The sequence below is a fragment of the Psychroserpens damuponensis genome, from assembly GCF_000826655.1.
Lineage (GTDB): Bacteria > Bacteroidota > Bacteroidia > Flavobacteriales > Flavobacteriaceae > Psychroserpens > Psychroserpens damuponensis.
The window spans coordinates 1-57,671 of sequence record NZ_JXJO01000004.1; the positions used below are offsets into that span (position 1 = coordinate 1).

Below are 57,671 nucleotides of genomic sequence, written 5' to 3' on the forward strand. Positions count from 1 at the left end.
TACCATCTGGTGTACCATCGTCACAAACTTCTAAGGCTGTTGGATCAGCGATGATAGGCTGAGAATATGATGTTACTGTTTGAGTAGTTGTCGTAGGACAAGTTCCATTATTTGTAGTATAATCAACAGTATACACAGCGTCAAATGGACCTCCAACTATGGCTCCTGTTGCAGGATCAATAGTTGCTCCATTAGCAGGATTTGGATTAAATGTAAAAGTTCCTCCTGTTAATCCCGTTACTGTTGCAATAGCTCCATCACAAGTTGGTGTAAGTGTAAAACTAGAATCATCTTCAGGGAATACAGTTACATTTTGAGTTACAGTCACAGGGCAGTTACCTGTGGTAGTATAATCTACAGTATAAGTTGTACCTGAAACTCCATTAGTAATTTCTCCTGTAGTAGCATTTAGCGATTCACCATTTCCAGGAATTGGATTAAATGTGAATACACCTCCTGTATCACCAGTAATTGTAGCTGTAGCTCCAGTACAACTTGGAGTATATGTAAACGAAGCATCTTCCGAAGGAAAAACAGTTACCGTCTCACTTGTTGTTTCAGGACAAGGTCCAGGAGTCGTGTATTCTACAGTATAAGTTTCACCAGATTCTCCAGTAACTAATCCCGTATCTGCATCAATAGTTGCAGTATCTGTAGGCAAAGGATTAAAAGCAAAAGTTCCTCCTGCATCTCCTGTAACAACTGCTGTAGCTCCCTGGCATGTTGAAGTCAATGTAAAACTAGCATCTTCAAATGGTAATACTGTTACTGTTTCTGAACTCATAGCAGGACAAGCTCCTGAAACTAAATACTCAACAGTATATGTTGCGCCTTGAGTCGCGTTTGTTATAGTTCCTGTAGTAGAATTTAAAACAGCTCCATCTGTTGGGATTGGATTAAAAGTAAAAACTCCACCTGTATCTCCTGTAATTGTTGCTATTGCGCCATCACAGGTTGGAGTTAAATCAAAAGGTGCATTAGCTGAAGGCAACACCGTTACTGTTTGTGTTGTACCTGGACTACATGCACTTGCAAATTCATATAGAATTGTATAAGTCGTGTTTGAGATTCCACCTGTCACTGTTCCTGAACTAGAATCTATAACGGCTCCATCAGTAGGCTGAGGGTCTTCAAAAGAAAAAATGCCTCCTGTATCTCCTGTTACAGTTGCTGTACCTCCATCACACGTTGGAGTCATAGTAAATGCTGTATCAAATACTTGACCAACAGTTATAGTCTCGGTATCATCTATAAGTACTGTACATAAGTTACCAGGAATTGTATACTCTAGACCATCAATCCATAATTGACCTTCATCTCTTGTAAACGTTAATGTATTAGTTGACGCTCCTGTAGTAAACGTAATTCGCTCTAAAACATCTTCAGTACCTGTATTGTATGTTAAATTAGCAACACCATCTGAAATAACCATATTACCTGTAACGTTATTTCTAGCCAAACTTATTGTAATATCTGTACCAACAGGCACATTTTCATCTAAAGTTAATGTTAATAACGGTTCTGCGGAAGTTATTCTAGCACAATTAGCATCTGAAGCTGCTGTACCAATTGGGTCTATAGGACCAGTTGCATTAATAGAATCAAAACCACCAACAGCTGTTTGTGCATTTCCTATTACATCTGGTGTACCTAATGAGACATCAATAACATCTAAAGTTTGGTCTGTGGTTGGCGCAGTAACAGTAACAGTACCATTACCTGTTCCATCCAAAGTGACAGATTGAACTGCTCCTCCATTTAAAGTGTAAGTCACAGTGGCATTTGCAGTTCCTGTTATATTAAAAATGGCATCTTCACCGTTACAAACAGTATCCGTATCTGGTGCACTATCTGCTGTGATATCTTCTGCCATAGTAATACATACTTCTTCAGTATATTCACATCCAAAATCATCAGTCACTCTATATGTATAACAATGAGTACCGGCTGTTAAAGGTGCAACAGTAATCGTAGAACCCGTAATATTTGTAATGGAAGGATCTGTATCCCAACCCTCAGTAACTATAACTGGTGTAAATGATAATTCTGGTGGTTGAATATTTGGATCAAAGTTTAATCCCCAAGAAAACACATAACCATTATCAACACTAAGATTATCAACAATTTCAATACACCATTGTCCGTTTAATGGACTACCAAGTAATGAAGCGAAAGAATCAACAGGCAAATATGTTCCAGGAGCCCAAGAATTATTTGGTGGATTTGTACCTGCCGTAATTGTATTAGCATTTTCTAAAAGTGTTGTTGCAGACATAGAGAAACAATAATCTGCTCCTACTCCTGCGTCATTACCTCCATCATCATTAGCACCACCAAAATAAGTACCTCCTCCTGCTTGAGTAAATAAATCGGCTTCTTGTCCATTTGGAGAAATAATTCTAATATCTAAATCACCGGAATAAGAATGCTCCATATTCACACAGATATCAAGAAGTTGATTAACATCAGTTAGTACTTGATTTGATTCAAAACAATCTACAGTAATACATGTTGTATACACTGCTCCAGATCCATCTGGTAAAAATGTTGTTCCACTTACAGGTGGTGTACAATCATTAGCAAACAATGTTGGTGTTACAACACCATCTATTGTCGTTGTTTCTCCAAAACATAAATCTGTATTAGCAGCTCCTGTTCCTGAAAAACTAGGTAAAGTTGCTACTTGAATAACCTGATTTATTAAGTTTGTATTTGAACAGCCTAGCGGATCAGAATCTGTATTTGCATCTCTAATATTTAAGTTTACAATATAAACTCCAGGTGTTGCATATGAAAATGTTGCTGATTGACCTGCAATCGTATTTCCATCTCCCAAATCCCATTCATATGTAGCTCCTGTACCATCAAATTCAAAAACACCACTACCTGTTAAAGTAATATCTTCACCAGGACATACTCTTATATAGTCATCTGCGTTTGCGGCTGGTGTTGAAGAATCTAATTGAGACACTATAGTTTGACAGGGTGTAAAACATGAAACATCTGCAGCCCAACCAGTAGTTGTCCCTGAAGCATCTGAAACGAATTGAATTGTTAAACAACCAGATCCATTATCTTCTGTAGCGGTTACTGACCCTGGAGAATTTGCACCATCAAAGGTTCCAAAAACAGGTGACGCTACACTATCTCCATTATAAATAGTCATGACATCAGCTCCTAACTGTGTATTAAACTCTGTAAATTGTAATGTAACTAATTGTCCTGGCATATCTGGACAAATGGTTAATACTAAATCTTCATTACTAGAATAAGCTCCTCCTGAACCTCCTGAATCATAGAATGTTCCTGAACAACCTGTAACGTTACCACTTTGCATGATAATATCCTGAGCGTAAGTACTAAAAGAAAATAAAGTAAAAATTATGAGTAATGCCTTTTTCATAGCTTATAGTTATAAATGGAGAATTAAAATTTTATTTATGTTGAGATTTGATAATGATAAAGTAATTGGTATTATCTACTCTATACATATGAGTTCCGTAAGAATTATAATTAAATAAATATTTTAACGGATTGAAATTTTGAGGATTAAAATTAATGTCACGTTGTAGCCCAGAAACATAATAGTTCATTAATGAAACTTCAGACAATAATGTACAAGCTTTTTGATCACTAGCATTAGGAACATTTTTAATTTCAACTCTATTTCTTAGAATATTTTTAATGTCCTTTAAGCGCTGAGGCTTATCTAATACATTAGCATTTACAGTGTTACCATATACCTCATTAACAAAAGCTAATTCTGCAGGTGTTAATGGCGAATTCACATTAGTATTATACGTTACTGTTTTTTGCTTTCTCGATTGGGAAAAAAGTGAGGTTGAAATTAACAAAGTACCTACTAGTATTAGAGGGAACAGAAATTTTGGATTCATAGTTGTCTTTTTTTAAGATGCGGAATTTAAGAAAATTTTTACAAACAAACTGTTAAATTGGTTGTCATGTAACCTCATTCCGATTACAAGCATATAACATGTCAAATTTAAAAACTCCTACCCTTTATTCATTTTTTTTTATTGCTTATCTTTGCAGTCTTCATTTTAAAAATGAAAAATTATAATTTTAATTAAAAGTAATTACGATTACTTCGACAAATAACAAATGAAAATAGAAAAAGACATACAAGGTCATGATGCTATTGGTGACGATCATATTGGCACATCATCTGAAACCCCTTTACGAAAAGATGCTTTTGAACTAAGTGCATCTGAAAAAATCGATCTTATTAAAGACGATGTCAAACACATATTAGAAACTTTAGGTTTAGATTTAACCGATGATAGCCTTCAAGGAACTCCAAATAGAGTTGCTAAAATGTTTGTAAACGAAATTTTTGGTGGTTTAGATCCTAATAAAAAACCTAGCGCATCAACCTTCGATAATAAATATAAATATGGTGAAATGCTTGTTGAAAAAAATATAACTGTCTATTCAACTTGTGAGCACCACTTATTACCTATTGTAGGGAAAGCTCACATCGCTTATATATCAAATGGTTCTGTTGTTGGTCTTTCAAAAATGAATCGTATTGTAGATTATTTTGCAAAGCGTCCGCAAGTACAAGAACGACTTACCATACAAATTGTAAAAGAACTTCAAGAGGTTTTAAATACAGAGGATGTAGCTTGCGTTATTGATGCAAAGCATTTATGTGTTAATTCTAGAGGCATTAAAGATGTAGCAAGCAGTACGGTAACTTCAGAATTTGGTGGTGTTTTTAAAACTAAGGAAACGAAAAGAGAGTTTTTAGACTATATTAGTTTAGACACTACTTTTTAAGTATTAAAATTTCCGAAGAAGAAAAATAAAATGCTAGCTTTGATTGCTTAAAAGATATTTTAAAACAACACATTAAATACTTAAACCTATGCACTTGTACGAAGAGCAGACTTTACAAATTTACAATACACTTAGCGGAAACAAAGAGATTTTCACACCTATTGAAAAAGGCTACATTGGTATGTATGTGTGCGGACCTACGGTTTATAGTAATGTACATTTAGGTAATGTAAGAACGTTTATGTCGTTTGATATGGTGTTTAGGTATTTGAAGCATCTAGGCTATAAAGTACGTTATGTAAGAAATATTACAGATGCTGGACATTTAGAAAATGATGCAGATGTTGGTGAAGATAAAATCACAAAAAAAGCACGTTTAGAGCAAATTGAACCCATGGAAGTTGTGCAGCGCTATACTGTAGATTTTCATAACATTTTAAATACATTTAACTTTTTACCACCAAGCATTGAACCTACTGCTACAGGACATATTATTGAGCAAATTGAATTAATTAAAACCATCATTGATAATGGTTTTGGTTATGTGGTTAACGGATCTGTATATTTTGATGTTCATAAATTTAATGAAACTAATAACTACGGCATTTTAAGTAAGCGTAAACTAGAAGACCTTATTCATAACACAAGGGCTTTAGATGGGCAAAGTGATAAAAAAAATCCGCAAGATTTTGCCCTTTGGAAACGTGCCGAACCTCAACACATTATGCGTTGGCCTTCACCTTGGAGTGACGGTTTTCCTGGTTGGCATTTAGAATGTACTGCGATGAGCACAAAATATTTGGGTGATAACTTTGATATTCATGGTGGTGGAATGGATTTAAAATTCCCACATCACGAATGTGAAATTGCTCAAAGTGAAGCCGCAAAAGGAACGGCTCCTGTAAATTATTGGATGCATGCTAATATGTTACAACTAAACGGACAACGTATGTCTAAATCTACAGGTAATATTATTAATCCTGCGGAATTAATGTCTGGAAACAACACTATCATGTCTAAAGGATTTAGCCCTAGTGTCATCAGGTTTTTTAACGCACAATCGTCTTACCGAAGTGTTTTAGATTTAACCAATGATGGCTTATTAGCTAGCGAGAAAGGATTTTACAGACTTATGGATGCCATCAACCTTCTTGACGAGCTCAAACCTGGAGCTACCTCAACATTTAATGTTAAAGAATGGCGTCAAAATTGTTATGACGCGATGAATGATGATTTTAATTCACCAATATTAATTGCTCACCTATTTGAAGCTTCAAAACATATTAATCAATTAAAAACAGAAACTGCTACATTAACTGCTGAAGATCTAGAACTACTAAAAAAGACAATGTTAGAATTTACTTATGATGTTTTAGGATTAGAAAATACTAAAACAGCTTCATCTGGCACTGATAAATTAGTAGGCGCTGTAGAATTATTAATCCAATTGCGTCAAGATGCTAGAGCGAATAAAGATTTTGCTTTATCTGATAAAATTCGTGATGAATTAGCTGCAAAAGGCATACAGTTGAATGATGGAAAGGATGGAACTAGTTTTTCGACTAATTAAGTCGATTGTCTCAGTTATAGCATTGGCAAAAATAAAATGTATTTTATTTGAAGGTAGCTAGCGTAGCCATGAGAGAACTATTAAATTTAGGTTTCGACTGTGCTCAAACTGACACTCTAATTGCTTTTAAGTTTAGTGTAAAATGAAAAAACTACTTATTGCTCCTTTCATATTTCTTATTAAGATTTACCAAACGGTAATATCTCCATTGACTCCTGCAACGTGTCGTTTCCAACCCACTTGTTCTCATTATACAAAAGAAGCTCTAGAAAAACACGGATTTTTAAAAGGAGGAAAACTAGCTATTATTAGGATTTTTAGTTGTCACCCATGGGGACGAAGTGGTTATGATCCAGTTCCAGAAAAAGAAGATTAAAACTATCATAACAACCAACTTTAGTTGATCCAAAACTAGTATCTTTATCCCATCAAAATAAAATATTATGCTTGCTCTTGGTATCGTTTGGGATCCTTCAAAAGGATTAGATTTAGGTTTTTTTACATTACATTATTACAGTGTGATGTGGATTGTCGCGTTCGTTCTTGGATTACAAATCATGAAACGTATTTACAAAAATGAAGGTCAAAGTGATGAGTCTTTAGATTCTTTATTTATCTATGCTGTTATTGGAATTATGCTTGGCGCAAGATTAGGTCACGTTATTTTTTATCAACGAGAGCTTATTACCGAAGACTTTTTTAGCATCTTCTTACCCTTTAAATTTAAAGGCGGATTTGAATTTACAGGTTTCATGGGATTAGCAAGTCATGGTGCAGCAATTGCCATGATTATCGCTATGTATTTATACAACAAAAAAGTATTACACAAATCAGTACTTTGGATTTTAGATCGCGTCGTCATACCTGTGGCTTCTGGAGCTGTATTTGTAAGGCTAGGTAATTTTATAAATTCGGAAATTATAGGTAAACCAACAGGTGGCGATTTTGGTGTCATTTTTAAACAGTTGGGTGAAGATTTCTCTAGACATCCTGCACAACTGTATGAAGCCATCAGTTATATTTTTGTTTTCATTGCCTTGTGGTATTTCTACTGGAAAACTAAAAAAAGTGAGCAAGAAGGCTTCTTATTTGGTTTATTTATGGTGCTATTATGGACCGTAAGATTCTTTGTAGAATTTGTAAAAGAAGCTCAAAATCCAGAACGTGCAGACTGGCTTTTAAACACAGGCCAACTACTTAGTATCCCAATGATTATAGTTGGTTTATACTTTATGTTTGCTTATAAGTCAAAAGTAAAAACAACTAAATAATGAAACGTTTTATACTTCGCTTTATTATTGTTTTATGCTTCGGAAATGTAACATTGCTAGTCACATCTTGTAAAGAAGAACCTAAATCTAATAAGGTCACAACAGTAGAAGTCAAATTCAAAAAGGAAGGTGAACTACAATTAAAAAAAGCCATTTCAGATTCTCTGTTAGCATCCATAAATATTGAAATTGCAGATGACGAATATTCTACACAAACAGGTTTAATGTACCGTAAAAGCATGCAAAACAATCAAGGCATGTTGTTTGTTTTCCCTAATGTAGATTATCGTGCGTTTTACATGAAAAATACCGAAATTCCTTTAGATATTATATTTATTGCTGAAGATAAAACCATTGTGAGTATTCAAAAAAATGCACAACCCATGGACGAAACGTCTTTGCCATCTGAAGCTCCTGCAAAATATGTACTAGAAGTCAATGCTGGACTAAGTGATGCTTGGACGCTTGAAAAAGGCGATGTTATTAAGTATTCTTCAAATTAGAGCATAGCTGCTTAAAAACGCAACGCTATTTAATCGATTTTAAAGGCCATGCCATTACCAAATTATGGAGCAACTGAATGATTACGGTTATCTCTTAAATTTGGCTCTACCTCTACCTCTAGCTTAACAACCTAATAATTATATTGTTTCGTTTGTTTTGTGAGATTCCTCCTCGTTCCTCGTTCGGAATGACAATACTTATACATTTCTAAAGTTGCATTAAGTATACGCCTCTTGAGATTCTTCCTTGTTCCTCGTTCGGAATGACAATACTTACACATTTCTAAAGTTGCAATAAGTATACGACTCTTGAGATTCCTCCTCGTTCCTTGTTCAGAATGACGATACTTATACATTTCTAAAGTTGCAATAAGTATACGACTTTTGAGATTCCTCCTCGTTCCTTGTTCGGAATGACAATACTTATACATTTCCGAAGAAAAAACTATTGAAAACAAAAAAAGCCATTTCCGAAGAAATGGCTTTTTAATAGCTATAAAAAACAATTATTCTTTGTCTTCCTCATTCTTAGCTAAAGGATCAACACCTTTATTCTTTAAAGTATCATACATAATTGGTGTTGCGATAAATACTGAAGAGTATGTACCAACTACCACACCAACAATTAATGCGAATAACAAGCCTCTAAGAGACTCTGCACCAAAAATGAACATGGCTAATAATACCACTAATGTTGTTAGAGATGTATTTAATGTTCTACTCAATGTACTATTAATTGCTGAGTTAATGTTTTTACCTCCTTTGAAGCCACCACGTTCTGCAAGTTCTTCTCTAATTCTATCAAATACAACAACGGTATCATTTAAAGAGTAACCAATTACGGTCAAAATTGCTGCGATGAAGGCTTGATCAATTTCCATACTAAATGGCATGAATTTGTATAATAATGAGAAGATACCCAATACGATAATCACATCATGGAATACTGCAGTTACAGCACCAATTGAGAATTGCCATTTCTTGAAACGGAATAAGATATATAAGAATACCACTAATAAGGATCCTAAGACTGCTAGTAATGATTCTCTTTTGATATCATCTGCAATAGTTGGACTCACTTTACTAGACAATACAATACCTACATCATCTTTTGCTTCAGAAAAATCTTTGAAAGTTTCTCCTGCTGGTAAGTAAGGTTTTAAACCTTCAAACAACATCATTTTTACTTCCTCATCTACCTCAACAGAGTTTTCATCAACTTTATATTTAGTAGAAATCTTTAATTGATTATCACCACCAATAGTTTTTACTTCTACACTTTCAAATTTAGCTATTAAATCTTCAGCAACTTTCTCAGAGCTAACTGCATCTACAAAACGAACTTGGTACGTTCTACCTCCAACAAAATCAATACCTTGATCTAGTTTATTTGTAAATAAAGATACTAAACTCACTAAAATTAAAATACCAGAAATCACATAAGCAACTTTACGTTTGCTGATGAAGTTGATGTTATTATTTTGGAATAAGTTTTTAGTAATAGATGTTGAGAAATCTAATTTTTTACCACTATTTACGTACCAATCCACTAATAAACGTGTAATAAAAATTGCTGTAAATAATGATGTAACGATACCTATTAATAAGGTCGTTGCAAAACCTTTAATTGGTCCTGTACCAAATACAAATAATATTAATGCTGTTAAGCCTGTAGTAATATTGGCATCTAAAATTGAAGATAATGCATTAGCAAAACCATCTTTTACTGCTTCTTTTTGTGTTTTACCTTTACCGAGTTCTTCTCGTATCCTCTCAAATATAAGTACGTTTGCATCAACAGACATACCAATTGTTAAAACAATACCAGCTAAACCAGGTAATGTTAATACAGCTCCTAATCCTGATAATACACCAAATATTAATAAGATGTTTAATAATAACGCTATATCTGCAAAGATACCAGCCTTACCGTAATACATAATCATCCAAAGTAATACTAATGATAATGCTAATAAGAATGACGTTGTACCACTATCAATAGCTTCTTTACCTAAAGAAGGCCCAACTTGATCAGCTTGTACAATTTCTGCTCTAGCAGGTAATTTACCAGCTCTTAATACGTTTGCTAAATCTTCGGCTTCTTTAACTGTAAAGTTTCCAGAGATTTCAGTGTTACCTCCAGAAATTGCTCCACTTGAAGCTGTAGGTGCAGAATACACGATATCATCTAATACAATGGCAATTTGCGTTCCTTGAGCGTTTGCTCTACCAGTAATTTCTTCCCAGATTTTAGATCCTTTTGCATTCATCTGCATAGATACAGATGGCTTATTTGCTTGGGTATATGATTGACGAGCATCTGTTACAACACCTCCACTTAATTCTGGTTCGTTGTCTCTATTTCCTTTTAAAGTATATAAATCTACATACTCTACTCCTGTTTCTGCATCAATAGTTGGTAATCCAAAAGCAAATCTAGTATAACGACCATCAGCAGGAATAAGAGATTTAACTTCTGGCATTGCTAAATAAGCCTTAAGTGTTTCTCTGTCTTCTAATTTTAACCCTAACATACCTCCAGATCTTGGCACACTAAATAAATCAAAAATTGGATTTACTTGCGTTATCGCTGTAGAATCTGTAGTTGTATCTCCTAATAAATCATCAACTGTACTATCTGTAGATGTTGAATCTTGAGCAGTAACAGCTTCTGCTGTTTCGTTTACACCTAATTTTGTTTTAAGCGCTTCGTTTGCTAATGCAAAGAAACCACCTAATTCTTGTCCGTTAGTAACGTCCCAAAATTGTAATTGTGCTGTTTTAGTAATTAAATCTGTAGCACGTTTAACATCTCTAACTCCTGGTAATTCTACTAATACACGTCCTGAGTTTCCTAAACGTTGAATATTTGGTGAAGTTACACCAAACTGGTCAATACGTTTACGTAATACTTCAAAAGCAGATACGATAGACTCGTCTACTTTTTCTTCTAATTTGCTTTTTACTTCTGCATCTGTCATTGAGATGTTGATCACATCATCTAAATCTCTATTTGCAAAAATATCTGGCGATGCTAGTTTTTGGTCACCTTTTACAGCATCCCAAGCAGAAAAGAAAGACTCTAAATAAGACTCTTGAGCATCTTTTTGAATTTCTTCGGCATCTAATAATGCTTTGTTAAAAGCAGGATCTTTACTTTTATTAGATAAACCTACTAAGATATCTTTTACTGAAATTTGAAGAATTACATTCAAACCTCCTTTAAGGTCAAGACCAAGGTTCATTGATTTTTCTTTCACTTCTTTACCTGTGAAACTTGCAATTCCCATGTTGTAAGCCTCTATATTAGATAACGAATCTATATAGTGAATTTCACCTGCACTTATGGCATCTGAAGTATCGTACTTACTTTCTGCATATGTTTTTGCAGCATTGTCAATTTGGTTGTTTTTGAATGTAAATGATAATTGGTAAATACTCACCAATCCAAATAGCACTGCAAAAAGCTTTACTAGTCCTTTGTTTTGCATTATTTTATTATTTAGGTCAATTTTTTTAACGCGCAAATATAGTATTTACGGTTTATTTGACAATTATTTTTTAATGTTATATGTGTTGTTGTGTAGCTTTTACAGCCATACCTAAAATGTGATATACATTATATTAAGCTGTATATCTTCGGAAGTATTTTGGGAACTCTTTTTGCGTTATCGCTAAAAAATTAAATCCCTAGATCATAGGTCCTGCTCGAACCTCTGGAATTTTGTAAGCATTATGATCTATCGCGATTGAAACCGAACTACATAATGTATATGTAACTTTTTCAATGCATTGTTTAGTTTCAATCTTAACTCTGTGATTAGAAGCAAACACATTTGGATTAAAAATCCTATCGTCTTGTGCTTTAACCTCTAAAGCCAATTTCCCATCTAACTCAGAAACATCATCACCCTGTTGAATTTCATAAACATCGAAATTGTATGCGATACTTTTTTCTTCGGAAGGTGTATGGTCTTGTTTATTGCGTTTTGAAATATAACCTAAATCTAAATCACATTCATTAGATAGTAATGCTTTAATGCTATCAACATCAGTGTTACTGTAATATGATAGTTTTAATTGACCGTCTCTAAGTGTCTGAACCTTAATTTCTTTTACACCTGCAACCTCTAGTTGTTCTTTTAGACTGGTTATGGCGTTTTGTGTATCTTGAGTAGAGACATTTGTTGAAGAAAACTGAAGTACAATTTCCTGATTAGGTGTTGCAACTTGCTGTGTGCTAGCTATGCTACCTAAAAAGGTTAGAGTTATAATGAGAATACTAATGTACCATCTCGAGTTCATGCGCCAAATATATAAAAAATAAAGAAAACAGGTTTACGGTTTGTCGTTTATAGAAGATGAGTCAACGAACTTTAGCTTTGGGATTCGTTTTTGAGAGTTAAAAACTAAGGCTAAGTCTTTAGCTTCTTGTGCCGAAAAACTCCCTGAAACCTCTGTTCTACCACCTGTAATTGCTCCTGACGCAACGGTTGGTGCTGAATAAACAATATCATTTAAAGTTACAGCTATTTGTGATTGGTTTTGATAAGCTAAGGCTGTCATACGCTCCCATCGTTCTGCCCCTTTTTTATTCATACTAATTGATACAGACGGACGATTATTACTTGAGTACGTTTGACTTGCATTTGTTATATGGGTTTCATTTACAAGTGCGAGGCCATTGGTTGGTGTTTTAACTAAATATAATGGCATAAAGCCATCTTCATTTGGTAAGCCAAATAAATATTTTGAATGTTTTACAGCTAATGGCAGTAATTGTTTAACACCTTTATTTTCTAGTAAAGTCCTCATTTTAAGCGTATCCTTAATGGCTACTGAAAACAAACCAGTATAATTATGAACGTTGGGTTGTATTAAATCCATTAATGGGTTAATTGCGTCAGCGTTCGTATCTTTTTTATGGTAATTATTGGCTTCTATTATAAAACTCACTAATTCTTCTCTTTTAACAACTTCCCAAAACTCTAATTTTCCTTGATTAGTAATTACAGAATTTACAGCGTCAAAATCATAGTTGGTGAGCAATTTTACTTCAATTTGCTGCTTATTATTTAAGCTCACTTCATAGTTTGATGCTAATTGATCTAGGCGTTTCTTTAAAACCTCAATAGTAGCTAACTTTTCATTACTGGTTACTTTATCTAGGTTTTCAAATTTATAAATTATAGCGAATTTGTGTTTTGGTGTTACATTTCCGCAGGAAAAAAGAACACATAATACGATTAACACTAGAGCATTTTTATTCATATTAAAAAGTAAGTTATGAAAAAATAGAAAACGGAATCGAATTACTTTTAAGATTTCATCTTTTAAAGCATTTCGACTCCGCTCAATGTGACAGATTGCTCTGCCAATATATTAAAAAAAGTATTGGGATTATAGTTCTAATAATCCGTTTGTTGCTTTTACACCTTCAGCAGATTCTGCTAATTTAGCTTTTTCAGCATCTGTTAAGCTAATTTCAACAATGTTTTCAATTCCGTTAGCACCTAAAACACAAGGGACTCCAATTGATAAATCTTTTAAACCAAACTCTCCATCTAATAAAGCAGAACATGGGAAAATCTTTTTAGTATCACAAGCAATAGCTTGTACCATTGCAGATACTGCTGCACCTGGAGCATACCAAGCAGATGTACCTAATAAACCTGTAAGTGTAGCTCCACCTACTTTAGTATCTTGTACTACTTGATCCATACGTTCTTCTGATAAAAACTCAGAAACTTTTACACTGTTTCTTGCTGCTTTACCAATTAATGGCACCATACCTTTATCTGAGTGACCACCAATTACCATACCGTCAACATCGCTAATAGGAGCTCCTAAGGCTTCGGCTAATCTATATTTAAAACGTGCAGAATCTAAAGCTCCACCCATACCAATAATTCTATTTTTTGGTAAACCTGTCGTTTTATGCACTAAATATGTCATTGTATCCATTGGGTTAGACACCACAATAATAATTGTATTTGGAGAGTGCTCTATTAGGCTAGAAGATACCATTTTTACAATTCCTGCATTGATACCAATTAACTCTTCTCGAGTCATACCTGGTTTTCTAGGAATTCCAGACGTAATTACACAAACATCTGAACCTGCTGTTTTAGCATAATCGCTTGTGCTTCCGGTTATTTTTGTATCAAAATTATTTAATGATGCTGTTTGCATTAAATCCATAGCTTTACCTTCGGCAAAACCTTCTTTAATATCTAAAATTACAACTTCACTAGCAAAGTCTTTAATTGCAATATATTCTGCACAACTTGCACCTACTGCTCCTGCTCCAACTACTGTTACTTTCATTTGTTATTTATGGTTTAAAATTAGTGTCAAAATGGAATTCGCAAAAAGATGCTCATTTCATTTATTATAATGTTTTATTTATGCCTACCTATTAAGCAGACAGGTTGTTAATTAGATTGTAAAATTACGAATTTTAACAGTGTTAAAGAAAAAAGCACAAGAGAAAATCTTGTGCTTTTAGAAAATTTTATGAGTTGTTATATGATTTTAGAATTTGAAGTTTATCCCAAGTGTAGCACTATCAAATTCTGCTACGGTATAATCTGCATTTAAACCAAAGAATCCTAATTGTAAATTAGCACCAACAGTACCTCTTATACCTGAAATATCATTCTCTATAGAAAATGGATCTACGATATCCTCAGCAAATAGTAAACCATCTGTCACTCTATAGGTTCCTAATAAATCTGTAGTAGACGTTCCTGTCACATAACCAATGGCTCCATAGAAATTGATAATTTTTAAATTTGTGCCTACTATGAGTTCAAACAATAAAGTACTCACATCAGTCTCGACACGTTGATTGTCTCCTTGCACAAATTCGGCATCGGTAAAATCATAGCTTGCATCTAAATGCGTATAAGCAATAAGGCCAGAAACAGCTACTGGTAAGACTTTATTTGCTGGTAACCAACTCGTAAATTCTTGTTGAAGACCAAAACCGTATAAACCTAATTCAGCGTCATCTGTTGCAATTTTAGGAATAAAGCGTCCTTTAATTTGCGTACCTTTAAATGGAGAAAAACTGGCTTGTAAAAATCCGGTAGGTATTAGATCTACACCTTCTGATCCTATTCCTGTAGGCAATACAAGAGTAGCTTCTTGATTTCCAAAGACTGGGTCATCATAGGTTATAATTACTCTAATATCTGGATCATTATGACCTAAGGCTGTGGCTACCATTTTTGATGAGCTACCATCTTCAAATCTTATATTTTCATAATCGGCTACATTCATTTGAAAAGATTTTTTTTCATCTTTTATAAAACCAACGTTTCCTATTAACGATAATTCAAAACTAAACACTCTAGGTGATTTTGCGTTATTAAACCAACCATTATTAATTGAAAAACCTAATCCTTCGGAAGCTGGAGCGATATAATCTTTTGTAAATCTTTCGGCATCTGAGATACCTGCAGCTAATAAATCATTTACATTTTCTTGAGCTTTTACTGCGGTTACAGTTAAAACAACTATTGTTAAGATGATTAGTTTTTTCATAAGATTTCTAGGTTGAATGAATTTCAAAATTAATAAAAGTTATTGACAAAACGCATTTTAACGATAAATATTACGTTTTGTCGGATTTTTAATACAATAACGATGTAATTGAATTTGTTACATTTCTGAATAAAAAAAAAGCAACTACGATTAAATACGTAATTGCTTTTTATATGGTTTTACTTTAATATAATTACGACCACTTTGACAAGCATTGTGACCATAATTTATTAATTACTGTTATGCATCAATATTTGCATAAATAGCGTTTTTCTCGATAAACTCTCTACGTGGAGGAACTTCGTCACCCATTAACATAGAGAATACACGATCGGCTTCGGTACTATTATCGATATGAATTTGGCGTAATGTTCTAAATTCAGGGTTCATTGTAGTATCCCAAAGTTGAACAGCATTCATCTCACCAAGACCTTTATAACGTTGAATTTTTGCTCCATCACCATATTGCTCCATTAATGCAACACGCTCTTCATCATTCCAAGCATATTCTTTTTTAGCGCCTTTTTTAACTAAAAATAAAGGAGGTGTAGCGATATAGATATGACCGTTTTCGATCAATTCTTTCATATATCTAAAGAAGAACGTTAAAATTAGCGTCTCAATGTGACTACCATCAATATCGGCATCACACATAATCACAATTTTATGATATCTTAATTTAGATAAGTTTAGCGCTTTACTATCTTCTTCAGTACCAATAGTAACACCTAAAGCTGTAAATATGTTTTTGATTTCTTCATTTTCAAAAACTTTGTGAGTCATTGCTTTCTCAACATTAAGAATTTTACCTCTTAGTGGTAAAATAGCTTGAAATGCTCTGTCTCGTCCCATTTTTGCAGTTCCACCTGCCGAATCTCCCTCAACAAGGTAAATTTCACATTTTTCTGGATCTTGCTCAGAACAATCACTTAGTTTTCCTGGCAAACCTCCAATACTCATTACGGTTTTACGTTGCACCATATCACGTGCTTTTTGAGCAGCGTGACGAGCTTGAGCAGCAAGAATTACTTTTTGAACAATGGTTTTTGCATCGTCTGGGTTTTCTTCAAGATAATCGGTTAACATTTCTGAAACGGCCTGACTTACAGATGCCGACACCTCTCTGTTACCTAATTTAGTTTTTGTTTGTCCTTCAAATTGAGGTTCTTGAACTTTTACAGAAATAATAGCGGTTAGCCCTTCTCTAAAGTCATCACCAGCAATATCAAATTTTAGCTTATCTAACATTCCTGAAGTTTCAGCGTACTTTTTAAGGGTATGTGTTAAACCTCTTCTAAAACCAGATAAATGGGTACCACCTTCATGTGTATTAATATTATTTACATAAGAGTGAAGGTTTTCTGCATATGATGTATTGTAAATCATAGCAACCTCAACAGGCACTCCATTTTTTTCACCTTCAAAAGCGATTACATCTTTCATTAAAGGCTCTCTAGTTGCATCTAAAAATTGGATAAATTCTTTAAGACCTTCTTCTGAGTGAAATGTTTCGCCTTCAAACTCACCATCTTCTTTTTTATGTCTTTTATCAATTAAATGAATAGTAATCCCTTTGTTTAGGTATGCTAATTCACGTAAGCGACTGGCTAGAGTATCGTAGCTATATTCTAGAGTTTGGGTAAAAATTGTTGGATCAGGCTTAAAAGTAACAATGGTTCCTCGTTTTTCGGTATCACCAACTTTTTTAACAGGATACATGGCTTTACCACGCTCATACTCTTGCTCCCAAATGTCTCCTTTTCTATATACTGTTGCTTTTAAATGCTGAGAAAGTGCATTCACACAACTTACACCAACACCATGTAAACCACCAGAAACCTTATATGAATCTTTATCAAATTTACCACCAGCTCCAATTTTAGTCATTACAACCTCTAATGCAGAGACGCCTTCTTTTTTATGAATATCTACAGGAATACCACGACCATCATCCTCAGTAGTAATTGAGTTATCTTCATTAATGATGACTGTAATATTATCACAATGACCTGCTAAAGCTTCATCAATAGAATTATCTACGACTTCATAAACTAAATGGTGTAAACCACGCACACCAACATCTCCAATATACATGGAAGGACGCATGCGTACATGCTCCATGCCTTCTAAAGCCTGAATACTGTCTGCAGAATAATTATCCTTATTAAACTCTTCTCTTTTCTCGCTCATAAATTTTAATTTATTTTGAAATATCTTGTTCTTGTTCGTATGTAAAATTTCAGTTTTACATGTCACAAAAAAAGATGCGCTTAGCATCCTTTCGAGTACAAACAAATATACGAAACAATAAGGCTTTTTAAAAGGTTTTAATTAATTGAATGCAATAATTATTAACATTTGTTAATTACTTAAAACGCGCTTAAATGAGCTTAAAACAATCTTAAAACAGGTTTTGATGAATTTTAACATCTTCAGAAATGTAACTTTACAAGAAACGTCATTAGAACTCAAATTTGAACATCTATTTAAAATTTAAATTGAGCCATTTACGTCATTTTACTAACGAGGTTTTGAGCATGCCAATTTCTGAAGAAAACATAAAAAAAAGACCTTTGTTTCCATAGGTCTTTTCTTACTATAATTCACATTACAACTTGTTTATGCTTTTACATAAGCCTTATCATGTACGTTTGAAATGGCTCTTCCACTTGGCTCATTCATGTTTTTAAAGGCCTCATCCCATTCTAGAGCGGTTGCTGTGCTGCAAGCTACACTTGCTTCTTGAGGCACACTTTTTGCTGCTGCATCACTAGGAAAATGTCCTTCAAAAATAGAACGGTAATAAAACTCCTCTTTGTTTTTTGGTGTTTGTATTGGGAAACGAAATTTAGCATTTTTCATTTGCTCATCACTAACTTCTTTCTCAACAATTTCTTTTAAAGTGTCTATCCAACTGTAACCTACACCATCGCTAAACTGTTCTTTTTGTCTCCAAGCTACGCTGTCTGGTAGCATGTCTTCAAAGGCTTTTCTAATTACCCATTTTTCCATGCGTTCTCCATTTATCATTTTATCTTGTGGGTTAATACGCATCGCTACATCCATAAATTCTTTATCTAAAAATGGCACACGACCTTCAATTCCCCAAGCTGCTAAACTTTTATTAGCTCTTAAGCAATCGTACATATGAAGTTTGTCTAATTTACGTACGGTTTCTTCATGAAATTCTTGTGCATTTGGTGCTTTATGAAAGTATAAATAGCCTCCAAAAATTTCATCGGCACCTTCACCAGACAAGACCATTTTAATTCCCATAGATTTAATAACTCTTGCCATTAAATACATTGGTGTTGAAGAACGAATTGTAGTAATATCGTAAGTTTCAATATTATAAATAACATCTTTAATGGCATCTAATCCTTCTTGGATTGTAAATTTGATTTCGTGGTGTACAGTACCAATGAAATCTGCCACTTTTTGCGCTGCTGCTAAATCTGGCGACCCATCTAGACCAACTGAAAAACTGTGTAATTGTGGATACCAAGCATCTGATGTGTCATCGCTCTCAATACGTTTTTGAGCATATTTTTTAGCAATAGCAGACGTTACAGAAGAATCTAAACCACCAGAAAGTAAAACTCCATAAGGCACATCGCTCATTAATTGCCTGTGAACTGCTGCTTCTAAAGCTTCTTTTATTTCGGCAATACTAGTTTCATTGTCTTTTACAGCCTCGTAATCTGTCCAATCGCGCTTATACCATTTTACGAACTGTCCATCTTTGCTTGACATGTAATGCCCTGGAGGAAATAGTTCAATTTTAGTACATACACCTTCTAGCGCTTTCAATTCTGAAGCAACATAAAAAGTGCCATTTTGATCCCAACCTATATATAATGGAATAATTCCCATATGGTCACGAGCTACGAAATATTCATCCTTTTCGGCATCATAGATTGCAAAACCAAAAATACCGTTCATTTCATCTACAAAATTAACTCCTTTTTCTTGATATAAAGCTAATATAACTTCACAATCGCTTTCGGTTTGAAAGGCATAATCTGGAAATTGTTTACGTAATGCTCTATGGTTATAAATTTCACCATTAGCAGCGAGAACAAGTTTATTATCTGGACTAAAAAGCGGTTGTTTTCCCGAAGTAGGATCAACAATAGCTAAACGTTCATGCGCTAGTATTGCTTTTTCGTCACTATAAATTCCGCTCCAATCTGGTCCTCTATGACGAATAGCTTTTGCCATTTCAAGGATTTGAGGTCTTAAATCTTCTGATTTTTGTTTTAGGTCAAACGCACATACAATTCCGCACATATCTATAATATTTATATTCTAATGTTATTTTCTTATTCTAATTGATATAACAAATATGATATTAGTATTACATATATAAAACACAAACAGCATTATTAGTTACAACTTAAAACTAAAAACACAATTTTTAAACATATTTAAAACCAAACAACTTTAATTCTACACTATTTCACTTCATAATGTAAACTTTAACATCAGTTTACGACTTTAAACATCATAATTAAACCAATGAGGTTTATCTTTATAACGTTAAAAAAAAACTAAAATCAAATCATGAAAACACAATCAATTATTTCAACTGTAGCAATGGCATTTGTAATGCTTATTTCTTTAAATGTTAATGCTCAAGACTTTGCTCCTTTAGACAAAAGCCCAATGGATGGCGCTTCGTTTCCTTCTCATTATAAAGAATCAAACAAATTAATTAAAGTTATTTATGGTAGACCTCAACTTAAAGGTCGTACATTAGAAAAATTAGCACCAAACGGAGACGTTTGGAGAACTGGAGCTAATGAAGCAGCAGAATTAACGCTGTACACAACTATGGTTTTAGGTGATACAAAAATCCAGCCTGGAACTTATACATTTTATGTTATTCCTGGAGAAAAAGAATGGACAGCAATCGTTAGTAAAGACTTAAACGTTTGGGGAAGTTATTTTTACAATGAGGATAATGATGTTGCTAGAATCACTGTACCTGTAACAAAAGGAAAAGAATCATTAGAAGCATTTAGTATTGCTTTTACAGAATCTAAAGATGGTGTTCACATGAATTTAGGATGGGATACTGTTAGAGTTGCTGTACCTTTTAAGAAGTAATACAGCTAGCTAAAACAATCAAAAATGCGCTATAATTAAAATAATTATAGCGCATTTTTTTATGAATACACAACACTAAAAACCGATTAAGGTATATTTAAGTATTTATGCGTTTGAAGTGAAACCTTCCATTTAGGGTTTTCCATGACATAGTCTACTATTTGCGGAACGACCTTATCGCGCTTACTCCATTCTGGCTGTAGATATAAAATGCAATCTTTATTTACTTTAGCTGCTTGCTCTTCGGCAAATTTAAAATCGTCTTTATTATATATGATGCATTTTAGTTCATGAGCTTTTTTATAAACTCTCTCTGTTGGCAATTTCATCTTTTTTGGTGAGAGACAAATCCAATCCCAAGTACCAGATAATTCGTAAGCACCAGAAGTTTCAATATGTGTTTGTACACCTTTTGCTTTTAATTGTGAAGTTAACGGATTCATATCCCACATTAAGGGTTCTCCACCTGTAACGACAATTGTATTGCTGTACTTTACAGCATTTTCAACAATCTTTTCGGTATGAGTTGGAGGATGTAATTCTGCTAACCAGCTCTCTTTAACATCACACCAATGACAACCTACATCACATCCACCAATTCGCACAAAATATGCTGCTGTTCCTTTATGATACCCTTCGCCTTGAATGGTATAAAATTCTTCCATTAAAGGTAAAAGCAAACCTTTATCAATTAGTTCTTGTCGTTCTGTTCTTGTCATAGCGTGCAAATGTATTAAATAGTAAGCAGTATTTAGTATATTTTAATCACTAGATTTCTGTTACCATCTTAAGGCTACCCTATTTTGCTAGCCGTATCATTAGTTTATCATAACTAAATTATAATGTATATTCTAGTGGTCATATGTGGACGATTTCCGAAGAAAAAAATGTCATCATATAATTTAGATCTTTTTCAATTTAGTTCATTTTATACTTGATTAAAATTACACTATTTTTATGCAAATTTTGAAAGATGAGTAGAAAGGACGATTTTTTAAAGGAAATCACAGACGGAAATACCAATAAAGGCGAATTTATCACCTTAGGATCGGCAATGCTAGATGGAGAAACATTAACCAATGCCTTTGTTAATGTGCCTCTAAAAACAATGAATAGACATGGTTTGATTGCTGGCGCTACTGGTACTGGAAAAACCAAAACGCTACAAGTGCTTGCTGAGAATTTGAGTGAAAAAGGTGTACCTGTATTATTGATGGATATTAAAGGAGATCTTAGTGGTTTGGCAAAACCAAGTCCTGGACATGCTAAGATTGATGAACGTCATGAAAAAATTGGATTACCGTTTGACCCAAAATCTTTTCCTGTTGAAGTCATGACATTATCTGAGCAAGATGGTGTAAGACTTCGTGCTACGGTTAGTGAGTTTGGCCCTGTGTTATTATCTCGTATTTTAGATTTAACCGAAACTCAATCTGGAGTTGTTGCCGTTGTATTTAAATATTGTGATGATCACAAATTACCTTTACTCGATTTAAAAGATTTTAAGAAAATACTACAGTACGCAACTCAAGAAGGCAAAAAAGAATTTACTGAGGCTTACGGACGAATTTCAACAGCTTCAACTGGTGCTATTTTAAGAAAAGTAGTTGAAATTGAACAACAAGGAGGTGAACTCTTTTTTGGCGAAACCTCCTTTGAAGTTGACGACTTACTGCGTGTAAACGATCAAGGTAAAGGGTATATTAATATTATTAGATTAACAGATATACAAGACAAACCAAAATTGTTTTCTACATTTATGTTAAGTCTTCTAGCCGAAATATATTCTACATTTCCTGAGCAAGGTGATAGTGGTAGACCAGAACTTATTATGTTTATAGATGAAGCGCATTTAATTTTCAATGAAGCATCTAAAGCATTACTTAGTCAAATTGAGAGCATTGTAAAACTCATACGTAGTAAAGGTGTAGGTTTATATTTTGTAACACAAAACCCTACTGATGTTCCTGAATCTGTTTTAGGTCAATTGGGATTAAAAGTCCAACATGCCTTAAGAGCGTTTACTGCAAAAGATAGAAAAGCAATAAAATTAACAGCTCAAAATTATCCGGATACAGATTTCTATGACACAGCAGATGTATTAACCTCTTTAGGTATTGGAGAAGCACTAGTCTCTGCTTTAGATGAAAAAGGAAAACCTACACCTTTGGCAGCTACAATGATGCGTGCACCAATGAGTAGAATGGATATACTCACAGATTTAGAACTAGCTGATTTACTCGGAAAATCTAAACTTGCAAAAAAGTATAACGAAGAAGTAGATAGAGAAAGTGCTTATGAAATGCTCAATAAAAAAATTGAAATAGCAGAAGCCGAAGAGGCTAAAGAAAAAGCACGAAAAGAAAAAGAAGCACTTGAAAAAGCCGAAAGCAAACGAAAATCATCAAACTCTAGAAGTAGAAGCACACGTCAAAACCCAATAGTTAAAGTTTTGACAAGTCCTACAGTAATTAGAAGTGTTCTTGGTATTTTAACCAAAATGCTTAAATAATAAATCATAATAATTAATACATTCATTTTTAAAACACTACATGAAACACCTAGTTACCATTATTATTCTCACCGGATTATTTTTTAGTTGTACTTCGGAAAAAGAAAAAAATCCATTCTTGATACAAAAACAAAGTATTGGCCTGTTATCAGACTCTACACAAGTTAAGGATTTAGACTTAATTTTTGCTAAAGACTCCATAGTAAAACCATCTATAAAAGGAGATGAGTTCACTGGTCAAAACAATGATTTTGATATTTATACGTCAGGAGGAGAAAAATTATTAAGCCTTACTCCTAGTCAAGCTTTAGATTCTACCGCTGTAATTGAAAGTGTTAGAATTTTAAGTGAAAAATATAAAACCGAAAAGAATATTTCTACCTTAAGTACTTTTAAAGATATCAATGAAGCCTATAAGATTTCAAGCATTAATAATCTTATCAATTCTATAGTAATTTCTGTTAATGAAATTAATGCTTCATTTACTATAGATAAAAAAGAATTACCTGCAAATTTAAGATTTGATATGACTATCAATATTGATCCTGTTCAAATTCCTGATGCTGCAAAAATTAAGTATTTTATTATACATTGGTAATGTAAAATTAGACGTATAGATATACATGATGCATTTATACTAGTCTAAAACTGTAACAAAAGCTAAATATCATACCAGATTACACACTATGAATCCATTTATTTCTAAAATACTGGTTAATATAGCTCAAAAGCGTATTGTAGATAAGACACTTTCTAAAGCGGCTACACCTACCCAAATTGCTCCAATAGTGAACAGTTTAAAAGTAGAATTAGTTCATGCTGTAAAAGAATATATTTTTATTTTTATAGGTGTTATTGCTGCAGGATTTGGACTTAAAGGATTTCTACTACCAAATCATTTTATTGATGGAGGAGCCACAGGAATCTCATTATTACTGCAAAATGTCACCAATTTACCACTTGGTATATTGTTGGTCATTATTAACCTTCCTTTTATTTTATTAGCAACAAAAACTATAAATAAAAAGTTTGCATTAAGAAGTATCATTGCCATTACATGCTTAGCGATAGTTGTACATTTTGTTAATTATCCTGTAATTACAGAAGATAAATTATTAATAGCTATTTTTGGCGGATTCTTTTTAGGATTAGGTATAGGATTAGCCATTAGAGGTGGTAGTGTAATAGATGGCACAGAAGTACTTGCTATTTTTTTAAGTCGGAAATTAGGCATCTCCATTGGAGATGTACTTTTATTAATTAATGTCATTATATTCTCCTTTGGAGCTTATATTTTATCTATTGAAACAGCCATGTACGCTATTCTAACCTATTTAGCTGCTGCCAAAACTGTAGATTTTGTGGTTGATGGTGTTGAAGAATATATTGGAGTAACAATCATTTCAGATTTTCATGATGATATAAGAAAAGTTTTAACCGAAAAATTAGAAAGAGCTTGCACAATTTCTCCAGCAAAAGGCGGTTATAAAAACAATAGTACTACGTATGATAAATCTGTTATTTATATTATAATAACACGATTAGAATTACCAAAGCTAAATACAGAAATTGATAAAATAGACAAAAATGCGTTTATCATCATGAATGTTGTAAAAGATTTAAGAGGAGGAACCATAAAAAAGAAACCTTTAAAATAAAAAACAAACTACGACCTCATATAGCTATTAGGTAGTAGCATTTTAAATAATTAATAAATTAATAGTTTAAGGAGAACACATCATATTAAATGAAAACATATAAAATTCAAAACTCTCCATTCCTCTTTCCTACAGATGATGGAAAAATCATCAAAGAACATTTTGGTAATGCTACAGATGGAAATTCTCAAATAAGCATTGCACATATGACTGCTCCTGCTGGTTGGAGTGAACCTTTTCAAACTCCAGCTTTTGATGAATACACATTTATTATAAGTGGCAAAAAGCAGTTTATAATAGATGATGAAATTATTATACTTGAGGCTGGTCAATCCATAAAGATTGAGAAAAATACGAGAGTACAATACTCTAACCCATTTACAATTGCATGTGAATACATAGCCATATGCACACCTGCTTTTTCTATGGACCTTGTTAATAGAGAAGAATAAATGAAGAATATCATCATAAAAATAGTAGGTACATATATCAACATAATTAGTTATATTTCATCTAAACATGCAGGAAAAACAGCATTAAATATATTTTCTAAACCACGCAAAATCAAATTAAAAGAATTAGAAAAAGACTTTTTACAAACTGCTTTTTTAGAAGATGTTGATTACCAAGACATCAATATAATGACTTATAGATGGTTAGGCAAAAAAGAAACAGTATTATTGGCACATGGCTGGGAAAGCAATACAGTACGTTGGAAACATCTTATTACAAAACTAAAAGACTTAGATTATAATGTAGTGTCTCTAGATGCTCCTGCTCATGGTAGAACAAGTGGTCGTGTATTTAATGCAATCTTATATTCAGAATGTATTAATGTTGTTGCCAAAAAATTTAAAGCCAATATCATTATAGGACACTCGGTTGGAGGAATGGCTACCGCTTTCTTTCAAAAAAAATACCAACTTCCTACTGTCAATAAATTAATTTTACTAGGAGCTCCTTCAAATTTTGTTGGCGTTTTTAGTAGATATGTAGACATGATGAATTATAATACTCGTGTTTCAAATTCAATGAATGAACTTATATATGAACGCTACAAACAAAAACCAGATTACTTCAATGCTGCTCGTTTTTTAGAAGAAACAACAATTGATGGTTTATTGATTCATGATAAAAAAGATAAAATCATTCCATATAATGATGCCGAGGATTTTAAAAATTTCTATAAAACATCTAAACTTATTACTACAGAAGGTTTTGGTCACGGATTGAGACATGACGATGTAAACAATCATATAATCGATTTTATTACTTCTTAGTTTTGTAATTTTGCCACATGTCAGATAACTTAAAACGAATTAACAAATTTCTTAGCGAAGTAGGCTACTGCTCTAGACGAGAAGCAGACCGACTTATTGATGCAGGACGCGTTACAATAAATGGTACTGTGCCAGAAATGGGCACCAAAATCGCACCTACAGATGACGTCCATGTCGATGGAAAACTCATAGTTAATACAAAGCAAGAGTTTGTGTATTTAGCATTTAATAAACCCGTTGGTATTGTTTGTACTACAGATACTCGTGTAGAAAAAGACAATATCATAGACTTTATAAATTACCCAAAACGTATTTTCCCAATAGGTCGATTAGATAAACCAAGTGAAGGTTTAATTCTATTAACAGATGATGGAGATATCGTAAACAAAATTTTGAGAGCAAGTAACAATCACGAAAAAGAATATATCGTTACTGTTGACAAACCCATTTCTCAAACATTCTTATCTCGAATGTCTGGAGGCATCTATCTAGAAGACTTAAATAAAACCACTAAAAAATGTGAAGTCAAACGTATAGACTCACAAACCTTTAGTATCATTCTAACCCAAGGTTTAAATAGACAAATTCGTCGTATGTGCGAATATTTAACCTATGAAGTAGAAACTCTAAAACGTGTACGCATCATGAATATTCCCTTAGATGTGCCAATTGGAGAATATAGAGAATTAACCAAACAAGAATTCACAGACTTAAACAACCTCCTCGCCTCTTCTACTAAAACGTATTTAGACAACAAGACACAATAGAGTATTTCTCAACTAATCATGAGTACAACAATGTCTCCGTTTCATATCGCTATTCCAGTTCATAATCTAAAGGAATGTAGAACATTTTACAGAGACGTTCTCAATTGTCCAGAAGGTCGAAGTAGCGAGCATTGGGTAGATTTCAATTTCTTTGGTCACCAACTCGTTATTCATTATAAAGAAAAATCTCAAGAAAACAACCATACTAACCCTGTAGACGGTAAAGCCGTTCCTGTGCCACATTATGGTGTGGTTTTAAATTGGAGTGATTTTCACAACTTTGCTGATAATTTACGTTTAAAAAACATCAAATTTATCATAGAACCTTATGTGAGATTTAAAGGTTTAGTTGGAGAACAGGCAACAATGTTCTTTCTCGATCCTGCAGGAAACGCATTAGAATTTAAAGCCTTTAAGGATCGCAATCAATTATTTGCTAAGTGATTTTTTTCTTACTTCGGAAATGTAAAACGGCAAGTAAATTAAGAGAAAAAACGGTATTATTATCAACTGAGCAACAATAATATAATAAGGCCAATCACCAAAGTAATCTAACAATGAAGCAGATTCTGGTTTTCTATTCAAATAAAAGTAATTAGCGTCTAATAGATAATTAATAGCTATAATCATCACAACATACAACTGTAAGGCAAAAAAAGATTTAAAAACACTGTTAAACTTAGGCTTCAATTTAAAGACAATAATATTATAAAATATAATAGTCAACAATCCCAAATGTACAATCCAATATCTAAAATAATCCAGACTTGGGAAACCTTCAGCAATGTCTGGAGTCATAACCCCTTGCAACGTTCCTGCAATGATCCAAAACACTAGAATTTCAAACATCCAATACTTTCGGTAAAAGGTGAAGATTGGTATTATAATTGCTAGGAGACTACATAAATATAATGGCAAGTCTGTTCTCAAATTATAGTTTGTAGTAACCATATTATACATATGAAATATAATAACCGTAACTGAAATAAATATAGCAATATGATGAATGATACGTTGCTGACTTTCCGAAGAAATAATTCTAGCATGTCTAATCAAAACTACTGTGAATACAAAAGCTAATCCAATTGGGATAAGATGCTCTAAACTTAAAATTTGAACGCGATTTAAAGCAGTCATTAATGCAATCATACTGCAATATAAAATTTAATCCTAAAATAGATTAGTCGCTTTACTTTGAATGACCATAACATTACATACGTTGCTCGCGAGCCAATAACGTATTTTTGAGAAGCATAGCAATTGTCATTGGTCCAACACCTCCAGGAACTGGAGTAATATAACTTGCTTTTTTACTCACATTTTCAAAATCTACATCACCTGTAATTCTATAACCTTTAGGTGTAGTATCATCTGGCACTCTAGTTATCCCAACGTCAACGATAACGACGTCGTCTTTAACCATTTCGGCTTTTAAGAAATTTGGCACACCTAATGCAGAAATAATAATATCTGCTTGCGATGTGATTTGTGTAATATTTTTTGTGTGACTGTGCGTTAAGGTCACTGTAGAATTTCCAGGAAATCCTTTACGTCCCATTAAGATACTCATTGGTCGTCCAACAATATGGCTTCTTCCAATAACAACGGTATGTTTTCCTTTGGTTTCAACACCATAACGTTCCATAAGTTCTAAAATACCAAAAGGCGTTGCAGGAATAAATGTACTCATATCTAAGGCCATTTTTCCGAAGTTCTCAGGATGAAATCCATCAACATCTTTACTTGGGTCAACAGCCATCAATACTTTTTGAGTATTAATTTGAGGAGGCAATGGCAATTGGATAATAAAACCATCAATGTCATCATTTTGGTTTAATTCTTCAATTTTATCTAACAATTCAATCTCACTAGTTGTATTTGACATACGCACCATTGTAGATTCAAAACCAACACGCTCGCAAGCACGAACTTTACTACCAACATAAGTTAAACTGGCTCCATCATTACCAACAATAACAGCAGCTAAATGAGGTACTTTCTCATTTTTAGCTATCATTTTATCAACTTGCGCTTTGATTTCATTTTTGATATCATTGCTTACTTTTTTTCCGTCTAAGATTGTCATTGTTGGTTGTGTTGTCAGCTCGAGCGCAGTCGAGACCTAAATTAGAATCTCTATATTTAAAAAAGACCTCTCGACTGCGCTCGAGGTGACTCAGTTTAATTCTATTAAATTTTAAGAACGTACAACGTTACTATCTCGCACCTTTCATGGCTTGCATCATCGCTTTTCCTTTACCACCTTGCATCATTTTCATCATCTTGCTCATTTGGTTAAATTGCTTTAAAAGCTGGTTCACCTCTTGAACTGAAGTTCCAGATCCTTTACCAATACGTTTTTTTCTACTGGCATTAATTAATGCAGGTGTAGCACGTTCGGCAGGCGTCATAGAATGAATAATAGCTTCAATACCTTTAAAGGCATCATCATCGATATCAACATCTTTCATCATTTTTCCTGCTCCAGGAATCATACCGATTAGATCTTTCATGTTACCCATTTTCTTGATTTGCTGTATTTGCTTCAAGAAATCGTCAAAACCAAACTGGTTCTTCGCAATTTTTTTCTGGATTTTACGAGCTTCCTCTTCATCATATTGTTCTTGGGCTCTTTCAACAAGAGACACCACATCACCCATTCCTAAAATACGATCTGCCATACGTGACGGATAGAACACATCAATAGCTTCCATCTTCTCACCTGTACCAATAAATTTAATTGGTTTATTTACAACAGATTTAATAGAAATTGCTGCTCCACCTCGTGTATCACCATCGAGTTTAGTTAGGATAACACCATCAAAATTTAAAATATCATTAAAGGCTTTTGCCGTATTTACAGCATCTTGACCTGTCATAGAATCTACAACAAATAACGTCTCTTGCGGCTGGATGGCTTTATGAATATTTGAAATTTCAGTCATCATCGCCTCATCAACGGCTAAACGACCAGCTGTATCAATAATAACAACGTTATGACCATTTTGTTTTGCATGCGCTATACCAGCTTGAGCAATGGCCACAGGATCATTATTCCCTTTATCACTATACACCTCAATTTTTAATTGATCTCCTACAACATGTAATTGATCAATCGCAGCAGGACGATACACATCACAAGCTACCAATAAAGGTTTTTTAGTTTTCTTGTTTTTTAAGTAATTGGCTAATTTACCAGAGAACGTTGTTTTACCAGAACCCTGTAAACCAGACATTAATATAACACTTGGGTTGCCAGACAGGTTGATACCTTCGGCATCGCCACCCATTAATTCAGTTAGCTCATCTTTAACAAGTTTCACCATTAATTGTCCTGGCTGTAAACTCGTCAATACGTCTTGACCTAATGCTTTTTCCTTTACTCTGTTAGTAAATTCTTTTGCAATTTTAAAGTTAACATCGGCATCTAAAAGTGCTCTACGAACTTCTTTTAAGGTTTCTGCTACGTTTACTTCTGTAATGCTACCATGACCTTTTAGTACGTGTAACGCTTTATCTAACTTTTCACTTAAATTATTAAACATATTCTTGTTGAATTTTAAAGGCACAAATTTAGCAATTTGTGATGTATTTATGAAGTGCATTTGAAGAAATAAAACACAAAAAAAAAGGATTGCTATGACCAACAATCCTTTTTAACCAACTAAAAACTAAAACTAACTGTTAAGTTTACTTAACGATCACTTATATTTCTTATAAAACAATTAAAAAGATAAAACTCCTACTAATTACTTCGGAAATCTTAAAAACTAAAATAACCACCAAAAGTATTGACATCCTGATATTTACAACACAAGAAGCGTTCTCCCTTGAGATTTCATTTCAAATTCGATTTCATTTTCCTAACTTAGCCACAACCAAAAACACAAATGTCAAAACCACTTAAGGACCATATTTGCGAGGAACGACTGTTCTCGTCAATTTTTAGAAAATATTCTAAAGACCTTCATGATTTTCTATATTACAAATTTGGTAATCACTTAAATCCGCAAGATAAAATGCAAGAAGCATTTGTGAAGTTATGGGAAAATTGTGCAAAAATACCTCAAACTAAAGCCAAAAGTTTTTTATTTACCACGGCTAATAACTTAATGCTAAATGAGTATGCACATCAAAAGGTCGTATTAAAACATCGCAAAATAATTCCAAAAAATAGCACGAATATAAATCCAGAATTTCTACTTCAAGAAAAAGAATATAAACACAAATTAGAAAAAGCTATTGCTGGATTGACAGAAGCGCAACGCGTTGCTTTTTTAATGAACAGAGTTGAAGGTAAACGGTTTAAGGAAATAGCTCAATTACTAGACATTTCAACAAAAGCAGTAGAAAAACGAATTTATGGAGCCTTAAAAAAGTTACGTAAAGATATTGATGAGCTTTAAAATGAATTAACAGTAGTTAGATTGCAGTTTCGCACTCTTGCAACCATAAAACAACCACAACTTCACAACGAATACTAAATACTCAATACAAAACACAAAAGGGTAGGAATTTTAAATAGTAAGCTGTTATATAGTTGAATAGAATACAATGAACAAAGAAGACCTCATACAAAAATGGTTAGATCATAACCTCAGCCCTACAGAACTTGAAGCTTTTAAACAGCTTGAAGACTACCCAAGTCTAATTAAATTAGACCAAGAACTAACTGGCTTTAAAGCTGATACAACAAATGAAGATGAAGCTCTAGAACAAGTTTGGCAATCTATTAATACAATAAAAAAGAAACCAAAACGACTATTAGCTACATTAACAAAAATAGCAGCAATGTTGGTGGTTTGCTTTGGCATTTATTTTTACACCACAACTTTAGATACGACGTCCAACACCATTGCATCACAACAAAAATCAGTTATTTTACCAGATGCCTCTCAGGTTCAATTAAATGCGATGTCTACAATGACATTTAACACATCAAGTTGGGACGACAATCGTCATTTAACCTTAAATGGAGAAGCTTTTTTTAAGGTTGCTAAAGGAAAAAAATTCGCTGTAAAAACCACAATGGGAACCGTAACTGTTCTAGGTACACAATTTAATGTGAAGCAACGTAATAACTTTTTTGAAGTTATTTGCTACGAAGGAAAAGTTGGCGTGACTTCCGAAGAAAAAAATACAACACTCCTTCCAGGAGATTCGTTTTTAATTATTGATGGGAAATATATTGCTACCGAAAAAGAAAATACACAACACCCTTCTTGGTTAGATCACAAAAGTACTTTTAAAAGTATACCTTACAGCAAGGTTATTGCTGAGTTTGAAAGACAATACAATGTGTCAATAGAATATAACACAATTAACACATCTCAACATTTTACTGGAAGTTTTATACATAATGATATTGAAATTGCCTTAAAATCTATTACTTTACCTTTGCAATTAAAGTATAGTAAAACGGATAATATCATTAGCCTGAAACGTGAATAAAAAAAGTGTACGCTATCTTTTTATAATCTTGTTATTTTTAAGTTTGAATAGCACTTTTGCGCAATCAAATTTAAAAACAAAACTTCCGCTTGCAGAAATTCTTACGCAATTAGAATCTCGATTTAGCATCAATTTCACCTTTTTAGATCAAACCATTGTTGATAAACATATTATTGTTCCCTCGGAAACTTTAACGCTTGAAGCCACATTAGAGTATTTAAAATCTGAAACAAATCTCGATTTCATCGTCCTTAATGATACCAGCGTTGTCATTTCTAAACGCTCAAATCCATTTAGTAATTTTATCACTCAAAAGCTCGAAGAGGTCGTTATAACCAACTTTTTAACCAAAGGCATTTCTAAACGAAGTGATGGTAAAATTAATATTAAAACTGAAGATTTCGGGATCCTTCCTGGACTTATAGAGCCCGATGTTTTACAAAGTATCCAAGCCTTACCTGGAGTAATAAGTATTGATGAACGTGTATCTAATATCAATGTACGAGGAGGAACTCACGATCAAAACTTAATATTATGGGATGGCATTAAAATGTATCAATCTGGACATTTTTTTGGTTTAGTATCAGCTTTTAACCCGTATTTAACTCAAGAAGTTAATGTCTCAAAAAATGGAACTAGTGCAAAATTTGGTGATGGTGTTTCTAGTGTTATAGATATGCAACTCTCAAATAGTTTGGATCAAGAGTTTAAAGCAGGAGCTGGTTTTAATCTTATAAATGCCGATGGTTTTGCTAAAGTTCCGCTAGATGACAATGCCGAAATTCAAATTTCTGCAAGGCGTTCAATAACCGATTTTATTTTTACACCAACTTATGATCAATACCTGCAACGTGTGTTTCAGGATAGTGATTTTTCTAATCCGCAACAAGGCAATTCCGAAGTGATTTCAAACAACGAGCGCTTTTACTTTTATGATATTGCTACTAAATTTTTGTATGATATTACAGATCAAGATCAGTTTCGATTTAATTTTTTAACCATAAATAATAGATTAAGCTATGATCAACATGCCAATGATGATTTTGGAACTCCATTAAAAAACGAATTAGAACAAAGTAATTTTGCTACTGGATTTGAATATTTGAAATACTGGAATAGTAAAATCACAACAACCGCTCAATTTCATTATACAAGTTACGACTTAAAAGCCACCAACTATAATATTGCAAATGACCAACGCACCAACCAAGATAATAAAGTAACCGATTTAGGGATAAAAATAAACGCAACAAATCATATCGATGATAATTTAAAACTACATGGTGGCTACCAATTTAGTGAAGTAATTATTAGCAATGTAGAAGATACCGAAAACCCAAACACCGAAGACTTTGTTAGAGAAGTTGTACGAACCCATTCTATTTATGGCGAAGCAGAATTCACCTCAGTTAATAAAAATACTTATGCAAGAATTGGTTTAAGAACTAACTTTATTGAGAAATTCTCAGAGTTTTTTACTGAACCACGATTATCTGTAAGTCATAAATTAAATAATGATTTTAGATTAGAGTTTTTATCCGAATTAAAAAGTCAAACCACATCTCAAATTATAGACTTACAAAATGATTTTCTAGGGATTGAAAAACGACGATGGATTTTATCTAACAACGACAATATCCCAATTATTAAAAGTGCTCAAGCAGCAGCTGGTATTCATTACAACAAAAATAAATTACTAATAAGTATAGAAGCCTTTATAAAGGATGTAGAAGGTATTACAACTCAAAGTCAAGGGTTTCAAAATCAGTTTCAATTTGTTGAGGAGATTGGCAAATATCAAGTTAAAGGTATTGACTTTTTAATCAATAAACAGTTTGATTATTTCAGCACATGGTTAAGTTATTCTTTTAGTAAAAACGATTATATTTTTGATAATTTAAATGCAGGTAATCCGTTTCCAAATAATATTGATGTACGTCATGCTGTGACCTTTGCAAGCACTTATGATTTAGATAATTTAAAATTTGCTTTCGGGTTTAATTGGCACTCTGGCAGACCACAAACCATTCCTTTAGAAACTCAAAATCAATCAACTACACAAATTGATTATGGGACACCAAACAGGTCGCGATTAAGTGATTATTTTAGAACAGACATCTCTGCAACTTATAAGCTAAAATTCACCAATAAATTAGATGCATCAATTGGAGCCTCTATCTGGAACCTCTTTGATAGACAAAACATTATCAACACATATTATATAGAAAACACTGATGGTGACATCATTTCTATAGATAATTTATCTTTAGGTATAACACCAAATATTAGCTTTAGATTACGTTTTTAAAACAGCGCTCATGACGACACAAGATTTATACAAATTACGCTTTCCAATTGGCGAATTTAAAAAGCCAAATTGTATATCTTCTGAAACGATACATATATGGATTTCAGATATTGAGCATTTCCCTTCGGAAATTGAAAAAATCACAAAAAATCTATCCACAAATAGTTTAAATTGGCAATACAGACCAGAAGGCTGGAACATCAAACAAGTGGTGCATCATTGTGCAGATAGCCATATGAATTCTATAATAAGATTTAAATTAGCGCTCACCGAAGATGATCCCATCATAAAACCGTACTTTGAAGATCGTTGGGCACATCTTATCGATGGTAACGATGACAATATAGACCATAGTTTAAATTTATTAAAAGGGCTACATGCTAAACTAGGTCAATTATTAAAGCACATTTCTAAAGAAGAACTCTCAAGAGAATTTATACATCCTGAGCATGGGAAACGCTTTAGAATCGATGAAACTATTGGCATTTATGCTTGGCATAGCAATCATCATTTAGCACATGTGAAACAAGCAATTGCTCATAAAGGTCAATTTTAAAACGTAAATCCAATACGAATTCCACCCCATTTTGCAGTATCTCCAGAGCTAAATTCTTTTGTAATACTAGAACGTGTGTATTCAAAATAAAGAGTTTTGGTGTGTATAATTACACCATAATTAAACTGAAATGTAAAACGTTCAATAGCGTTAGATGAAATTGTATACGCACTTTTTCTATTCCATACACCACCTTGCAAAGTCGCATCATAACCTACAACATTAAAAATGGGTTGCGCATACGTGTAGATTTGAAAATTTTTCTTTTTTTCTTCGGAATTAAATGAATTATTAAACTTTCCGAAGATCACATTAGACCCAACCGAAGCGTTTGTAAACAAAGTTCCTATATTTAGATTAGATTGAACTTGCATCGCAATCATATTGCTAAAATTTAATAACTGTTTTTCAATTCCTACGTTATAATTTAGAACCAGGTCATTTTTAATTTGATGTTTCCAACCTAGAGGAATGGTATTACCTGTAGCTTCATGAATTCCGACTTGCATTTCCTCACCAAAAGCTCCAGGACCAATTAAACCTAAATTTAAAGACGAATGCAGCCTTAGTTTTTTATCTGTACTCCTACCAATCACAGCGCTTTTAATCATAATTGCTGCTGCAAAAGGACGATCTCCAAATTGAATATCTGGCAGTTCATATTCATCTGGAGTAAAACCAATATGCTCAATTGCTAATCCATATTTTATAGTAAAGTCTTTTGGTTTAATTAAAATTGAATTTACAGGATTCTTTATAAAAAAAGGAGATATAAACTCTAAGCTATAGCCTTGTGTATAATTTTTATCACTTGATGCAAAATAATCATTGTCGTAATTAAATCTAAAATAACGATCACTATCCAAATCCCTATAAGACACAAGGTTATCAATTTTTTGACCGTATGCACTATTTATAAACAGTACCCAAAACATAATAAAGCTAAGTTTTTTCATCATAAATATTTACGTTATTAACCAAACATCAGTTTTATGATATACATAAAAAAGAGAGCCACCTTTCGGTAGCTCTCAAACAAAATTTAGCTAGTGAGGACTAAGCCACTATTCTAAAATAAGTTTATGTGTCACAGAACTATTATCTGAAGTTAAATTCAAAATATAAAGTCCTGAAGCCATACCATTTATATCAATTGTATTTAATCCTGTATTTAAAGTTGTTTCTTTTACAAGTTGCCCTGTAATAGAAATTACTTTTAGGTTTATGTTTCCTGAGATATTATTTCCAATTTCAATATTGAAAACTCCTTTTGAAGGATTAGGATATACACTTAAGACATCTGTTTCATTAAAATCATTAACTGATAATGCAACTTGAGCTTCGTAGGCTCCAATGTCACGAGACATACCAAATACAGCTTGACCAATTTGATCTGTAAACGTATCTAAAGAATCACCAGCATCAAATGCAGGAGAACCATCAAGTAATTGGTGCGTCATTGTTGTACCTCCATTATTTTGTAACGGTCCAACAACAGGATCAACACCTACAATATCATTAGTCTGTGCTGTGAATATTGCTAAATCGTCTGTACCAATTAAATTATAATCGTTAGAGGTCAATGTTCCTGAAACATCAGTTCCAGAAGCAGCCGTATTTAAAGCGACAATAGTATTTTTAATACTTACTTCATTAACAGCATCAATACCTCCAGCTACTCCTGTAGAAGAATTCATCACAACTGTCACAGCATTTAAATCAAGACTAGCACCATTATTAGTTAATCCACCTCCTGATATAGTTGCAGAATTACTAGAAATTGTACTTGTCATTACAGTGGTGATAGCACCAGAGTTATTGTAGATTCCTCCACCTTCTCCAGCAGTATTATTATCTATTGTAGAGGTAGCTACATTCATTACAGTTCCATTTTGGTTCCATAATCCGCCTCCTTCATTTGCAGCAGCATTACCTGTGATTGTACTTGTAGAGATAGTAACTGTACCTGAAGTTCCAGTAACATGTAATCCACCACCATTTCCAGGTGCTGGAGTTCCTGCTCCTCCATTAACATCATTACCACTCATTACAGAATTTGTAAATGTTAAAGTTCCATCAATGATTTCTATTGCTCCACCAGCTCTATTTGCTGAGTTAGAATCAAAAATAGAATTTGTAACCGTTACATCACCAGCAGTACTTAACAATCCACCACCAGAAGCTGAAGCTCCATTAGATATATTGTTAGAAATTACGGTTCCGTTTGATACATTTAAAGTTCCACCATTATTAAATACTCCTGCTCCTCCACGATTTGCATCTGGACCTTGAGCGATATTTGAATCTATAGTTACAGCATCTAATGTCATAACACCAGCACCATTCCATAAACCACCACCTTCTCTTGCTGCAGTATTACCATTTACCATACCTCCAGTAATAACAGAATCACCAGGTCCTGTTATATGTAAACCTCCTCCATTTCCTGGAGCAGCACCTGTAGTGTTATTAAGAAGATTAGTATTTGTTATTGTTAAAATACTTCCAGAGATTGAATTTTCTTCAATAGCTCCACCTGCTCTAACAGATGAGTTATTGCTTATTTCAGAATCCATAACAGTTAGTGTTCCCATATCATTTAAGATTCCACCACCTGATCCCAAAGCACCTGCAGCATCATTATTACTAATTACTGTACCGTTTTGAACAATTACTATTCCTTCAGCGTTGAAGATACCTCCTCCACCTTCGTTTGCCATTGCTCCGTTTGCGGTATTGTTATCAATAGTTACATTATCAACTGTCATAGTACCAGCTTCATTCCATAATCCACCACCTTCTAAAGCAGCAATGTTTCCATTTACTGTTCCTCCAGTTATTGTAGAATTTCCAGGGCCTGTCATATGCAATCCACCACCATTTCCTGGCGCACTACCTGTTGTATTGTTATCTAAAGTAACATTAGTAAGTGTTATTGTACCTACTCCATTAGACGAGTTATCTTCAATACCTCCTCCTGCTCTATTAGAAGAGTTTCCAGAAATTTCAGAATCTGAAACTGTTACAGATCCACCATCTACATTTTGAATTCCGCCACCAGAACCTGAAGTACCATCAGCTAAATTACTTGTAATTAATACACCATTTTGAATGATTAGTGTACCACCATTATTAAAGATTCCTGCTCCTCCATTATCGGCATCATCACCACTTGCTGTGTTGTTTTCTAGAGTTGAACTGTCTATAGTCATTGTTCCAGAACCATTCCATAATCCACCACCTTCTGAAGCAGCAGTATTACCGTTTGTAGTTCCTCCTGTAACATTAACTATACTGTTTCCACTTACATGTAATCCACCACCATTTCCTGGTGCACCTGGTCCAGTAACTACTCCAGCATCATTAGAATCTAAAGTCACATTGGTAAGCATTACTGCTCCACCTCCATTAGTTTCTATTCCTCCACCTGCACGATTTGCTTGATTATCCATAATAGTGGCACCATTTGCAGTTAAAGTACCTGCAGCATTTAAAATACCACCACCTGTTGATTGAGCACCATTTGCACTATTATTAGTAATTGAAGTTGCTCCTGAAATATCAAGTGTACCACCTTCATTAAAAATTCCACCACCACCTGCAGCACCTGCAACTGTATCGTCATTACCTGACGCTATATTTCCATCAATTGTATGATCAATAATTGTCATCAAACCAGATCCATTCCACAGACCTCCACCTTCATTAGCAGCAGTATTTCCATTTGTTGTTCCTCCTGAAATTGTAGCATTACCAGGACCTGTTATATGTAAACCACCACCATTTCCTGGTGCACTTCCTGTTGAATTATTATTTAAAGTAACATTTGTGAAAATTAACGTACCTGATGCCATCGTAGAATTATCTTCAATTCCACCACCTGCTCGGTTAGCCGTATTTCCTGAAATTGTAGTGTTAGAAACAGTAACATTTCCTCCTGATACATTTTGAATACCACCTCCAGAACCAGAAGTTCCGTCAGCCATATTATTTGTAATTAATGTTCCGTTTTGAACTATTAACGTCCCACCATTATTAAAGATTCCTGCTCCACCATCATCTGCTGCTGGACCACTTGCAATATTCGCATCTATTTCTGTTCCATCTACAGTCATTATTCCAGATCCATTCCATAATCCACCACCTTCTCTGTTAGCAGTATTACTATTAAATGTTCCTCCAGTAATATTAGAATTAGCTGCACCTGTAATATGAAGTCCTCCACCATTTCCTGGAGCTGAACCTGTAGTATTAGAGTTTACTATTGAATTGGTAACGTTTAATGTACCTTCAATAATTTCAATTCCACCACCTGCTCGATTTGAAGTGTTAGTTGATATTTCCGAAGCATCAATAGTAACAACACCATCTGTAGAGAAAACTCCACCACCAGAACCAGAAGTTCCTGAAGCTGTATTATTAGTAATTGTTGTTCCGTTTTGAACATTTAAAGTACCTCCATTATTAAAAATTCCTGCTCCACCATCATCTGCTGCTGCACCTTGAGCTTCGTTACTATCTATCACAGTACCACTTACAGTCATGGTTCCTAAACCATTCCATAATCCACCACCTTCACGAGTAGCAACATTACTGTTTACGGTACCTCCTAAAATGACTACATCTGCTGATCCTGAGATGTGTAAGCCACCTCCATTTCCTGGGGCTGAACCTGTTGTATTGAAATCTAGAGTAGTATTTATAAGGTTTAAATCTCCTTCAATTAACTCTATTCCTCCACCAGCACGATTTGATGTATTGTAAGCAACCCATGAGGTGTTTACAGTTACATTTCCGTCGGTAGAGAAAATTCCACCACCAGAACCTGAAGCTCCAGAAGCTAAATTATTTGTGATTGTTGTTGAATTTTGCACAACCAAAGTTCCTCCATTATTGAAGATCCCTCCACCACCATTATCTGCTGGATCACCTTGAGCATCGTTAGCATCAATTAGAGTATTATCAACAGTCATGGTACCTAAATTATTCCATAGACCACCACCTTCTGATGCTGCTAAATTTAATGTAATTGTACTGTTATTTATTGTGGCGCTTGTTGTTCCTGATAAGTGAATTGCTCCTCCATTTCCTGGATTTGGAGTAATTGTGTTACCTAAACCAATATCAACACCTGCGGCATTTGCTGTTAAAATAACACCATCTAAAGTTAATGTTCCATTTGAACTGTCTTCTATTGCTCCACCAGCTCTACTTGCGAAATTTCCAGAAATAGTTAAGCCAGTTGCTAGATTTAGACTTCCTCCTGTATTATTGAAGATTGCTCCTCCACGTCCGCCAGGAGTTGCAGCACTTGCTATATTTCCTGTAAGTGTAGTTGTAGCATCAACGTTTAATGTTCCTCCATTATTGAATAATCCACCACCACCTGTAGCGTCTCCGTTTGCTGTGTTTCCTGTGATTGTTGTTCCATTTACAGACATTGTACCAACACTGTTCCATAAACCACCACCTTCAAAGGCTGTATTATTTGTTACTGCACCAGAATTATAAACCACATCTCCTGCTCCAGAAATATGAAGTCCACCACCATTTCCAGGTGCTGGTCCATTTACTGTGTTTGCATTTAATGTTACATTATTAAAGGTATATGTTTCTCCAGATGCTGAATTTATTTCAATTCCTCCACCTGCTCTGTTTGCTGTATTATTTTCTATGGTTAATCCATCAACATTTAATGTTCCTGGTGTTAATGTGAAAATTCCACCACCAGAACCCAATGTTCCTGAGGCTGTATTGTTTGTTATTGTTGTTCCTGGCAATACGATTAAAGCACCTCCATTATTGAAGATTCCTCCTCCACCATCGTCACCTCCTGCACCTTGTGCATCGTTTGAATCGATAGTTGTACCATCAACAGTCATTGTTCCAACATTATTCCAAAGTGCTCCACCTTCACGTGAAGCGACATTGTTGTTAAATGATCCGTCTGTAATAGTTGCATCTGCATTACCACTAATGTGCAACCCACCTCCATTTCCTGGCGCTGAACCTGCATTATTTGAACTAATATTAAAGTTTCCGAAGATATTAATAGAACCATCAATAATTTCTATTGCTCCACCTGCTCTATTTGCACTGTTAAAAGCTAAAACAGCATCTGAAATTGTTACAACACCATCTGTACTAAAAATTGCTCCACCAGAACCTGATGTCCCATTAGCAACGTTATTAGATATTGCGTTTCCACTACCAACAATAAGTGTTCCGCCATTGTTGAAAATTGCTCCTCCACCATCGGTAGCATCATTACCTGAGGCAATGTTACCATCCATGATTGTTAAACTAACATCCATAGTTCCTTGGTTATTCCAAAGTCCACCACCTTCTTGAGCTGCTAGATTATTAGAAATTTGACCAAATCCAAAAACGGTAGCACTAGTTGTTCCTGATAAGTGAACACCTCCACCATTACCTGGATTTGCAGTAATTGTATTACCTAAACCAATATCAACACCTGCAGAATTCCCTAATAAATTAACTCCATTAAGAATTAATAATCCATTTGAAGAATCTTCTATCGCTCCACCAGCTCTACTTGCGAAATTTCCAGAAATAGTTAAGCCAGTTGCTAGATTTAGACTTCCTCCTGTATTATTGAAGATTGCTCCTCCACGTCCGCCAGGAGTTGCAGCACTTGCTATGTTTCCTGTAAGTGTAGTAGCAACATCAACATTTAGTGTTCCTCCATTATTGAATAATCCACCACCACCTGTAACGTCTCCGTTTGCTGTGTTTCCTGTGATTGTTGTTCCGTTTACAGACATTGTACCAATGCTGTTCCATAAACCACCACCTTCAAAGGCTGTATTATTTGTTACTGCACCAGAATTATAAACAACATCTCCTGCTCCAGAAATATGAAGTCCACCACCATTTCCAGGTGCTGGTCCATTTACTGTGTTTGCATTTAATGTTACATTATTAAAGGTATATGTCTCTCCAGATGCTGAATTTATTTCAATTCCTCCACCTGCTCTGTTTGCTGTATTATTTTCTATGGTTAATCCATCAACATTTAATGTTCCTGGAGTTAATGTGAAAATTCCACCACCAGAACCCAATGTTCCTGAGGCTGTATTGTTTGTTATTGTTGTTCCTGGCAATACGATTAAAGCACCTCCATTATTGAAGATTCCTCCTCCTCCATTATCACCACTATCACCTTGCGCATCGTTTCCGTCAATCATCATTCCGTCAACAGTCATTGTTCCCATGCCATTCCATAAGGCTCCACCTTCTAGAGCTGCTATATTTCCACTTGCATTTCCTCCATTAATAGTTACAGAACCATTACTAGACACGTGAATTGCACCACCATTTCCTGGCGCTGCTGTTGCTGGTGCAACTCCTGCATTGTTATTTAAGAGCGATACATTATTTAATGTTGTTGTAATTGTTGCTCCACCAGCAGTTTTATCTTCAATTCCTCCACCAGCTCTGTTTGCTGTGTTAGAAGATATTTCGGTATCATTAACCACAAGAATTCCTCCTACGTCATTAAAAATTCCTCCTCCAGAACCTGCTGGAGACCCTGTAGCATTAGCAACATTATTTGTAATAATACAATCGTTGATGGTAACATTAGAAGTTGTCATATAAATAGCACCACCATCTGGAGCTACTCCATTTGTAAGTGTTAAGTTGTTTAATACTACATTTCCTGCGGAAATGTTAAAAACCCTACCATTAAAATTAGCATCAATTGTTACAGTAGTTACAGATGTACCTTCTATAGTAAGATCGTTACTTATTGTTAATTCACTATTTAAAGTTACTGTAGTTACTGCTGGCGCAAAGGTGATTGTTCCGCCAGGAGCTGTGTCTGCGATTTCGTTTCGCAATGTTCCGTCAGATCCATCATCCAAACCGCTAGTTACAACTTGCGAGAATGAATTAAATGAAACAAGTAAAGTTACTGCGAATGCAATAACAAGAGTAATTTTGTTTTTCATTTGATTAGTGTTTGATTAAAGGTTAATTATTACCTCTTGAGGAAAGGCACAAACACTTACGAGAAAATTATACATGCGGTTTTCTAAAATCTTAATTTAACATTTTATTAAGATTTTAGAGTAAAGCTATTACACTACTATATGATATTTTTCACCTCTTATAAAAATTGTAAAAACAATATAATTACATACGTTCAGGCACATTAATACCTAATAAGCCAAATGCATTTTTGATTGTATTAGCAACACATTGTGCCAACTGCACCCTAAATACTTTTTCGGTTTCGGTATCTGCTCCTAAAATGGATACATTTTGATAAAATGAATTAAACTCTTTTACTAAATCGTAAGTATAATTAGCAATTAATGCTGGACTATAATTATCTGCAGCATTATGAATAACCTCTGGAAATAGCTCCAGTTGTTTTAAAAGGGCTCTTTCTTTATCATGCAAAGTTACTTCGTTTTCATTAAAATTAACATGAGTATCAACATTAGACTTTCTTAAAATAGATTGTATTCTAGCGTATGTATATTGAATAAACGGACCTGTATTACCTTGAAAATCGATTGACTCCTTAGGGTCGAACAAAATTCGTTTTCTCGGATCTACTTTAAGTATAAAATATTTTAGAGCTCCTAAACCTATGGTTTTATATAGATCTTGTTTTTCTTGTTGAGAATAGCCATCTAGTTTTCCTAATTCTTCAGAAATCTCACCAGCAGTCTGTGCCATTTCATCTACTAAATCATCTGCATCTACAACTGTACCTTCTCTACTTTTCATTTTTCCTGACGGTAAATCTACCATACCATAACTTAAATGGTATAAATTATCTGCCCAATCAAACCCCAATTTTTTTATAATTAAGAATAGTACTTGAAAATGATATTCTTGCTCGTTACCAACCGTGTAAACCATACCTCCAACATCAGGAAAATCTTTTACACGTTGAATTGCTGTACCAATATCTTGAGTCATATAAACTGCTGTACCATCACTACGCAATACAATTTTTTCATCTAGACCTTCTTCGGTTAAATCACACCAAACAGAACCATCTTCTTTTTTTATAAAAACACCTGTTTTCAAGCCTTCTTCAACAAACTCTTTTCCTAATAAATAGGTTTGACTTTCGTAATATAATGTATCAAAATCTACACCTATACTTTTATAAGTGGCATCAAAACCTTCGTAAACCCAACCATTCATGGTTTCCCATAATGCATAAACCTCCTTGTCACCTGCTTCCCATTTGCGAAGCATGTTTTGTGCTTCTAATAAAATGGGTGCATTTTTTTTAGCATCTTCTTCGGTTTGTCCTTCGGAAATAAGCTGTTGTATTTCAGCTTTGTATTCTTGATCAAATTTCACATAGTAATTCCCAACAAGCTTATCGCCTTTTAGTCCAGACGATTGTGGAGTTTCCTCATTTCCGAAGCGTTTCCAAGCCAACATACTTTTACAGATGTGAATGCCTCGATCATTAATAATTTGAGTTTTATACACTTTTTTACCTGAAGCTTTCAAAATATTAGATACACTGTAACCTAAAATTACGTTTCTAATGTGACCTAAATGCAAAGGTTTATTGGTGTTTGGTGATGAATATTCTACCATGACTGCTTTTCCTTTGGAATTTGGAGTCACAAATCCATATTGAGAATTAGCTTTTATACTATTAAAAAAGTTGATATAATGAGCATCATGTATTTCTATATTTAAAAATCCTTTAACCACATTAAAGGCTTTTACTTCTTCAACATGGTCTACTAAAAACTGTCCAATTTGCTCACCAATTTGAACAGGATTTCCCTTTACCACTCTCAACATTGGAAATACAACTACAGTAATATCTCCAGCAAATTCTTTACGTGTTGCTTGAAATTCTACCGATTCTAATTCTGCGTCAAAAACAGTTTTAATAGCCTGTTTTACGTTTTTTGAGAGTGTCTCCTGAAGATTCATTTTGGTATAGATTTTAAGTCTGCAAAGATAGACTTTTTATTAAATTTACGATGTAAATATGTTACATTTGAATATGAAATATATGATGTTTTTACTGCTATCTATTCTAATTACTGCTTGTAGTTCTTCTGATAATACCATTGATGAAGAGGTATCACCTCCAGATCTAGAACCTATGTTTTATAAAGGAATGGATTTATCGTTTCAATCTGAATTAGAGAATTATAATGTAACTTATAGAGACACCAATGGCACTCCTGTTGATTTATTAAACTTTGTCACATCAAAAGGAACCAATCTCATAAGGCTCAAACTATGGCATACATCGCATAATGGAGAAAACACGTTAAGTGATGTTAAAGCTTACGCTACTCGAATTAAAAATGCTGGTTCTAGTTTTTTATTAGATTTTCATTACAGCGATTTTTGGGCAGATCCAGGAACTCAAACTCCTCCTGCAGCATGGCAAAATATGACTCAAGAAGAGTTAAGAACTGCCATTTACTCTTATACAAAAGATGTTGTTACTCAATTAAAAAATCAAAACACCTTGCCCGAAATTATTCAAATAGGTAATGAAACCGATAGTGGATTTCTTTGGAATCACGGAAAAGTATGGGACGCGTTTTCTAACAATTGGGGGAATTATGCAGCTCTAGTTCGAGAAGCCATTAGAGCTGTTAGGGAAGTGGATACAGACGGTAACGTCAAAATTATGTTACATCACTCTAATGTTGAAGAGTCTACCTACTTTTTTAATGAACTGGCACCTTTTGGAATAGATTTCGACATTATTGGGTTGTCCTATTATCCACAATACCAAACCAAAGACCTCAACCTTGTTGCTAATGCGCTTAATATGCTTGCTATTACCTTCGGAAAAGATATTTTATTAGTAGAAGTTGCTTACCCTTTTACATTGCAATGGGACGACAACCAAACTAATTATATTGGAAGTTTAAATCAAACGATACCAGAATTCTCACCAACACCAGAAGGCCAAAAAGCATATTTAGAATGGTTGATTTCTATCATTAAAAATATCCCAGACCATCGAGGAATAGGATTTTGTTATTGGGCTCCAGACTGGGTTACATTTCCCAATAATGATATAAGTGTATCTGGCGGAAGTGCATGGGAAAACCAATGTCTATTTGACTTTGACCATAAGGTTTTACCCGCTCTAGATGTATTTAATAACAACTAACTAACAACTAGTAATTTATATTTCACACAAACTTTGCCATGCATTTTATCGATAAAAGTGCTGTTTTTCCATGATTTTTACCGTTTATCTATTCGTCGATGTTTTTAATTTTTTCAAGACTCACTTTAACTAATTTATAGGTATTAAAACCTAAAAATTAGGGTTTAAGAAGCTTTTTTCACATTTTTGAATTGCTATTAATCAAAGTCCCAAACGTTGATGAAATTTAATAATCAATCTTTATCGAGATTGACTCTATTATTTTTACACCATAACTACCTAGCTACAAAGGAAGTTTCGTGTGCAAATAATTTTGCAATTGTTGATACCCTAATTAAAAAATGAAGCAGTTAATCACATTAGCTGTTTTATGTATGTCGCTTTTTTGTTTTTCCCAAACAAATGAGATCGACAGTCTTACTGTGGAATTAGCTTATCAAAAACAAGACTCATCAAAAGTTGAAACCTCTTTACGATTAGTTAAAGCACTCTACGAAGCAAAAAGTTACAAAAAAGCCCTTACTTATATTGATAATACAGAACGCTTAACTAAGTTTTTAAATCACACCAAAGGCATTGCAGAAGTTAACTATTATAAAGCTTTAATATACGCTTACAATGAAGATTATTACAACGCTATAGATGGTTATAATAGATCTCGCAGGTATTATAGTCAATTAGGCGACACCTTAGGAATTGCCAAAGTAAATAACAGTATTGGTTTAATTGAAATTAAGCGTGGTAATTATGGTGTTGGTTTACAAAACTCATTATCTGCGATACAAATTTTTGAAACTAAAAATCTTAAAAACGAACTAAGCTCTGCTTATAACAATCTTGCAGAAGCTTATTATAACACTCAACAAGTAGATAAATCTTTAGAGTTTAATATAAAAGCACTAGGTGTTAGAGAACAATTGAAAGACAGTTTAGGCATTAAAACGTCTACTCGTAACATTGCTACATTATATTCTGAAAGAAAAGAACATAGAAAAGCTATTGAGTACTACGAAAAAGTATTAAAACTCCTCAACCCAAAAACAGACCAAACACTTAAAGGGGAAATATTACCTCGAATTGGCGCAGAATATTTACGATTTAAAGATTATGATAAAGCTGCAGAATACTTAGTACAAGGCTTAAAATTTAATAGAAAAATAAAGAATGACGATGGAGTGTTAAGAGCTCTAAATGCTGTTAGTGAATTAAATATTCAACAAGGTTATTTAAAAACAGCTACAATCCAGGTGAATGAAGCTTATGCCATTGCTACTAAAATTGATAATAAGCCAGAACTTCTTAAAAACTACAACCTACATAAACAACTAGATTCTACAAAAGGTAGGTTTCAAAATGCGTTTTTTTGGCAAAGCAAATACTATAATTTAAAACGTGAACTAGACAAAGAGACTCAGCCTGTAATTCCTGTAATTACTGAACCTATTGAAGTAGAGCCTGTAGAAGATCTTAAAGACTTTAATACTATAGCAATACAAGAGCAAGATGAAAAAGAAGCCATTGAGTTTAAAAAGCTTAAAGCAATTTCATATGTTTTAGGAGCAGCATTTTTAATTGTATCAACGATATTATTATTAATCTATTTGAAACGAAAAAACACTATAAAATTTAATCAAGAACTTAGAGATAAGAACAAAGAAATTAACCTAAAAAACAGAGAGTTTGCGCAACAAACCAAACATCTTGAAGAAGTGAACAGTGTAAAAGATAGATTATTTTCAATTGTATCACATGATTTAAAAGATTCTATTTCTTCTATTAAAGGATTTATAGATTTATTAAAAGAAGATAGCATTTCTCGAGAAGAGTTTTATGACCTAGTCCCAGAACTCAGTGAAAATGCAGATAGTGCTTCTCAATTACTTTACAATCTTTTAAATTGGTCGAAGTCTCAAATGCAAAACTTAGAACCTAAAGCTGAACTTTTTAATATTCAAGATATTTTTAGAAACAAAATAAGCTTAGTTGAACAAAAAGTTGAACAAAAACGTATTGTACTTATAGATGAGTCGCATAGAGATTTTATCTATGCTGATAAAAGTATGATTGAAATTGTAGTTCAAAACCTAATTACAAATGCTGTAAAGTTTACGCGTGTTGGTGATACTATTACGGTTTCAAATTCTGACTTAAACGGAAAGAGCTTAATTTGTATTGAAGATACAGGAGTTGGAATTTCTAGAGAAAATATAGACAAGTTATTTCAAAGTGGTACGTATACAACAAGAGGTACAAGTAATGAAAAAGGTACAGGTCTAGGCTTAACAATTTGTAAAGAGTTAGTTGAACTTAATAATGGTAGAATTTGGGTAGAAAGCACGCCTGGAATAGGAACTAAATTTTATGTTGAACTCCCTAAGATAGAGCCTAATAATTAAACCTATTTAATCTCTAATCACATATCATTATTTTTGGTATCTTCATCACTGTCAAAACCACTTATAATGTATAGATTAATTTTATTAAGTCTCCTATTTTCTGTGTTTAGCTGTAAAAACAAAGACACTAAAATTTCCGAAGAAAACATAATTACCAATCACTTACCAGAACTTTTCGCATTGATGCAAGGATCTTTTGATTCTGAAATTCAATCACAGGTAGATTCTACCTATTTTAATATTTCGCTTCACATGTATCCCATCTGGAAAGACAAAGGAAATTTCTTGTATGTTGAGCAAGCACTTAGCTCAAAACAAGACAAGCCTTATAGGCAGCGTATATACGAAGTTTCGCAATTAAATGATAGTTTATATAGCTCTGCCATTTACACGATAGAGAACGATTCGCTTTGGATTGGAAAATGGAAATCTCCTGAAACATTCGATACACTTACTATGGATGATGTGATCAAAAAGGACGGCTGTGAAGTCATCTTAAAACGTATAGAACCTAATTATTTTAAAGGAGAAACTGGAAACAAAACCTGTGAAAGCTCTCTTTATGGCGCATCTTATGCCACAAGTGAAGTTGAAATTATGGAAGACAAAATCATCTCTTGGGATAGAGGGTTTGACGACAAAGATGAACACATTTGGGGAGCAAAAAAAGGCGGCTACATATTTAATATACGTGACTAATTTTTAGGTAAAAAAACCTCAGCCATCATACAACGAGCACTGCCTCCTCCACAAGTTTCAATGGTTTCTAGAGAGCTCGATAAAATTGGACAAAATTTCTCAATATCTGCAATTTGTTTTGGAGTTAAACTATCATGAGCAGCTTTACTCATTACTAAGTATCGTTGATTGTTAGTTCCTTTTACTTGTAACATATTACCAGCAAATTGGTGCATTTGTTTTTCGGTAATTTCTATGATTGTTTTACCGTCTTGCTTTAGATTTTTGATCACATTTTTTCGTTCTTTTTTGTCATCAATTGTATCTAAACAAATTACCGAAAACCGCTCGGCTAAGCACATCATTACATTGGTATGATAAATAGCTAAACGCTTACCATCAACGTTTTGGTTTGCAGTAAAAACTACAGGAGTATACTCAAAATCTTCACAAAACTCAATAAACAACTCTTCATCGGCTCTAGGCGATAAGGCGCAATAGGCTTTTGCATTGGTTCTATCTAGACATAAACTACCTGTACCTTCTAGAAAAAAGCCTTCGTCTTCTGCGCTTGTATAATCTATAATATTATTAATTTTAAATCCATCTTGTTCAAGTCTTATAAAAACTTCATCTCGTCTTTCTTGCCTTCTATTTTTGGCAAACATTGGATAAAGTCCAACATCTCCATTTTCATGAAAACTCACCCAATTATTAGGAAAAATTGAATCTGGAGTATCGGCTAATTTATCATCATGCTCTACAATAACTTGCACACCAACCGCTCTCAACTTATCAACAAAATGATCAAACTCTACTTGCGCCTTTGCGTTAATTTCGGCATTTTTGATATCAAGATCTTCTTGAAAATAATTATTAACTGCAGTTTGTTCGTTCATCCTAAAATTAACAGGACGAATCATCAAAATAGTATTTGTAGTTTGTGACATTGGTATAAATTAAGAAGCCGCTAAATTAAATAAAATAAGTAAAGAAATTACACTACATTTTTTTTATTTGCGTCATTTAACAACCAATCTAAAGCCTCTTGTCTTTCTTTAAATAGCTTTATATTCCAGTTGTTACCTTTATTGATGTCGATAAGAATTTGAGTTCCCATTTCGGCACTTAAATTATAAATAACTACAGCCATAGACTTAACTTCTTTTAAGTTAGCTATTTGAAGTTGCGCATCGAATTTATAAGAATAGGAATGTTCTTTATTAACCAATAAAGAAAAAGGGCTTTTTAAATTTTCTAATAAAAAATCATGGTAGTGATTTACCATTTTAGTATCCATAACAATACCTTGATTAATGATAATTTCGGCAATATTATCTTGAAGGATATTTATTTTCCCATAAGGAAGGATAAAAACTTTCATTTAGCTATTAGTTTAAAAGGATAAATCAAATTTAGTTTAACTTTGAAATAATTAAAAGTGACCACTATAAAGAAATGAACAATATATGAACAATTCTCACTACTTACATAAAAAACAACACCTTACCTGTTTTGTTTTTAGCATTTTAACCGTATTAACTTGGTCTTGTTCATCAAATTCTAATCACCATGTTCCCGATTTTACAACTCAATTTGAAAAATCAAAAGGATTAGAGACTGCAACATATAATGAAACCATTGCATTTTACGAGAACTTAGCTAGTGCATTTTCCGAAGTAAAAATAGATAGTATTGGTGACACAGATTCTGGCAAACCGCTTCATATCATAACCCTCAATCCTGATGCTAATTTTAATTATTCTGAAATTAGAACCTCCAAGCGCATCCTTTTAATTAATAATGGGATTCATCCAGGAGAATCTGACGGTATTGATGCCACGATGATGCTTTTTAGAGATATTGTACAAGGCAAAATTAGCATGCCTAAATCTACTGTATTAGTTACAATACCTATCTATAATGTAGGTGGAAGTTTAAATCGAAATTCATCAACTAGAACCAATCAAAACGGCCCCGAATCTTATGGGTTTAGAGGGAATGCTCGTAATTTTGATTTGAATAGGGATTTTATAAAATCGGACACAAAAAACGCTAGAACTTTTGCAAAAATCTTTCATTTACTCAAACCAGATGTTTTTATTGACAACCATGTAAGCAATGGTGCCGATTATCAATATACTTTAACGCATTTATTTACACAGCATAATAAATTAGGAGGAGAATTAGGAGATTTTCTCCACACTAAAATGATGCCACAATTAGAACAAAAACTCGCGAAAAAAGAATGGGATATTACACCTTATGTTAATGTGTTTAATAGAACTCCAGAAGAAGGCTTTAGTCAATTTATGGATTCTCCTCGCTATTCTACAGGTTATACTACTTTATGGAATACTTTAGGTATGATGGTAGAAACTCATATGTTAAAACCATATAAACAACGTGTTGAAGGTACTTATGAACTTATGAAAAGTATGATAGAAATCACTGAGAGTGAAGGTAAGCACATTTCCGCTTTGCGAAAAAACGCTATTACCACCTTGCGTAGTAAAAACACATACCCTTTACAATGGACGATTGACACGACTAAAACCTCAACTCTTAACTTTAAAGGCTATGAAGGCGCGATGATTGAAAGTAAATTTACAGGTGCAAAACGATTAAAATATGACGCCTCTAAGCCATTTACTAAACCAGTGACTTATAAAAATTACATGATGTCGACTTTAGATATTGAGATTCCTGAAGCCTATATAATACCACAAGGTTGGTGGCAAGTGATTGAACTTTTAAAACTGAATAACATTGAAATGACTCGTTTCAAAAGAGACACAACAGTTACGGTTAAGTCCTATAAAATTAAAAGCTATGAGACGAGAAAACAAGCGTATGAAGGTCATTATTCTCATTATAATGTGGCGTTAGATGTTTTCGAAGAACAAAAACTATTTTATAAAGGAGATTATCGTATTGACACGAATCAAAATGGCATGAGATATTTATTGGAAACCTTAGAACCTCAAGCTCCAGATTCATTTTTTAGCTGGAATTTTTTCGATACCATCTTACAACAAAAAGAAGGGTTTTCTCCTTATGTATGGGAAGATAAAGCGCTACAATTATTAAAAAGTCATCCAAAATTGCAAATAGATTTTAATTTAAAAAAATCTTTAAATAAAGATTTTGCGGCAAATTGGTATGCACAGCTAGATTGGTTACATAAGCAAAGTGCACACTATGAGAAGTCACATTTACAATATCCTGTATACGTTGTTAAGTAGATTAATCTAGAATTTTCCTGATTTACTTTTTGAGACTGTTACTAGATTTATGAAGGTAACACACAATTTGTGAACTTTTATCAACGTATTGAAACGAATTGGTTGTATTTCCTTGAACACTATTAGGGCTTTAAACGAACAATAAGCAACCAATGTTTACCCAAATTTATTTAACTAAAAATTTAATGTTAGCGTAACTATTTTCTAATGCCTTTATACTCGCTTCTGGTGAGAGCCACTCTACTTTAGAGATTCCCTCATTTTCTTGAGGAAACAATTTTCCCTCAAATGTGGTTTTCATTTCAAACCAATACGTTACCTTAATTTTATGTTTTCCGTTACGTTTAAAAATGTGATATGTTGTATCAAGAGGCTTAACAATTTCGAGACCTTGTACTCCTGTTTCTTCCTCTACTTCTCGCAATGAGGTTTCTTCAATAGTTTCCTTTTTTTCAGTTTTTCCTTTTGGTAAATCCCACTTATTATTTCGGAATATAAAAAGAATCTCGCCTTTAGAGTTATAAACTTTTCCTCCTCCAGCAATAACATTTGGCAGCAGTTTTAAAAACTTACTTAGTAGTTTTTCTTCATTTTTACCAATAAGTCTAACAGCTTCTAAATTTGTAGAGTTTAGTTTCTTGATTACTTTACCAATATTAACGCTTTTAAGAAGGTAATTTTTAAAACCATCTTCTTTTTCAACTTTAGTTGTTAATAGTATTGGCTTATCATTTACAAAAATATATTGCATCGTCTAATATATGTAGGATTTAGTATAGTAAAAGTATAATTTTTATAGAGATGACCGCTTATTTTTAAATTAATTTTATTTTAATTTCTGAAATTCTTTTTCAAAAAAAGCGTAGTTTTACAACATGATTTTTGATAAAGAAACTGCCAAACAAACCGCTGAAGTTTTATTACAAGTTAACGCTATAAAACTGCAACCTAATGACCCATTTACATGGGCTTCAGGTTGGAAATCACCAATATATTGTGATAATAGAATCGTACTTTCATTTCCTCCAATTAGAAATTACATTAGAGAAACAATGGCGAAGCACATCGAATCTCACTACGGAAAAGTAGATGTGATTGCAGGTGTTGCCACTGGTGCAATTGGAATTGGAATGCTAGTTGCTGAATATTTAGGTTTACCTTTTATTTATGTAAGACCTGAAGCTAAATCTCACGGGCGACAAAATCAAATTGAAGGCTTTATAGAGTCTGGTCAAAATGTAGTTGTCGTTGAAGATTTAATAAGTACCGGAAAAAGTAGCCTTAATGCAGTAAAAGCACTTAAAGAAGCCAATGTTAACGTCAAAGGCATGGTCGCTATATTTTCATATGGATTTGAAGTGGCTAAAAACAATTTTGAAGAAGCACACATCGATCTTCACACATTGAGTAATTATGATAACCTATTAGAGCAAGCTCTAGACACAAAATACATTACAGCAAAAGAACAAGAGGTTTTGGCACTTTGGAATGCAAATCCAAGTGAATGGAACGCTATTTGATTATAACATCATAAACAATAATAGTATACACATGAAATTAGTATCACCTAAAACAACTATAAACAAATCTACTCAAGAAACATTTAATTTTTTATCAGATGTTAAAAACTTTGAAAAACTAATGCCTGACAACATTAGTAAATTTGAGGTGTTAGACACAGATAAATTTCTATTTGCACTTAAAGGAATGCCAGAAATTGTTCTTAAAAAGAAAGAAGCTGTGGCGCCAAACAAAATAGTTTTAGGAGCTGCAGGTGGTAAATTAGATTTTTCATTAACTGCAAACATTACTGAGCCTGAACCAAATAAAAGTGAAGTAGACCTTGTTTTCGAAGGTGAATTCAATGCCATGATGGGAATGATGATTAAAGGACCTATTAGCAAATTTATAGAAACTTTAGTTACAAATATGCAAACTGCAATCTAATACAGGAGTTGTATTTGCTTTAAGTCAAATTCTTTTAAAATATGGTCTTCTAATAACACTTGTAGATGACCAGAATTTGAAACTCCTTTTATAAAACCAGAGAACAAAACGCCTTCTACATCTTTAAATGTAGAAGGTTTTTCTTTTCTAAATAATTCGGTTTCATATAACTTTTTAAGTTCCTCAAATCGTTGTTCTTTTAAAAGCGACATATAATACTTTAAGCGCTCAATAACTTTTAGTAGCACATTATCAATATTAAAATGTGTACCAGAAACATTTAACATCGAAGATGCTAAGGGTAAATTAGCAAAATGGACTTGATTAATATTAAGACCGATACCAATAATTGTAGCTTGAAGTGCATTATTTTTTATGACATTCTCAATTAAAATTCCAGAAATTTTCTTCTGGTCTGCCAAAATGTCGTTTGGCCATTTAATCTTTACATTTCGTATTTGGAAGTCTTTTAAAGTATGAGATAAGGCTAACGAGGTTACCATGCTAATCCAAAAACTATAATCTATAGTCAAATGTGAAACATCTACAAACACACTAGCCATAAGGTTTTTACCAGATTGAGAATCCCAAGTAGTTCCCATTTGGCCTCGCCCTTTTAATTGTGATTCTGCAACAACAACTGTGTAATTAGGCACCTTTTTTTTACTACTCAATTGTCTTAAAAACGTATTGGTAGAATCGATGGCACTAAGTTTGATAATATGCATAATAATGTGTTAAAAAAAATTATAATTTTCTTATGACGAATAAGCGTTTATAAGAAGTAAAAAAATAATAACTTTGCACAAAATTAAATCAATTTAATGGCGAAAAAAAATACAAGTCCAGATCAACTCATAAGTACAGTGATTGCTGGTATTGAGGATGTAAAAGGAAAAGAAATTACAATTTTAGATCTTAGAGAAATTGAAAATACAGTTTGTGATTACTTCGTAATCTGTGAAGGTACATCTAATACACAAGTAAACGCCATCGTTAATTCAATTCAGAAAAAAGTTAGTAAAGAACTTAAAGACAACCCTTGGCATGTTGAAGGAAGCGACAATGCTGAATGGGTATTATTAGATTATGTCAATATTGTTGTTCATGTGTTTCAAAAGCATATACGTGAATATTATGATATCGAAAGTCTTTGGGGTGATGCTAAAACTACACAAATAGAATCAAGTTATTAAAAATTAAAAAACCGAATTTACGGTACAACATACATGGCAAAAGACAATAAAAATTTAAGTAAAAAACCAAAGATTAATTCTTGGTGGATTTATGGACTTGTAATCGCAGTCTTTCTAGGAATCCAGTTATTTTCTGGAATGGGCAGCAGTGAAGGAAAAAAAATAAATCCAACACAATTTTTGGATTATTTGGCTCAAGGAGATGTTGATAAATTAGATATCATTAATGATCGCGAAGCTCGTGTGTATTTAACAAAAGAAGCTCAAGATAAAGAGATACATAAAACCTCTAAGCCAACAAGTATATTACCACAGGTATCACCTTTGCCTAACTACACCTTTGAGTTTGGAGATCTGACATTATTTCAAGAGGACATTGCAAAAATAAAAGAAAATGACCCTAACATTGTCACTCCTGTGTCATTTAAAACAGAGGAGAATCTCTTCGGAAATCTCCTGTTTTCATTATTACCGTTCATTTTAATTATAGGGGTTTGGATCTTTATCATGAGACGTATGTCAGGTGGTGGAGGCGGTGGCGCTGGCGGACAAATATTTAATATTGGAAAATCTAAAGCCAAGCTATTTGACGAAAAAACAGACGTAAAAACCACATTTAAAGATGTTGCAGGTTTAGAAGGTGCCAAAGAAGAAGTACAAGAAATTGTAGACTTCTTAAAAAACCCAGAAAAATATACATCTCTTGGTGGAAAAATCCCTAAAGGAGCCCTTTTAGTAGGACAACCAGGTACTGGTAAAACACTATTAGCTAAAGCTGTAGCTGGAGAAGCTAAAGTTCCTTTTTTCTCATTATCAGGATCAGATTTTGTAGAAATGTTTGTTGGTGTAGGAGCCTCGCGTGTAAGAGACCTATTTAAGCAAGCTAAAGAAAAATCACCTGCTATTATATTTATTGATGAGATTGATGCTATTGGTCGTGCTCGTGGTAAAAGTAATTTCTCAGGCTCTAATGATGAAAGAGAAAACACACTTAACCAATTACTTACAGAAATGGATGGTTTCGGCACTAATACTAACGTTATAGTTTTAGCAGCAACAAACAGAGCCGATGTTTTAGATAAAGCCTTAATGCGTGCTGGACGTTTTGATAGACAAATTTTTGTTGATCTACCAGATGTAAGAGAACGTAAAGAAATATTTGAAGTTCACTTAAGACCACTTAAACAAGCCGAAAAATTAGATGTAGATTTCTTAGCAAAGCAAACACCAGGTTTTTCGGGAGCTGATATTGCAAATGTTTGTAATGAAGCTGCTTTAATTGCTGCAAGAAATGGCAAAAAAGCTGTTGACAAACAAGACTTTTTAGATGCAGTAGATCGTATTGTTGGAGGTCTTGAAAAGAAAAATAAAATTGTAACTGTTGAAGAGAAAAAAGCAATTGCTTATCATGAAGCTGGTCATGCCACTGTAAGTTGGATGTTAGAACACGCTGCGCCTTTAGTTAAAGTAACAATAGTGCCTCGTGGTCAATCATTAGGAGCTGCTTGGTATCTACCAGAAGAACGCTTAATTGTGCGCCCTGAACAAATGCTAGATGAAATGTGTGCTTCTTTAGGTGGTAGAGCTGCAGAAAAAGTGATTTTTAATAAAATTTCTACAGGAGCGCTTAGTGATTTAGAAAAAGTAACTAAACAAGCCAGAGCTATGGTAACTATTTATGGTCTTAGTGATAAAGTTGGTAACTTAACCTACTATGATTCTTCAGG

At 33.5% G+C, this 57,671-nt stretch carries 45 protein-coding genes (1 of these 45 running past the window's edge); 25 read left to right on the top strand and 20 right to left on the bottom strand.

The annotated features are described in order from the left end of the window. Nucleotides 1-3,403, bottom strand: a 3,403-nt coding sequence (locus TD29_RS18345) for a PKD domain-containing protein (RefSeq protein ID WP_052466948.1), incomplete at its 3' end; no start/stop codon positions are given. A gap of 31 nt (nucleotides 3,404-3,434) precedes the next feature. After that, complete coding sequence (locus TD29_RS02335) at nucleotides 3,435-3,896, bottom strand: hypothetical protein (protein ID WP_040278651.1); 462 nt, start codon at nucleotides 3,894-3,896, stop codon at nucleotides 3,435-3,437. Between the two features lie 226 nt (nucleotides 3,897-4,122). Between TD29_RS02335 and folE the strand changes: the two genes are divergently transcribed. The 5 genes from folE (at nucleotide 4,123) to TD29_RS02360 (ending at nucleotide 8,144) form a co-directional block, all read left to right on the top strand. Then, complete coding sequence (gene folE / locus TD29_RS02340) at nucleotides 4,123-4,800, top strand: GTP cyclohydrolase I FolE (protein ID WP_040278652.1); 678 nt, start codon at nucleotides 4,123-4,125, stop codon at nucleotides 4,798-4,800. An 88-nt stretch (nucleotides 4,801-4,888) separates the two neighbouring features. Beyond that, nucleotides 4,889-6,370 carry a cysteine--tRNA ligase gene (gene cysS, locus TD29_RS02345; protein ID WP_040278653.1) on the top strand — a complete coding sequence of 494 codons (1,482 nt, stop codon included), beginning with the start codon at nucleotides 4,889-4,891 and terminating at the stop codon, nucleotides 6,368-6,370. A 142-nt stretch (nucleotides 6,371-6,512) separates the two neighbouring features. Then, entirely contained in the window at nucleotides 6,513-6,746 is a 234-nt protein-coding gene (gene yidD, locus TD29_RS02350) for a membrane protein insertion efficiency factor YidD (protein WP_040278654.1), read from the top strand. 67 nt (nucleotides 6,747-6,813) lie between these two features. Next, the gene (gene lgt / locus TD29_RS02355) at nucleotides 6,814-7,641 is read left to right on the top strand and encodes a prolipoprotein diacylglyceryl transferase (protein ID WP_040278655.1); all 828 of its coding nucleotides are present in this window, start codon (nucleotides 6,814-6,816) and stop codon (nucleotides 7,639-7,641) included. Beyond that, nucleotides 7,641-8,144 (top strand): DUF192 domain-containing protein, encoded by a 504-nt coding sequence (locus tag TD29_RS02360; protein WP_040278656.1) that lies wholly within the window; start codon nucleotides 7,641-7,643, stop codon nucleotides 8,142-8,144. Before lgt ends, TD29_RS02360 begins: the two co-directional genes overlap by 1 nt. Before the next feature lie 506 nt (nucleotides 8,145-8,650). On the opposite strand, the gene secDF is transcribed toward TD29_RS02360, so the two are convergent. The 7 genes from secDF to asnB all read right to left on the bottom strand — a co-directional run bounded on the left by secDF (nucleotide 8,651) and on the right by asnB (nucleotide 19,982). Further along, nucleotides 8,651-11,635 carry a protein translocase subunit SecDF gene (gene secDF, locus TD29_RS02365; protein WP_040278657.1) on the bottom strand — a complete coding sequence of 995 codons (2,985 nt, stop codon included), beginning with the start codon at nucleotides 11,633-11,635 and terminating at the stop codon, nucleotides 8,651-8,653. A 199-nt stretch (nucleotides 11,636-11,834) separates the two neighbouring features. Further along, nucleotides 11,835-12,449, bottom strand: coding sequence for a hypothetical protein (locus tag TD29_RS02370; protein ID WP_040278659.1), 615 nt, complete (start codon nucleotides 12,447-12,449; stop codon nucleotides 11,835-11,837). Between the two features lie 33 nt (nucleotides 12,450-12,482). Further along, nucleotides 12,483-13,415 (bottom strand): SecDF P1 head subdomain-containing protein, encoded by a 933-nt coding sequence (locus TD29_RS02375; protein ID WP_040278660.1) that lies wholly within the window; start codon nucleotides 13,413-13,415, stop codon nucleotides 12,483-12,485. Nucleotides 13,416-13,544: 129 nt separating this feature from the next. Next, nucleotides 13,545-14,471 (bottom strand): malate dehydrogenase, encoded by a 927-nt coding sequence (locus TD29_RS02380; protein WP_040278661.1) that lies wholly within the window; start codon nucleotides 14,469-14,471, stop codon nucleotides 13,545-13,547. A gap of 207 nt (nucleotides 14,472-14,678) precedes the next feature. Continuing rightward, nucleotides 14,679-15,692, bottom strand: coding sequence for a DUF6588 family protein (locus TD29_RS02385; protein ID WP_040278662.1), 1,014 nt, complete (start codon nucleotides 15,690-15,692; stop codon nucleotides 14,679-14,681). 240 nt (nucleotides 15,693-15,932) lie between these two features. Then, nucleotides 15,933-17,882 carry a DNA topoisomerase (ATP-hydrolyzing) subunit B gene (gene gyrB / locus TD29_RS02390; protein ID WP_040278958.1) on the bottom strand — a complete coding sequence of 650 codons (1,950 nt, stop codon included), beginning with the start codon at nucleotides 17,880-17,882 and terminating at the stop codon, nucleotides 15,933-15,935. 429 nt (nucleotides 17,883-18,311) lie between these two features. Then, nucleotides 18,312-19,982 carry an asparagine synthase B gene (gene asnB / locus TD29_RS02395; protein WP_040278663.1) on the bottom strand — a complete coding sequence of 557 codons (1,671 nt, stop codon included), beginning with the start codon at nucleotides 19,980-19,982 and terminating at the stop codon, nucleotides 18,312-18,314. 273 nt (nucleotides 19,983-20,255) lie between these two features. Here asnB and TD29_RS02400 point away from each other — a divergent pair, with 273 nt between their 5' ends. Continuing rightward, the gene (locus TD29_RS02400; protein WP_040278664.1) at nucleotides 20,256-20,801 is read left to right on the top strand and encodes a DUF2911 domain-containing protein; all 546 of its coding nucleotides are present in this window, start codon (nucleotides 20,256-20,258) and stop codon (nucleotides 20,799-20,801) included. Nucleotides 20,802-20,887: 86 nt separating this feature from the next. On the opposite strand, the gene TD29_RS02405 is transcribed toward TD29_RS02400, so the two are convergent. Beyond that, nucleotides 20,888-21,520: a 7-carboxy-7-deazaguanine synthase QueE gene (locus TD29_RS02405; protein WP_040278666.1), complete on the bottom strand. Its 633-nt coding sequence runs from the start codon at nucleotides 21,518-21,520 to the stop codon at nucleotides 20,888-20,890. Nucleotides 21,521-21,774: 254 nt separating this feature from the next. Here TD29_RS02405 and TD29_RS02410 point away from each other — a divergent pair, with 254 nt between their 5' ends. The 7 genes from TD29_RS02410 (at nucleotide 21,775) to TD29_RS02440 (ending at nucleotide 27,462) form a co-directional block, all read left to right on the top strand. After that, a complete protein-coding gene (locus TD29_RS02410; protein WP_040278667.1) occupies nucleotides 21,775-23,313 on the top strand; it encodes a helicase HerA-like domain-containing protein in 1,539 nt (512 codons plus the stop codon). A gap of 40 nt (nucleotides 23,314-23,353) precedes the next feature. After that, nucleotides 23,354-23,911, top strand: coding sequence for a hypothetical protein (locus TD29_RS02415; protein ID WP_040278668.1), 558 nt, complete (start codon nucleotides 23,354-23,356; stop codon nucleotides 23,909-23,911). 88 nt (nucleotides 23,912-23,999) lie between these two features. Then, the gene (locus tag TD29_RS02420) at nucleotides 24,000-24,971 is read left to right on the top strand and encodes a YitT family protein (protein ID WP_040278669.1); all 972 of its coding nucleotides are present in this window, start codon (nucleotides 24,000-24,002) and stop codon (nucleotides 24,969-24,971) included. A gap of 89 nt (nucleotides 24,972-25,060) precedes the next feature. Next, a complete protein-coding gene (locus TD29_RS02425; RefSeq protein WP_040278671.1) occupies nucleotides 25,061-25,423 on the top strand; it encodes a cupin domain-containing protein in 363 nt (120 codons plus the stop codon). Further along, nucleotides 25,424-26,251 carry an alpha/beta hydrolase gene (locus TD29_RS02430; RefSeq protein ID WP_040278672.1) on the top strand — a complete coding sequence of 276 codons (828 nt, stop codon included), beginning with the start codon at nucleotides 25,424-25,426 and terminating at the stop codon, nucleotides 26,249-26,251. Between the two features lie 17 nt (nucleotides 26,252-26,268). Then, nucleotides 26,269-27,018: a pseudouridine synthase gene (locus TD29_RS02435; protein ID WP_040278673.1), complete on the top strand. Its 750-nt coding sequence runs from the start codon at nucleotides 26,269-26,271 to the stop codon at nucleotides 27,016-27,018. Between the two features lie 18 nt (nucleotides 27,019-27,036). Then, the gene (locus TD29_RS02440) at nucleotides 27,037-27,462 is read left to right on the top strand and encodes a VOC family protein (protein WP_040278674.1); all 426 of its coding nucleotides are present in this window, start codon (nucleotides 27,037-27,039) and stop codon (nucleotides 27,460-27,462) included. Here TD29_RS02440 and TD29_RS02445 read toward each other — a convergent pair. From TD29_RS02445 to ffh, 3 genes are all read right to left on the bottom strand, one after another. Then, nucleotides 27,448-28,167, bottom strand: coding sequence for a YwaF family protein (locus TD29_RS02445; protein ID WP_052466949.1), 720 nt, complete (start codon nucleotides 28,165-28,167; stop codon nucleotides 27,448-27,450). The genes TD29_RS02440 and TD29_RS02445 overlap by 15 nt on opposite strands. 61 nt (nucleotides 28,168-28,228) lie before the next feature. Beyond that, nucleotides 28,229-29,104: a bifunctional 5,10-methylenetetrahydrofolate dehydrogenase/5,10-methenyltetrahydrofolate cyclohydrolase gene (locus TD29_RS02450; protein ID WP_040278676.1), complete on the bottom strand. Its 876-nt coding sequence runs from the start codon at nucleotides 29,102-29,104 to the stop codon at nucleotides 28,229-28,231. 130 nt (nucleotides 29,105-29,234) lie between these two features. Beyond that, the gene (ffh, locus tag TD29_RS02455) at nucleotides 29,235-30,563 is read right to left on the bottom strand and encodes a signal recognition particle protein (protein WP_040278960.1); all 1,329 of its coding nucleotides are present in this window, start codon (nucleotides 30,561-30,563) and stop codon (nucleotides 29,235-29,237) included. 345 nt (nucleotides 30,564-30,908) lie between these two features. Between ffh and TD29_RS02460 the strand changes: the two genes are divergently transcribed. The 4 genes from TD29_RS02460 to TD29_RS02475 all read left to right on the top strand — a co-directional run bounded on the left by TD29_RS02460 (nucleotide 30,909) and on the right by TD29_RS02475 (nucleotide 35,333). Beyond that, entirely contained in the window at nucleotides 30,909-31,424 is a 516-nt protein-coding gene (locus TD29_RS02460) for an RNA polymerase sigma factor (protein ID WP_040278677.1), read from the top strand. A gap of 148 nt (nucleotides 31,425-31,572) precedes the next feature. Then, the gene (locus TD29_RS02465) at nucleotides 31,573-32,469 is read left to right on the top strand and encodes a FecR family protein (protein WP_040278678.1); all 897 of its coding nucleotides are present in this window, start codon (nucleotides 31,573-31,575) and stop codon (nucleotides 32,467-32,469) included. A 43-nt stretch (nucleotides 32,470-32,512) separates the two neighbouring features. Beyond that, nucleotides 32,513-34,777 carry a TonB-dependent receptor plug domain-containing protein gene (locus TD29_RS02470; protein WP_241485197.1) on the top strand — a complete coding sequence of 755 codons (2,265 nt, stop codon included), beginning with the start codon at nucleotides 32,513-32,515 and terminating at the stop codon, nucleotides 34,775-34,777. Nucleotides 34,778-34,787: 10 nt separating this feature from the next. After that, on the top strand, nucleotides 34,788-35,333 hold the full coding sequence (locus TD29_RS02475) for a YfiT family bacillithiol transferase (RefSeq protein ID WP_040278680.1): 546 nt from the start codon (nucleotides 34,788-34,790) through the stop codon (nucleotides 35,331-35,333). Here TD29_RS02475 and TD29_RS02480 read toward each other — a convergent pair. The 3 genes from TD29_RS02480 to argS all read right to left on the bottom strand — a co-directional run bounded on the left by TD29_RS02480 (nucleotide 35,330) and on the right by argS (nucleotide 45,275). Further along, nucleotides 35,330-36,292, bottom strand: a complete 963-nt coding sequence (locus TD29_RS02480; protein WP_316931845.1) for a lipid A deacylase LpxR family protein — start codon at nucleotides 36,290-36,292, stop codon at nucleotides 35,330-35,332. The two genes, TD29_RS02475 and TD29_RS02480, sit on opposite strands and share 4 nt — an antisense overlap. A gap of 105 nt (nucleotides 36,293-36,397) precedes the next feature. Further along, complete coding sequence (locus TD29_RS02485) at nucleotides 36,398-43,306, bottom strand: choice-of-anchor Q domain-containing protein (protein ID WP_052466951.1); 6,909 nt, start codon at nucleotides 43,304-43,306, stop codon at nucleotides 36,398-36,400. A 184-nt stretch (nucleotides 43,307-43,490) separates the two neighbouring features. After that, on the bottom strand, nucleotides 43,491-45,275 hold the full coding sequence (gene argS, locus TD29_RS02490; RefSeq protein WP_040278682.1) for an arginine--tRNA ligase: 1,785 nt from the start codon (nucleotides 45,273-45,275) through the stop codon (nucleotides 43,491-43,493). A 58-nt stretch (nucleotides 45,276-45,333) separates the two neighbouring features. Between argS and TD29_RS02495 the strand changes: the two genes are divergently transcribed. The 3 genes from TD29_RS02495 (at nucleotide 45,334) to TD29_RS02505 (ending at nucleotide 49,577) form a co-directional block, all read left to right on the top strand. Beyond that, entirely contained in the window at nucleotides 45,334-46,482 is a 1,149-nt protein-coding gene (locus TD29_RS02495; RefSeq protein WP_084203372.1) for a glycoside hydrolase family 53 protein, read from the top strand. Between the two features lie 341 nt (nucleotides 46,483-46,823). Further along, complete coding sequence (locus TD29_RS02500; RefSeq protein WP_040278685.1) at nucleotides 46,824-48,878, top strand: tetratricopeptide repeat-containing sensor histidine kinase; 2,055 nt, start codon at nucleotides 46,824-46,826, stop codon at nucleotides 48,876-48,878. 66 nt (nucleotides 48,879-48,944) lie between these two features. Next, nucleotides 48,945-49,577 (top strand): chromophore lyase CpcT/CpeT, encoded by a 633-nt coding sequence (locus tag TD29_RS02505; protein WP_040278687.1) that lies wholly within the window; start codon nucleotides 48,945-48,947, stop codon nucleotides 49,575-49,577. Here the strand turns inward: TD29_RS02505 and ctlX are convergent. Together ctlX and TD29_RS02515 are read right to left on the bottom strand one after the other, a co-directional pair. Then, nucleotides 49,574-50,506: a citrulline utilization hydrolase CtlX gene (gene ctlX / locus TD29_RS02510; protein WP_040278688.1), complete on the bottom strand. Its 933-nt coding sequence runs from the start codon at nucleotides 50,504-50,506 to the stop codon at nucleotides 49,574-49,576. The genes TD29_RS02505 and ctlX overlap by 4 nt on opposite strands. Before the next feature lie 47 nt (nucleotides 50,507-50,553). After that, the gene (locus tag TD29_RS02515) at nucleotides 50,554-50,940 is read right to left on the bottom strand and encodes a hypothetical protein (protein ID WP_040278690.1); all 387 of its coding nucleotides are present in this window, start codon (nucleotides 50,938-50,940) and stop codon (nucleotides 50,554-50,556) included. Between the two features lie 85 nt (nucleotides 50,941-51,025). On the opposite strand from TD29_RS02515, the gene TD29_RS02520 reads away from it, so the two are divergent. Then, the gene (locus tag TD29_RS02520) at nucleotides 51,026-52,801 is read left to right on the top strand and encodes a M14 family metallopeptidase (protein ID WP_052466952.1); all 1,776 of its coding nucleotides are present in this window, start codon (nucleotides 51,026-51,028) and stop codon (nucleotides 52,799-52,801) included. 166 nt (nucleotides 52,802-52,967) lie between these two features. Here the strand turns inward: TD29_RS02520 and TD29_RS02525 are convergent, their stop codons facing one another. After that, the gene (locus TD29_RS02525; protein ID WP_040278691.1) at nucleotides 52,968-53,552 is read right to left on the bottom strand and encodes an NUDIX hydrolase; all 585 of its coding nucleotides are present in this window, start codon (nucleotides 53,550-53,552) and stop codon (nucleotides 52,968-52,970) included. 124 nt (nucleotides 53,553-53,676) lie between these two features. Between TD29_RS02525 and pyrE the strand changes: the two genes are divergently transcribed. Both pyrE and TD29_RS02535 read left to right on the top strand, forming a co-directional pair. Further along, nucleotides 53,677-54,321: an orotate phosphoribosyltransferase gene (gene pyrE, locus TD29_RS02530; protein ID WP_040278692.1), complete on the top strand. Its 645-nt coding sequence runs from the start codon at nucleotides 53,677-53,679 to the stop codon at nucleotides 54,319-54,321. A 31-nt stretch (nucleotides 54,322-54,352) separates the two neighbouring features. Beyond that, complete coding sequence (locus TD29_RS02535) at nucleotides 54,353-54,748, top strand: SRPBCC family protein (protein WP_040278693.1); 396 nt, start codon at nucleotides 54,353-54,355, stop codon at nucleotides 54,746-54,748. On the opposite strand, the gene TD29_RS02540 is transcribed toward TD29_RS02535, so the two are convergent. Continuing rightward, nucleotides 54,745-55,476, bottom strand: a complete 732-nt coding sequence (locus TD29_RS02540) for a biotin--[acetyl-CoA-carboxylase] ligase (protein ID WP_040278694.1) — start codon at nucleotides 55,474-55,476, stop codon at nucleotides 54,745-54,747. The genes TD29_RS02535 and TD29_RS02540 overlap by 4 nt on opposite strands. 96 nt (nucleotides 55,477-55,572) lie before the next feature. Here TD29_RS02540 and rsfS point away from each other — a divergent pair, with 96 nt between their 5' ends. Further along, complete coding sequence (rsfS, locus tag TD29_RS02545) at nucleotides 55,573-55,944, top strand: ribosome silencing factor (RefSeq protein ID WP_040278696.1); 372 nt, start codon at nucleotides 55,573-55,575, stop codon at nucleotides 55,942-55,944. Nucleotides 55,945-55,977: 33 nt separating this feature from the next. Beyond that, nucleotides 55,978-57,671, top strand: partial view of an ATP-dependent zinc metalloprotease FtsH gene (gene ftsH, locus TD29_RS02550; protein WP_040278697.1) — the 5' portion only. The gene runs 268 nt beyond the window's last position; 1,694 of the gene's 1,962 nt are visible here — the first part of the coding sequence; its start codon is at nucleotides 55,978-55,980; its stop codon lies beyond the right edge, outside the window.

Bases quoted from the DNA above. Each gene is read 5' to 3' on its own strand.
- lgt (WP_040278655.1), top strand. From the start codon at position 6,814: ATGCTTGCTCTTGGTATCGTTTGGGATCCTTCAAAAGGATTAGATTTA.
- cysS (WP_040278653.1), top strand. From the start codon at position 4,889: ATGCACTTGTACGAAGAGCAGACTTTACAAATTTACAATACACTTAGC.
- ctlX (WP_040278688.1), bottom strand. From the start codon at position 50,506: ATGTCACAAACTACAAATACTATTTTGATGATTCGTCCTGTTAATTTT.
- TD29_RS02435 (WP_040278673.1), top strand. From the start codon at position 26,269: ATGTCAGATAACTTAAAACGAATTAACAAATTTCTTAGCGAAGTAGGC.
- TD29_RS02460 (WP_040278677.1), top strand. From the start codon at position 30,909: ATGTCAAAACCACTTAAGGACCATATTTGCGAGGAACGACTGTTCTCG.
- TD29_RS02400 (WP_040278664.1), top strand. From the start codon at position 20,256: ATGAAAACACAATCAATTATTTCAACTGTAGCAATGGCATTTGTAATG.
- TD29_RS02370 (WP_040278659.1), bottom strand. From the start codon at position 12,449: ATGAACTCGAGATGGTACATTAGTATTCTCATTATAACTCTAACCTTT.
- ffh (WP_040278960.1), bottom strand. From the start codon at position 30,563: ATGTTTAATAATTTAAGTGAAAAGTTAGATAAAGCGTTACACGTACTA.
- secDF (WP_040278657.1), bottom strand. From the start codon at position 11,635: ATGCAAAACAAAGGACTAGTAAAGCTTTTTGCAGTGCTATTTGGATTG.
- pyrE (WP_040278692.1), top strand. From the start codon at position 53,677: ATGATTTTTGATAAAGAAACTGCCAAACAAACCGCTGAAGTTTTATTA.
- TD29_RS02450 (WP_040278676.1), bottom strand. From the start codon at position 29,104: ATGACAATCTTAGACGGAAAAAAAGTAAGCAATGATATCAAAAATGAA.
- TD29_RS02480 (WP_316931845.1), bottom strand. From the start codon at position 36,292: ATGATGAAAAAACTTAGCTTTATTATGTTTTGGGTACTGTTTATAAAT.
- TD29_RS02440 (WP_040278674.1), top strand. From the start codon at position 27,037: ATGAGTACAACAATGTCTCCGTTTCATATCGCTATTCCAGTTCATAAT.
- rsfS (WP_040278696.1), top strand. From the start codon at position 55,573: ATGGCGAAAAAAAATACAAGTCCAGATCAACTCATAAGTACAGTGATT.
- TD29_RS02425 (WP_040278671.1), top strand. From the start codon at position 25,061: ATGAAAACATATAAAATTCAAAACTCTCCATTCCTCTTTCCTACAGAT.
- argS (WP_040278682.1), bottom strand. From the start codon at position 45,275: ATGAATCTTCAGGAGACACTCTCAAAAAACGTAAAACAGGCTATTAAA.
- TD29_RS02540 (WP_040278694.1), bottom strand. From the start codon at position 55,476: ATGCATATTATCAAACTTAGTGCCATCGATTCTACCAATACGTTTTTA.
- TD29_RS02500 (WP_040278685.1), top strand. From the start codon at position 46,824: ATGAAGCAGTTAATCACATTAGCTGTTTTATGTATGTCGCTTTTTTGT.
- TD29_RS02515 (WP_040278690.1), bottom strand. From the start codon at position 50,940: ATGAAAGTTTTTATCCTTCCTTATGGGAAAATAAATATCCTTCAAGAT.
- TD29_RS02385 (WP_040278662.1), bottom strand. From the start codon at position 15,692: ATGAAAAAACTAATCATCTTAACAATAGTTGTTTTAACTGTAACCGCA.
- TD29_RS02465 (WP_040278678.1), top strand. From the start codon at position 31,573: ATGAACAAAGAAGACCTCATACAAAAATGGTTAGATCATAACCTCAGC.
- TD29_RS02360 (WP_040278656.1), top strand. From the start codon at position 7,641: ATGAAACGTTTTATACTTCGCTTTATTATTGTTTTATGCTTCGGAAAT.
- TD29_RS02525 (WP_040278691.1), bottom strand. From the start codon at position 53,552: ATGCAATATATTTTTGTAAATGATAAGCCAATACTATTAACAACTAAA.
- TD29_RS02410 (WP_040278667.1), top strand. From the start codon at position 21,775: ATGAGTAGAAAGGACGATTTTTTAAAGGAAATCACAGACGGAAATACC.
- folE (WP_040278652.1), top strand. From the start codon at position 4,123: ATGAAAATAGAAAAAGACATACAAGGTCATGATGCTATTGGTGACGAT.
- TD29_RS02415 (WP_040278668.1), top strand. From the start codon at position 23,354: ATGAAACACCTAGTTACCATTATTATTCTCACCGGATTATTTTTTAGT.
- yidD (WP_040278654.1), top strand. From the start codon at position 6,513: ATGAAAAAACTACTTATTGCTCCTTTCATATTTCTTATTAAGATTTAC.
- TD29_RS02335 (WP_040278651.1), bottom strand. From the start codon at position 3,896: ATGAATCCAAAATTTCTGTTCCCTCTAATACTAGTAGGTACTTTGTTA.
- TD29_RS02430 (WP_040278672.1), top strand. From the start codon at position 25,424: ATGAAGAATATCATCATAAAAATAGTAGGTACATATATCAACATAATT.
- TD29_RS02535 (WP_040278693.1), top strand. From the start codon at position 54,353: ATGAAATTAGTATCACCTAAAACAACTATAAACAAATCTACTCAAGAA.
- TD29_RS02380 (WP_040278661.1), bottom strand. From the start codon at position 14,471: ATGAAAGTAACAGTAGTTGGAGCAGGAGCAGTAGGTGCAAGTTGTGCA.
- TD29_RS02505 (WP_040278687.1), top strand. From the start codon at position 48,945: ATGTATAGATTAATTTTATTAAGTCTCCTATTTTCTGTGTTTAGCTGT.
- TD29_RS02420 (WP_040278669.1), top strand. From the start codon at position 24,000: ATGAATCCATTTATTTCTAAAATACTGGTTAATATAGCTCAAAAGCGT.
- TD29_RS02485 (WP_052466951.1), bottom strand. From the start codon at position 43,306: ATGAAAAACAAAATTACTCTTGTTATTGCATTCGCAGTAACTTTACTT.
- TD29_RS02445 (WP_052466949.1), bottom strand. From the start codon at position 28,167: ATGATTGCATTAATGACTGCTTTAAATCGCGTTCAAATTTTAAGTTTA.
- asnB (WP_040278663.1), bottom strand. From the start codon at position 19,982: ATGTGCGGAATTGTATGTGCGTTTGACCTAAAACAAAAATCAGAAGAT.
- gyrB (WP_040278958.1), bottom strand. From the start codon at position 17,882: ATGAGCGAGAAAAGAGAAGAGTTTAATAAGGATAATTATTCTGCAGAC.
- TD29_RS02520 (WP_052466952.1), top strand. From the start codon at position 51,026: ATGAACAATTCTCACTACTTACATAAAAAACAACACCTTACCTGTTTT.
- TD29_RS02375 (WP_040278660.1), bottom strand. From the start codon at position 13,415: ATGAATAAAAATGCTCTAGTGTTAATCGTATTATGTGTTCTTTTTTCC.
- TD29_RS02495 (WP_084203372.1), top strand. From the start codon at position 45,334: ATGTTACATTTGAATATGAAATATATGATGTTTTTACTGCTATCTATT.
- TD29_RS02475 (WP_040278680.1), top strand. From the start codon at position 34,788: ATGACGACACAAGATTTATACAAATTACGCTTTCCAATTGGCGAATTT.
- TD29_RS02405 (WP_040278666.1), bottom strand. From the start codon at position 21,520: ATGACAAGAACAGAACGACAAGAACTAATTGATAAAGGTTTGCTTTTA.